Origin of the sequence: Komagataeibacter intermedius TF2 (assembly GCF_000964425.1) — a bacterium.
Taxonomy (GTDB): Bacteria; Pseudomonadota; Alphaproteobacteria; order Acetobacterales; family Acetobacteraceae; genus Komagataeibacter; species Komagataeibacter intermedius.
Window position 1 is genome coordinate 57,672 of sequence record NZ_BANF01000007.1, and the last position, 42,868, is coordinate 100,539.

46 protein-coding genes and 1 tRNA gene (1 of these 47 running past the window's edge) are annotated in these 42,868 nt (G+C 63.4%); 18 read left to right on the forward strand and 29 right to left on the reverse strand.

All coding sequences use genetic code 11. From position 1 onward, the window contains the following. Both B7449_RS00830 and B7449_RS00835 read right to left on the reverse strand, forming a co-directional pair. Positions 1 to 592 carry the start of a D-alanyl-D-alanine carboxypeptidase family protein gene (locus tag B7449_RS00830; protein ID WP_039732635.1) on the reverse strand. 686 nt of this gene lie to the left of the window's left edge, so 592 of the gene's 1,278 nt are visible here — the first part of the coding sequence; it begins with the start codon at positions 590 to 592; its stop codon lies off the left edge, out of view. Then, complete coding sequence (locus tag B7449_RS00835) at positions 589 to 1,614, reverse strand: lytic murein transglycosylase (protein WP_039732650.1); 1,026 nt, start codon at positions 1,612 to 1,614, stop codon at positions 589 to 591. The genes B7449_RS00830 and B7449_RS00835 overlap by 4 nt, the downstream gene beginning before the upstream one ends. Before the next feature lie 267 nt (positions 1,615 to 1,881). On the opposite strand from B7449_RS00835, the gene B7449_RS00840 reads away from it, so the two are divergent. Both B7449_RS00840 and B7449_RS00845 read left to right on the forward strand, forming a co-directional pair. Beyond that, entirely contained in the window at positions 1,882 to 2,457 is a 576-nt protein-coding gene (locus B7449_RS00840; RefSeq protein WP_039732634.1) for a DedA family protein, read from the forward strand. Next, a complete protein-coding gene (locus B7449_RS00845; RefSeq protein WP_039732633.1) occupies positions 2,454 to 3,548 on the forward strand; it encodes an ATP-grasp domain-containing protein in 1,095 nt (364 codons plus the stop codon). Before B7449_RS00840 ends, B7449_RS00845 begins: the two co-directional genes overlap by 4 nt. Positions 3,549 to 3,569: 21 nt before the next feature. Here the strand turns inward: B7449_RS00845 and B7449_RS00850 are convergent, their stop codons facing one another. After that, positions 3,570 to 4,028, reverse strand: coding sequence for an MlaD family protein (locus B7449_RS00850; RefSeq protein WP_039732649.1), 459 nt, complete (start codon positions 4,026 to 4,028; stop codon positions 3,570 to 3,572). 123 nt (positions 4,029 to 4,151) lie between these two features. On the opposite strand from B7449_RS00850, the gene B7449_RS00855 reads away from it, so the two are divergent. Continuing rightward, positions 4,152 to 4,994 carry an undecaprenyl-diphosphate phosphatase gene (locus tag B7449_RS00855; RefSeq protein WP_039732632.1) on the forward strand — a complete coding sequence of 281 codons (843 nt, stop codon included), beginning with the start codon at positions 4,152 to 4,154 and terminating at the stop codon, positions 4,992 to 4,994. 137 nt (positions 4,995 to 5,131) lie between these two features. Here B7449_RS00855 and B7449_RS00860 read toward each other — a convergent pair whose 3' ends face one another. After that, positions 5,132 to 6,361: a mechanosensitive ion channel family protein gene (locus B7449_RS00860; protein WP_039732631.1), complete on the reverse strand. Its 1,230-nt coding sequence runs from the start codon at positions 6,359 to 6,361 to the stop codon at positions 5,132 to 5,134. 176 nt (positions 6,362 to 6,537) lie between these two features. Here B7449_RS00860 and B7449_RS00865 point away from each other — a divergent pair. Continuing rightward, positions 6,538 to 6,612: transfer RNA gene (locus tag B7449_RS00865), tRNA-Met, on the forward strand. A gap of 290 nt (positions 6,613 to 6,902) precedes the next feature. On the opposite strand, the gene B7449_RS00870 is transcribed toward B7449_RS00865, so the two are convergent. Together B7449_RS00870 and B7449_RS00880 are read right to left on the reverse strand one after the other, a co-directional pair. Next, positions 6,903 to 7,853 carry a cupin domain-containing protein gene (locus tag B7449_RS00870; RefSeq protein ID WP_235721074.1) on the reverse strand — a complete coding sequence of 317 codons (951 nt, stop codon included), beginning with the start codon at positions 7,851 to 7,853 and terminating at the stop codon, positions 6,903 to 6,905. Positions 7,854 to 8,446: 593 nt separating this feature from the next. Next, the gene (locus B7449_RS00880; protein ID WP_039732629.1) at positions 8,447 to 9,346 is read right to left on the reverse strand and encodes a sulfurtransferase; all 900 of its coding nucleotides are present in this window, start codon (positions 9,344 to 9,346) and stop codon (positions 8,447 to 8,449) included. 249 nt (positions 9,347 to 9,595) lie between these two features. Here B7449_RS00880 and B7449_RS00885 point away from each other — a divergent pair, with 249 nt between their 5' ends. Continuing rightward, on the forward strand, positions 9,596 to 9,781 hold the full coding sequence (locus B7449_RS00885; protein WP_199858327.1) for a CsbD family protein: 186 nt from the start codon (positions 9,596 to 9,598) through the stop codon (positions 9,779 to 9,781). A gap of 133 nt (positions 9,782 to 9,914) precedes the next feature. Then, on the forward strand, positions 9,915 to 10,154 hold the full coding sequence (locus B7449_RS00890; protein ID WP_039732628.1) for a hypothetical protein: 240 nt from the start codon (positions 9,915 to 9,917) through the stop codon (positions 10,152 to 10,154). Between the two features lie 116 nt (positions 10,155 to 10,270). On the opposite strand, the gene B7449_RS00895 is transcribed toward B7449_RS00890, so the two are convergent. Further along, positions 10,271 to 11,518 (reverse strand): DUF2075 domain-containing protein, encoded by a 1,248-nt coding sequence (locus B7449_RS00895; protein ID WP_039732627.1) that lies wholly within the window; start codon positions 11,516 to 11,518, stop codon positions 10,271 to 10,273. A gap of 168 nt (positions 11,519 to 11,686) precedes the next feature. Here B7449_RS00895 and B7449_RS00900 point away from each other — a divergent pair, with 168 nt between their 5' ends. The 3 genes from B7449_RS00900 (at position 11,687) to B7449_RS00910 (ending at position 14,640) form a co-directional block, all read left to right on the forward strand. After that, positions 11,687 to 11,938 carry a hypothetical protein gene (locus tag B7449_RS00900; RefSeq protein WP_039732626.1) on the forward strand — a complete coding sequence of 84 codons (252 nt, stop codon included), beginning with the start codon at positions 11,687 to 11,689 and terminating at the stop codon, positions 11,936 to 11,938. 299 nt (positions 11,939 to 12,237) lie between these two features. After that, positions 12,238 to 12,915: a PAQR family membrane homeostasis protein TrhA gene (gene trhA / locus B7449_RS00905; RefSeq protein WP_039732625.1), complete on the forward strand. Its 678-nt coding sequence runs from the start codon at positions 12,238 to 12,240 to the stop codon at positions 12,913 to 12,915. A 645-nt stretch (positions 12,916 to 13,560) separates the two neighbouring features. Further along, positions 13,561 to 14,640 carry a WavE lipopolysaccharide synthesis family protein gene (locus B7449_RS00910; RefSeq protein ID WP_235721069.1) on the forward strand — a complete coding sequence of 360 codons (1,080 nt, stop codon included), beginning with the start codon at positions 13,561 to 13,563 and terminating at the stop codon, positions 14,638 to 14,640. Between the two features lie 134 nt (positions 14,641 to 14,774). Here the strand turns inward: B7449_RS00910 and B7449_RS00915 are convergent, their stop codons facing one another. Further along, on the reverse strand, positions 14,775 to 16,166 hold the full coding sequence (locus B7449_RS00915) for a sugar porter family MFS transporter (RefSeq protein WP_039732623.1): 1,392 nt from the start codon (positions 16,164 to 16,166) through the stop codon (positions 14,775 to 14,777). Between the two features lie 278 nt (positions 16,167 to 16,444). Here B7449_RS00915 and B7449_RS00920 point away from each other — a divergent pair, with 278 nt between their 5' ends. Next, a complete protein-coding gene (locus B7449_RS00920) occupies positions 16,445 to 17,761 on the forward strand; it encodes a DUF6056 family protein (RefSeq protein ID WP_235721068.1) in 1,317 nt (438 codons plus the stop codon). Between the two features lie 18 nt (positions 17,762 to 17,779). Here B7449_RS00920 and B7449_RS00925 read toward each other — a convergent pair whose 3' ends face one another. Further along, positions 17,780 to 18,076, reverse strand: a complete 297-nt coding sequence (locus B7449_RS00925) for a hypothetical protein (protein WP_039732621.1) — start codon at positions 18,074 to 18,076, stop codon at positions 17,780 to 17,782. A 183-nt stretch (positions 18,077 to 18,259) separates the two neighbouring features. Between B7449_RS00925 and B7449_RS00930 the strand changes: the two genes are divergently transcribed. Then, positions 18,260 to 18,448, forward strand: a complete 189-nt coding sequence (locus B7449_RS00930; protein ID WP_039732620.1) for a hypothetical protein — start codon at positions 18,260 to 18,262, stop codon at positions 18,446 to 18,448. 264 nt (positions 18,449 to 18,712) lie between these two features. Here B7449_RS00930 and B7449_RS00935 read toward each other — a convergent pair whose 3' ends face one another. From B7449_RS00935 to B7449_RS00950, 4 genes are all read right to left on the reverse strand, one after another. After that, a complete protein-coding gene (locus tag B7449_RS00935; protein WP_039732619.1) occupies positions 18,713 to 19,009 on the reverse strand; it encodes a hypothetical protein in 297 nt (98 codons plus the stop codon). 410 nt (positions 19,010 to 19,419) lie between these two features. Next, complete coding sequence (adhP, locus tag B7449_RS00940) at positions 19,420 to 20,454, reverse strand: alcohol dehydrogenase AdhP (RefSeq protein ID WP_039732618.1); 1,035 nt, start codon at positions 20,452 to 20,454, stop codon at positions 19,420 to 19,422. Positions 20,455 to 20,593: 139 nt separating this feature from the next. Continuing rightward, positions 20,594 to 21,853 carry a cystathionine beta-lyase gene (metC, locus tag B7449_RS00945; RefSeq protein ID WP_039732617.1) on the reverse strand — a complete coding sequence of 420 codons (1,260 nt, stop codon included), beginning with the start codon at positions 21,851 to 21,853 and terminating at the stop codon, positions 20,594 to 20,596. Between the two features lie 12 nt (positions 21,854 to 21,865). After that, entirely contained in the window at positions 21,866 to 22,714 is an 849-nt protein-coding gene (locus tag B7449_RS00950) for a sulfurtransferase (RefSeq protein WP_039732616.1), read from the reverse strand. 118 nt (positions 22,715 to 22,832) lie between these two features. On the opposite strand from B7449_RS00950, the gene B7449_RS00955 reads away from it, so the two are divergent. Both B7449_RS00955 and B7449_RS00960 read left to right on the forward strand, forming a co-directional pair. After that, entirely contained in the window at positions 22,833 to 23,909 is a 1,077-nt protein-coding gene (locus B7449_RS00955; protein WP_010514272.1) for an AI-2E family transporter, read from the forward strand. Continuing rightward, positions 23,906 to 24,604 (forward strand): endonuclease/exonuclease/phosphatase family protein, encoded by a 699-nt coding sequence (locus B7449_RS00960; protein ID WP_010514271.1) that lies wholly within the window; start codon positions 23,906 to 23,908, stop codon positions 24,602 to 24,604. The genes B7449_RS00955 and B7449_RS00960 overlap by 4 nt, the downstream gene beginning before the upstream one ends. A gap of 128 nt (positions 24,605 to 24,732) precedes the next feature. Here the strand turns inward: B7449_RS00960 and B7449_RS00965 are convergent, their stop codons facing one another. Continuing rightward, positions 24,733 to 26,151 (reverse strand): phospholipase D-like domain-containing protein, encoded by a 1,419-nt coding sequence (locus B7449_RS00965; RefSeq protein ID WP_039732646.1) that lies wholly within the window; start codon positions 26,149 to 26,151, stop codon positions 24,733 to 24,735. A gap of 119 nt (positions 26,152 to 26,270) precedes the next feature. On the opposite strand from B7449_RS00965, the gene B7449_RS00970 reads away from it, so the two are divergent. Then, positions 26,271 to 26,669 carry a YraN family protein gene (locus B7449_RS00970; protein WP_235721067.1) on the forward strand — a complete coding sequence of 133 codons (399 nt, stop codon included), beginning with the start codon at positions 26,271 to 26,273 and terminating at the stop codon, positions 26,667 to 26,669. Between the two features lie 15 nt (positions 26,670 to 26,684). Here the strand turns inward: B7449_RS00970 and B7449_RS00975 are convergent, their stop codons facing one another. The 10 genes from B7449_RS00975 to purB form a co-directional block, all read right to left on the reverse strand. Next, positions 26,685 to 27,020, reverse strand: coding sequence for a hypothetical protein (locus tag B7449_RS00975; RefSeq protein ID WP_199858326.1), 336 nt, complete (start codon positions 27,018 to 27,020; stop codon positions 26,685 to 26,687). A 152-nt stretch (positions 27,021 to 27,172) separates the two neighbouring features. Continuing rightward, positions 27,173 to 27,508: a Grx4 family monothiol glutaredoxin gene (gene grxD, locus B7449_RS00980; RefSeq protein WP_039732614.1), complete on the reverse strand. Its 336-nt coding sequence runs from the start codon at positions 27,506 to 27,508 to the stop codon at positions 27,173 to 27,175. Positions 27,509 to 27,549: 41 nt separating this feature from the next. Continuing rightward, the gene (locus B7449_RS00985) at positions 27,550 to 27,783 is read right to left on the reverse strand and encodes a BolA family protein (RefSeq protein WP_010514265.1); all 234 of its coding nucleotides are present in this window, start codon (positions 27,781 to 27,783) and stop codon (positions 27,550 to 27,552) included. A gap of 19 nt (positions 27,784 to 27,802) precedes the next feature. Further along, positions 27,803 to 30,013: a phosphoribosylformylglycinamidine synthase subunit PurL gene (gene purL, locus B7449_RS00990; RefSeq protein ID WP_039732612.1), complete on the reverse strand. Its 2,211-nt coding sequence runs from the start codon at positions 30,011 to 30,013 to the stop codon at positions 27,803 to 27,805. Further along, positions 30,010 to 30,714: a phosphoribosylformylglycinamidine synthase subunit PurQ gene (gene purQ, locus B7449_RS00995; RefSeq protein ID WP_039732611.1), complete on the reverse strand. Its 705-nt coding sequence runs from the start codon at positions 30,712 to 30,714 to the stop codon at positions 30,010 to 30,012. Before purQ ends, purL begins: the two co-directional genes overlap by 4 nt. After that, positions 30,711 to 31,094, reverse strand: a complete 384-nt coding sequence (locus B7449_RS01000; RefSeq protein WP_039732610.1) for a Rap1a/Tai family immunity protein — start codon at positions 31,092 to 31,094, stop codon at positions 30,711 to 30,713. The genes purQ and B7449_RS01000 overlap by 4 nt, the downstream gene beginning before the upstream one ends. Continuing rightward, the gene (purS, locus tag B7449_RS01005) at positions 31,091 to 31,333 is read right to left on the reverse strand and encodes a phosphoribosylformylglycinamidine synthase subunit PurS (RefSeq protein WP_010514261.1); all 243 of its coding nucleotides are present in this window, start codon (positions 31,331 to 31,333) and stop codon (positions 31,091 to 31,093) included. The genes B7449_RS01000 and purS overlap by 4 nt, the downstream gene beginning before the upstream one ends. After that, positions 31,330 to 32,094, reverse strand: coding sequence for a phosphoribosylaminoimidazolesuccinocarboxamide synthase (gene purC / locus B7449_RS01010; RefSeq protein ID WP_039732609.1), 765 nt, complete (start codon positions 32,092 to 32,094; stop codon positions 31,330 to 31,332). The genes purS and purC overlap by 4 nt, the downstream gene beginning before the upstream one ends. 132 nt (positions 32,095 to 32,226) lie before the next feature. Beyond that, positions 32,227 to 32,970, reverse strand: coding sequence for an NRDE family protein (locus B7449_RS01015; protein WP_039732608.1), 744 nt, complete (start codon positions 32,968 to 32,970; stop codon positions 32,227 to 32,229). A 26-nt stretch (positions 32,971 to 32,996) separates the two neighbouring features. Further along, complete coding sequence (purB, locus tag B7449_RS01020) at positions 32,997 to 34,349, reverse strand: adenylosuccinate lyase (protein WP_039732644.1); 1,353 nt, start codon at positions 34,347 to 34,349, stop codon at positions 32,997 to 32,999. 368 nt (positions 34,350 to 34,717) lie between these two features. On the opposite strand from purB, the gene B7449_RS01025 reads away from it, so the two are divergent. From B7449_RS01025 to B7449_RS01040, 4 genes are read left to right on the forward strand one after another with little or no spacing between them, the layout of a single operon-like run. Further along, positions 34,718 to 35,323 carry a YjbE family putative metal transport protein gene (locus B7449_RS01025; RefSeq protein ID WP_039732607.1) on the forward strand — a complete coding sequence of 202 codons (606 nt, stop codon included), beginning with the start codon at positions 34,718 to 34,720 and terminating at the stop codon, positions 35,321 to 35,323. Then, on the forward strand, positions 35,323 to 37,299 hold the full coding sequence (locus tag B7449_RS23475; RefSeq protein WP_048883127.1) for a lytic transglycosylase domain-containing protein: 1,977 nt from the start codon (positions 35,323 to 35,325) through the stop codon (positions 37,297 to 37,299). Before B7449_RS01025 ends, B7449_RS23475 begins: the two co-directional genes overlap by 1 nt. After that, positions 37,299 to 37,763 carry a phosphatidylglycerophosphatase A family protein gene (locus tag B7449_RS01035; protein WP_039732606.1) on the forward strand — a complete coding sequence of 155 codons (465 nt, stop codon included), beginning with the start codon at positions 37,299 to 37,301 and terminating at the stop codon, positions 37,761 to 37,763. The genes B7449_RS23475 and B7449_RS01035 overlap by 1 nt, the downstream gene beginning before the upstream one ends. 31 nt (positions 37,764 to 37,794) lie before the next feature. Beyond that, the gene (locus B7449_RS01040; RefSeq protein ID WP_039732605.1) at positions 37,795 to 38,298 is read left to right on the forward strand and encodes a CinA family protein; all 504 of its coding nucleotides are present in this window, start codon (positions 37,795 to 37,797) and stop codon (positions 38,296 to 38,298) included. A gap of 167 nt (positions 38,299 to 38,465) precedes the next feature. Here B7449_RS01040 and B7449_RS01045 read toward each other — a convergent pair whose 3' ends face one another. The 5 genes from B7449_RS01045 to B7449_RS01065 all read right to left on the reverse strand — a co-directional run. Further along, complete coding sequence (locus tag B7449_RS01045; RefSeq protein WP_199858325.1) at positions 38,466 to 38,759, reverse strand: hypothetical protein; 294 nt, start codon at positions 38,757 to 38,759, stop codon at positions 38,466 to 38,468. A 39-nt stretch (positions 38,760 to 38,798) separates the two neighbouring features. Next, positions 38,799 to 39,287, reverse strand: coding sequence for a type II toxin-antitoxin system RatA family toxin (locus B7449_RS01050; RefSeq protein WP_039732604.1), 489 nt, complete (start codon positions 39,285 to 39,287; stop codon positions 38,799 to 38,801). Next, positions 39,287 to 40,279: a lipoyl synthase gene (gene lipA, locus B7449_RS01055; protein WP_039732603.1), complete on the reverse strand. Its 993-nt coding sequence runs from the start codon at positions 40,277 to 40,279 to the stop codon at positions 39,287 to 39,289. Before lipA ends, B7449_RS01050 begins: the two co-directional genes overlap by 1 nt. A 234-nt stretch (positions 40,280 to 40,513) precedes the next feature. After that, complete coding sequence (lpdA, locus tag B7449_RS01060; protein WP_039732601.1) at positions 40,514 to 41,923, reverse strand: dihydrolipoyl dehydrogenase; 1,410 nt, start codon at positions 41,921 to 41,923, stop codon at positions 40,514 to 40,516. Between the two features lie 12 nt (positions 41,924 to 41,935). Next, a partial coding sequence (locus B7449_RS01065; RefSeq protein WP_048883128.1) for a 2-oxo acid dehydrogenase subunit E2 occupies positions 41,936 to 42,868 on the reverse strand: 933 nt, incomplete at its 5' end.

Genomic DNA, 42,868 nt, shown 5'->3' on the forward strand with positions numbered 1-42,868 from the left:
TGCCCAGCTGCGCGGCCTGCGCGTTCATCATGCCGACAAACTGGTCTTCCGATCCGGCAATGCCTTCGGCCAGCACGATACAGGCATCGTTGCCCGACTGGATCACCATGCCCTGTATCAGGTCGGACACCGCAACCGACCCGCGCAGCGGCACGAACATCTTCGACCCCTGCATGCGCCATGCCTTTTCACTGACCGGCAGCATCTGCTCCAGCGTCAGCCTGCCCGCGCGCAGCATGCTGAACACGACATAGGCCGTCATCATCTTGGTCAGCGAGGATGGCGGCATGCGTTCATCCGCCGCCTTTTCCAGTATGACCGCGCCCGTGGTGTAATCGACAATGCACGCCCACCGCGCAATGGTGTCGATCGGCCCGATCAGGCTGTTGGCCGGCGAGGACGGGATAACGGGCGCCGGTGCGGCGGCCGCGGCGGCTGCAGGATGGCGGCGGCGGCCGGCGGCCCATGCCGGGGTGGATACAAGAAGGCTGGTGGCGCCAGCCAGAAGGAAACGTCGGGTGTGCATTGTATCCTTGGTCCGGTAGATACCGGCCGGGCGCGTGGCCACGGCCGGGGTGACAGGGTCCGTCACGCGATTTCGTTCCCCAGCAGGCCGACGGCCAGCGCATAGAAATCGGATGGATTGTATCGACGGATCGCGGCGAAATTGCGATAGACCATGAACGCCTCGCCCCCCGGCCCGTCGGGCCGCAGCACGGCGCCGGTATCGGCGGGGCGGTCGAAGGGCGCGCCCCCCATCTGGCGCACGCCCATGGCCATCCATTCCGCCAGCGTGCGCGTCTGGGTACGGCCCAGCATGGACTGCGCCACGGTATCGGGCACGATTACCTGCTGGCCCCAGCTTTCGCCCCCCACCCAGCCTGATCCGGCAAGGTAGTTGGTGATGGAACCGAATATGTCCGGCACGGAATGCCAGATGTCGCGCCGTCCGTCGCCATCGATGTCGACGGCGTATTTCAGGTAGGCCGACGGCATGAACTGCGGCTGTCCCATCGCCCCGGCATAGCTGCCGGTCATGAGATCGGGGGCAATGTCGCCTGCATTGAGGATCGACAGCGCATGAAACAGTTCGTCATGGAAGAATTTCGCGCGCCGCCCCTCAAACGCCAGGGTGCACAGCGCGTCCACCACCGCGAATTTGCCGGTCAGCGCGCCATAGGCCGATTCCAGCCCCCATATGCCCATCACCGCGCCGGGGGCCACGTCGTACCGGGTCAGTACCTGCTGTTCCAGAATCGCGCGCTGCTGCGCGAAGGCGGCGCGGCCATCCGCAATCTTGCGCTGCGTCACCACGCGGTCACGGTACTGCGCCCATGTCAGGTGGAATTCCGGCTGGGTGCGGTCGCGCTGTATGACCTGCGGGTTGGGCGCGGACAGGTCCAGCGCCCGTGTCACCGCATCCGCCGTCAGCCCCTGGCGAATCGCATCGCGCCGCACGGTGGCGAGGAACGTGGCGTAATCGCCCGTTCCGCCGCCCGTGGCGGGCGTGGCCGGCGCATGGTGGTGCGCCGCGCGCGCGGGCAGCAGCCATGAGGCACCAGCCCCGGCAATCGAGGCGGCGGCGGCATGAAGAAGGCGGCGACGTACAAGCATACCGATGCTGTGCCACGGCCTTGCGCCCGTTTCAATGTCTGACTTGCATCCGGGCGCGGCGGCCATGGCCATGATACACCCTGCGATACAATTTCACATTTGTGACGACAGGCGAAGCATGTCACAAGAACGCCCACCGCTATTTCCCGTTGGTCGGTTCATGGCCAATGTTTCCCCTGCCCGCATGCCGGGCCGACTGAAGGGCTTGTGCTTGCGTAGTTACGGTTTTCCTTTCCCGCATGATCGGGACGCGCTGGAACTGTCCGCATGCCAACGCTGACCGCCTACATCATGGCGGCCGGGGCGTCGCCCGTCATGCAGGCGCTGGCCATCATCATCGGCACGTTCATACTGGAAGACGCCGCAACCATCATGACCGCCATGCAGGTGCGCACCGGGCATGTGGATGTCATGGTCGCCCTTGTGGCGCTGTATATCGGCATCGTGGTGGGGGACATGGGGCTGTACGGCATGGGCAGGCTGGCGGCGCTGTGGCCCCCTGCCCGGCGGTGGATCACCCTGCCCGGTGGCGCGCAGGAAGGCCAGTGGTTCGACCGCAACGTATTCCGTATCGTGTTCATCAGCCGCTTCGTGCCCGGCGCACGCTTGCCGCTTTACACCGCGTGTGGTTTCTTCCGCGCGCGGTTCGGACTGTTCTGTATCGCGGCGGTACTGGCGACCCTGATATGGACCTCCATGCTGTTCCTTGTCTCGCTGCAGGTGGGGCAGTTCCTGATCGACCATCTGGGAACATGGAAATGGGCGGGCATGGCCGGTTTCGTCCTGACCATTTTCCTGATCAGCCGCATGATCGCACGTTTGCAAAGTAATGAGACCCGATGACCGACGTAACCACAGCCATTGACAGCAGGCCAGCCAGACAGGCCGGGGGGCCGACGGTTTCCTCGTTCGAATTCTGGCCGGGGTGGATCTTCTACACCCCCATCGTGCTGTACTGGATCATACTGGGGCTGTGGCACCGTGATTTCAGCCTGCCCACCGCCGCCAACCCGCGTATCGAGACCGGCGGCCTGTGCGGGGAAAGCAAGAGCTCGATCCTGGACATGGCGGGGGACGAGGCCCGCAGATGGATCGCCCCCTATGCCGTGCTGACCACGGGGCATGACGACCTGCCGCGCGCGCTGGCCGCGATGAAGGGGGCGGGGCTGTCCTTTCCTGTCGTGCTCAAGCCCGATATCGGGTGCAATGGCACCGGCGTGCGGATCATGCGCGACAAGGACAGCCTGCGCGCGGGCCTGGCCGCATTCGGGCGCGACGTGCCGGTCATGCTGCAGCACCTGATCCCGTACGGGCATGAGGTCGGGCTGTTCTACATCCGTCACCCCGATGAGGCGGAGGGCCGCATCACTTCCCTGACCTACAAGGAAGTGCCGTGCCTGACGGGGGATGGCACCTCCACGGTGGAGGAACTGATCCACGCCGATGCCCGCACCCGCCTTGTCCCCCACATCTACCTGCCCCGGCTGAAGGCGCGGCTGCATGAAGTGCCGCCAGCGGGCCAGTCGCTGCCGCTGGTTTTCGCGGGCAATCACTGCAAGGGCTCGATCTTCCATGACCGCGCGGTAGACATCACCCCCGAACTGAGCGCGCGGGTGAACGCGATCATGCGCGATATTCCCGATTTCCATTTCGGCCGGATCGACGCCAAGGCCCGCAGCCTGGCCAGCCTGCGCAAGGGCGAGGACTTCCAGATCATCGAAATCAACGGCGTCGGTTCCGAAGCCACCCATATCTGGGACGCGCGCACCACCCTGCGCGATGCCTACGCCACGCAGTTCATGCATTACCGCGAAACCTTCCGCATCGGCGCGAAAAAGCGGCGCGAGGGATGGAAAAGCAGCGGGGCCATGGCCATGCTGCGCGCGTGGCTGCGCCAGCGCAGGCTTATGGCGTCCTACCCGCTGAATGACTGAACGGGCCGGATACGCCCGCCATCAGTTGGCGGGCAGGCCGCCATTTCCGAAGATGTAATTGCTGACCTGCTGTTCCAGGCTGAGCGGCTCACGCGTATTTGTAATGACCGCGCCGGGCTTCAGCCGGTCCGCTGACTGCCCCGGCTGCACCAGCAGGGCAGTATCCGCCGTCAGCGTCGGGCTACCTATTGAAAGGGTTGTATCTTCCGGCAGCGGCAATGTACGGTCCACCGTGAAACCCACATTGGCCATGTAGGTTGTCGGGTCCAGTGTGATGGAGGTCACGCGCCCCACGGCCACGCCATCCATGTCCACATCGGCCCCGACCGCCAGCCCGTTTGCGGAAATGAAGCGCGCGATGACAGGGTAACGGTCCTGTGATCCACCGCTTTGCGATGCCCGGGCGTAGATACAGAACCCTCCCGCAACCAGAAGGACAAGCCCGCTGGATATGATCGCGCCACTTCTCTGCCTTGCCATGATGGCTCCCCGCCCGATACGGCCACGCGCCATCCCGAAATCCGCCGCAATGCCGGGCAATGTGGGACCGGCGCTACGCCTTGCCTTCTCTTTTCATCCTACTGCGTCATGGACGGGGGGACAATGACACTCATCCAAGCTATTATCATTGCAATCATTCAGGGTTCCACAGAACAGTTTCCCATAAGCAGCCTGGGGCACGCGGCAATCGTGCCCGCCATCCTGCACTGGCCGGTCGACCTGCATGGGGAAATGTTCCTGCCCCTGCTGGTCATGCTGCACCTGGGCACATGCATTGCACTTCTGGTTTTCTTCTGGCGCGACTGGGTGGCGCTGTTCACCGGGGCTGCCGGACGCCATGGCGTCACCATACAGATGGACAGCATCCGTATCCTTGCGCTGCTGATCGTGGCCACCATTCCCGCCGTGCTGATTGGTGGACTGTTTGAACACGCCATCCGCAGCCTGTTCGGCACGGCGCGGTACGCGGCGGTATTCCTGACGCTGAACGGTGTCATGCTGCTGCTGGTGGACCGGATGCGCGCGGGCCTGCTGCCCGACAGCAACCGCTCCCTTGCCTCGCTGGGGTTTGGGGAAGCGCTGGTGATCGGACTGTTCCAGTGCCTGGCGTTCTTCCCCGGCCTGTCACGTTCGGGGGCATGTATCGTGGGGGGACTGCTGCGCGGGCTGTCGCATGAAAATTCGGCGCGGTTCGCCTTCCTCATGGCGCAGCCGGTCATTCTGGCCGCCACAGTGCTGGAGGCGCTGAAGCTGCGCCATGCGCCCCCCCAGCCCGAACAGATGCACATGGCCATCATCGCCTCCATTGTGGCGGCGGTCGTGGCGCTGGTGTGCACCGGCATCCTCATGCGGTATTTCCGCGACCATGAGGACTGGGCCCTGCGTCCGTTCGGCTGGTACTGCATCGTGGCCGGTGTGGCCGCGTTTGCCTACCTGTCCTTCTGACAGGCAGCGTCAGGACAGGTTTCCGGGTGCCGCCTTTTTCCAAAAAAGGCGGCTTTCCCTGAAGCCTCCTGAACGGGCATCACCAAAAACGTCTTCATTACTGTTTACTGTCCTGATGGTTCATGGGCCGGGCGCGGTCAGCCGTGACCCTGCCCGCCATCGGTCGATCCCATGCCGCCCCCGCCCGCGCCATTACGCGGCCCCGGATAGGCACCGGGCGGCGGACGCCGGATGGGCGGCGACAGCATGCCCGGATCCCCCATTACATCCAGCCCCGAGACCGAGGCCACGTGCGATACGCGCTCACGCGGCAGGGCTTCGGGGCATTCATCGCGCAGGAAGGCCAGTATCTGCTCACGGATCTCGCACCGCAGGTCCCAGCTCTGCATGGCCGAGCGTGCGCTGGCGATCACGCGGATTGTCATGACCTGGGCATTGCAGTCCGCCACCTGCACCGCGAATTCCTTGCCGTCCCATAACGGGGCGGAATGCACGATTTCGCGCAGGCGTTCGCGGATGCGGTCCATGGGCGCGTTGAAATCCACATACAGGAACACGACCCCGATCAGGGCGGCTGAATTATGCGTCCAGTTCTGGAATGTGTTTTCCAGGAAATAGGAAATCGGCACGATATGCCGCCGCCAGTCCCACACCCGCAGCACGACATAGGTGGAGGTGATTTCCTCCACCCATGCCCAGTCACCATTGATGATGATGAGGTCTTCCATGCGGATGGGCTGCGTCATGGCGATCTGCATGCCCGCGAACAGGTTGGTCAGCAGCGGACGGGCCGCAAGACCGACAACCAGCGATGCTGCACCGGCCGAGGCGAACAGGCTGAGGCCATACTGCCGCACCGGTTCAAACGTCATCAGCGCCGCGCCTATGGTCAGCAGCCCGATCAGCAGGTCCGTCGTGCGCCGCAGCACGCGCACCTGCGTCATGTGGGTGCGCAGCAGGATGTCGTCCTTGTCGTCCTTGCCATTGATCCGCTTGAGGTAGGCATCGGACAGGATACGGGTGGCGACCACCGCCGCGTATCCCAGCATCAGCACGAACAGCACCACCAGCGTATGCGTGGTGGCCTGCATGATGTCATAGGGCAGGCCCGACACCGGCAGCGCCGTGCCGACAAACACGATCACCAGCATGATGCGCACGGGGCGCTGCATGGCCATGGTGAATGAGCGCACGAAGGCCCCGCGCTTCTGCCCCGGTATGCGCAGGATCAGCTTCGTGATGAACCGGCTGAACATCTCCGCCACCAGTCCCGCCACGCACAGCATGAGTATGGAGGACAGCAGTCCCGGCAGCCACCCGAAGAGGTGCCGGATCTTGGTCAGGAGTGCCAGGAATTCTGTTTTCACGAAGGATGCGTAGCCTTTTCCGGTTGTTTGCAGGTGATGGGTGGATCGTCACTAGTACCCCCTGTTGGGGGGATGTGACAAATCGGGGCGGTTTTTGCGTCTTTTCAGTCCTGTTTTCAAAACACGGGTTGACTTGCCCCATCAGCGCGGGTATTTCGCACTCATCCTAACGCGATGGCGGTGTAGCTCAGCGGTAGAGCAGGGGAATCATAATCCCTTGGTCGGCGGTTCAAATCCGTCCACCGCTACCATCTGCGTTAGGATTGACCCTCCTTACATTTTCAGACTTTTTCAGGGCCAGTATCTGCCCCTGTTGCATGCTGTTTGAGCACTCCCCTGTTCCAAACGATAACGGGTGACCTTTGTTGCCGCGCTTTGTGCCCGCCGTTTCTGGCCTGCTTCACGCACATAGCGACTGACCATGGCAATGCGGACATGGCGCGGGAGCCCGTAAAGAAGGGACATGGATCAGCCCATCGGACATTTCCATGGCGCGCTGACCACGAAAATCCGTGCAGTTATAAATGCCGCCGGGGTAGGACTATGGTTTCAGAACCTGCGTATCCGACTGCCGCCAGGCCGGTGCGGCGGCGACATAGAACACAAGGGTCGATACGGCGTTGATACTGTGCGGAACCCGGGGCGGCAGATAGATGACCGATCCCGCCGTCACGGGGCGGACATCATGACCGACCTGGACACTCCCCTGCCCGCTGACGACAAACATGACTTCATGTCCCTTGCGGGTCATCATGCCGGGCATGCCGTGCCCGGCCGAGATGACAAACCGCGATCCGCTGATCCGGTCCGAGTGTTGTGGCGCGGTCCGGCCGACCAGTTCCTCAAGCTGCACCGGTGCAGGTGTCGCCGCGGCCGTTTTCATGTCTGCGGGCCTGCTCAGGGCGTCCTGTCGCGTCAGTTCGGTAATCTGTCTGGCAAAATCGGGATAGCGGGCAATCAGGTCATCACGATAGCCCTGCTCGTAATCCGCATAATCGAAACCGGGGGAAAGCATGTTGCCGCCAAAAGTATAGGCGGTCCGCGCAGCGCCCCCAGGCATGGCCCCCATCCATGTGCCACGCGGCACGAGAATCTGCGGTTCTTCCCCGGCCAGAACGTTGCTGCCCCAGTGTCTGGTCTCGCCATGCCCGTCCGGATAAAGCAGCAGCAGCGTGGCCGGCTCGCCCCCGTAGAAATGCCAGACCTCATCCGTCGCCAGCCTGTGCATGGCTGAAAAATCATGATGCGTCAGAAGCAGGTAGATCGCGCTGTAGGCCCGACGCTCCCCCGGTACATCCGTGGCCGGTCCGCCGCCGGCCGCTTCACCGCTTTTCAGCGTCTGCACGAACCATGCCCCTTCATGCGGGATCTTTTCCATGTGCAGGCGCGTGATAAGCGCCCGTGCGGCCGCGGGGGGCCGATCCGCCGGAACCGCTCTGGCGCTGGCGCCAGCACCGCAACCCAGCAGCAGGGCACCGCCCAGCAGAAGCACATGTTTCAAATTCATTCTCCCCGTGACTCGATGGGACACCCGGCTTTGCCCCTTATGCGGACTCTGGATACAGGAAATTCCGCACGGAATGACGGAAAATGCCCTGACGTCGTTCCGCCCCTGTCCTGCAGGAATGCCCCTGCCCCCGATTTGGATTGCACCCGGCCCGGTCAGGGCAATATGCAACCTTGAAGTGACATGTCGCATGGCGTGATGGACATGGCGTTGAAACGGAAATTCCCTGGTTTCACGCCCTGGCAGCGGGGGCGGCTGGCCCCTGTCGCCTGCGGTGACACCGGGGGGCAGGCATACCAGCCCTTTTGGGGGGCTGTTTGGCTGGCAGGCGTTCGAGACCCGGCATGGCGCATGGCCCGATGGCCTGTGTTTCCTGTGCCTGCTGATCGCACTGCATATGGGCCGGGACAGGATCATCCTGCACCAGCGCTGGTGCGCCTTAATCGCAGGGCCGAATTGACGGATGAAAGCCCATAACGCCCTCAAGGCGTGTCGCACGGCGCGGGGGCTGATACGGGCGGCCCTGCCTGTCCGGATGGGGCGAAAGGATCATGCCCCCTTCCCCATCCGCTCGGGCATTACCCGCGATACGGGGCGGCAGCCTTGGGCAGGCCGTCCTCGATCGGCAGGGCCGGGTTGCGGGACCATTCGTTCCACGATCCCATATAGATCCGCAGGCGGCTGAACCCGGCCGATGCCAGCGCGACATAGGTATTGGCCGCGCGCGCGCCCTTGAAGCAGTAGATGATGATGTCATCATCCGGCCGCAGGCCACGGCTGGCGGCAAGGGCGCGGATGTCATCCGCATCGCGGAAGGCGGCATGGTTGTCGGTGACTGTCATGAAGTCATACCACTCGATCCACACGGCCCCCGGTATGCGGCCCTTGCGCGGGGCGAAATCAACGCCGTAAGGGGACGAACTTTCCGCCAGCCATTCCACCCGGTCGCGGTTGTCCAGCAGCCGGACCGTGGGCGACCCCAGCGCCGCGCGCACGTCTTCATACGTAGCCATGAGAGCGGCATTGATCTGCAGCGGGAACGTGGTGGGCGTAGGGGTGACTGTTTCGGTCGTCAGCGTCCCGCCGCCCCTGCGCCATGCGCTCAGCCCGCCATCAAGGATACCAACGGACGGATAGCCGAGATAGCTGAGTATCCAGTACCCCCGGCATGACGCGCCATAGCGCGTATGCAGGGCATCTTCATAAACGATGGCGGTCTTTTTGCCATCCAGCCCGTAATCGGCGAACAGGCTGGCGAAGGTCTGCTGCAGCGTGTGCAGCCCATCCTGCGTGGTTTCCGCCAGGTAGGTGAAGATGTCGGGCATGTTGACCGCGCCGGGTATGTGGCCTGCGTCAAAATCCTTCCGGTCGCGCACATCGATCACGACCGCATCGCCAGCCGCAAGCAGCCTGCGCACATCATCGGGGGAATAAAGAACGGTTGTCGGCATGGTGGCTTCCTGCATGGTTGCGGACATGCCATCCGCACTACCAGAAATCGGGATGGAGGTGAAAGTTTATGCCCTTCCCCCGATGCAGGTCAGGATCAGCCACATGGCCAGCCAGACGCTTCGCCCCGGATGATGTCGGGACAGCATGTACCGAGCCGGGTCTTATGCATTAAATGTTTGTCAGACATGCATTAACTGTTGCGCCTGCATATGCATCATGCTGTTGTCTGTCATGCGTATGACGCAGCATTCCTTATCCTGAACGGGAGATCAGCCATGGATCGTTTCAAGACGATGCTTACCGGTCGCACCAACATGCTGCTTGGCCAACTGAAACAGGAAATCGGCTACGCCACCGGACTGCGGCGGCTGGAACGTCGGGGCATCGTGCAGGAAATGCGCGGCTTTTCCCAGACCGCCCGCCTGCACCGCATGACAACGGAACAGCCCGAGCAGGGATGAACGCCCCGCGCATCCCGCATGATACACCCCACATGATGACGAACGCATAACCGCATCGCGCACAGGGAGGTTGCCGGGAAACCGGCAACCCGTACGATGGCCGCCTTATCTTATTCATTCAGGAATAACGGCCATGAGCAAAGACCAGATCATCGACATGCCCTTCACCACGGACGCCATGAAGGCGGCCATTGAGCGGCGCATCATCCAGGCGCCGGGCCTGTCCGATGCCCAGAAGCATGACCTGAGCGTAACGCTGGCGGGCATGGATGCCGGGCATCTGGCCACACTGGTCGAAACCGTTCTGGGCCATGCCATTGAATCCGGTCCTGAAATCCTGCCCTACCTGCAGCGCCTTGGCCAGCGCGGCTGAAAAAACCGGGAAACCGTCACGACAGGCCGCGTTCATCCCGGGGATGAAGGCGCGGTCGTTCCAATGTTATGACAACCTGTCATGCCCCCGGACAGTCACGCAGGCAACCGTTCCGGTCATGGCGTGACAGCCGACACGTCCTGCCGGGCGCCCCACAACGCCGCCAGCCGGGCATGCAGGCGTGGGTCGCTGGCATAAATATATAGCCCCCGGACACCCCGCGTCATGAGGACGTTGATGGAATTAAGGATGATCCGCTCCATCACCGCCTGCGGGTTGTCCACCCCGTCGCGCCCGGTAAACGCGGCCCTGTCCTCGTACCGGGACGGGTCGATCACGATCCGGTCGGCAGCCGGGTCGTAGCTGACGGACGGGCCAAGGATCACGCCCGCGTAATTCAGGTCGAACCCCTGGATGGTATAGACCGAACCGACCTCATCAATCGTGTCTGGCCGTTCCGCCCATGGCAGGCGCGCCTGTGGCATGGCGCGGTCCCAGCGCAGGTGGAAACGCCCCTCCGTAATGAAATGGTCGTGCCCGTTCAGGGTATAGGGATAATCATACGTCGCCAGCATGCGACACAGCCCGCACTGCGCGTTGCGCTGCCTTATGGCGTCATACATGGCCTGCGCGTCGTCAAAGATACGGAAGTCAAAGGGTTGTGGGGCCGGCAGGGGCAGCAGCCTGCCATCACGCAGGGCATGGATCCACGTCATGACATCCGCATGGGCATGCACGCGGAACTGCTGCTCCAGCCTGCGGGTCATCACCGGATAGCCCGCGACCAGACGGCGCAGGGTGGCGTCGTTCCACAGGCTCTTGAACTTCAGCACCTGATACGCATCAAATATGATGACCACGACATGCGCGTGGCGGATGATTTCCGCCAGCTGGTTATCCTGCCGGAAACGGTTGTAGGGATCGCTGCGGGTCAGCAGCAGGTGCGCTTCATCCACCAGCACGATGTCGGCGCGATCATGGCGGGCCGACATCTGATTGATGAAGGTGGTCGGACGTTCGAAATCCTTCTTGCGCAGGCTGCTCCGGGATTCGGAAATATTGCGGTACAGCTTGATCATTTCCGGGTGGTTGACCAGCAGCCAGTTGCGGGTGCCATGCAGCGGGTCGTGGCCGTCGCGCCCCCGCGCCGCCTGCTGTATGGCGGCGAACAGGGTGTTCAGCAGCAGGCTCTTGCCCGTGCCCGCATCCCCTTCAATCACGAACAGGGCATGATCGTCCGCCCGGTGCGCGCGACAGAAGGCCAGGACCTCGGCCTTCAGCGCCTCCTGCTGGCCCGTCAGCGCCATGGTCGGGGCAAGGCGGGCAAGCGCGCTGTCGGGTGCGCAATGGATGGGGTCTGGCATGTGTCTCCCTCTCTATGCCGTCTCCCTTTTATGTCGCGGGGCGGCGGAGCAGATATGTGAAATATGACACAAGGGCATGTGTACCCTATTGGTTTTCCTGCCCTGTCATACGTTATATCATCCCTTTCACGCGCATACCGCGCATCATTCAGACAGGATTGCCCGATCATGACCGACAAGCCCACAGCCGCCGCACGCGAACACATGCACAAGCTGGCCGACAGGGGCCTGAAGGAGCCCAAGCTGCTGACGAAGGACGAGGTCATCTCCCTGGGCCAGCACGTCGCCAAGGAACATGGCCGCGCCACCGAGGCCGAGCATGAAATCGCCAAAAAGGCCCAGCACAACCCCGAAGGCATCACGGCGGAAGAAATCAAGACCCTGTGCAGCCACGTCACCGGCGAACGCACGGCCCGCTGAGGACCGGGGCCGGTCCATGCGGCAGGCGCGTATGCCCCGCATGGCCCGGCCCGTCCGCGCGCATGGCCTGAAACGTTTCTGACAGGACGTCTTTCAGGGCGTTTCAGGACATGCCGCCGGTTCGGAAAAGATGGCCCCCGAAAACTTTTATTTTTATCAGGTCTTTATTCAGCAGGCGGTCTTGCGCCCCGCATGCGGGATGCCTCACGCATGCATGATCTTTTATGCATATATGGAAACAGACTTATTCATTATACGGGACCGGACCTGCGGAAAAATAAGGAGTATTTTCCGCCGCCATGAATACCCGCACGCGTTTTCCCATCTATTCCCTGTCCGAACGGGCGGCCGACCTACTGGTCCATGTCACGGGCGTGGTGGGGTTGGGGTATGGCGTGCTGTGGCTGCTGCATACCGCCATGCTGTCGCATTCGGGGCTGGAATCCGGGGTAACGCTGCTGTACTGCGGGTCGATCCTGGCAACGTGCCTGTCCTCGGCGGCCTATAATTTCTGTCCGTCATGCCGGCTCAAGGGCGGGTTGCAGCGCATTGACCAGTCGGTTATCTTCATCGCCATCGCCGCAAGCTACACCCCCTTCATCCTGCTGGGTGGACACGGCATGGGCAGCGTATGGTTCTGCGCCCTGTTATGGACCATGGCCGGGGCGGGTGTCGTGGCCAAGATGTGTTTCTTCACATGGTCGCGGCGGTATCATGTCGTGCCCTATCTATGCGTGGCGTGGGTGTTCTTCCTGTGTCCCGACCCGACGGTGTGGGCCCTGCCCGCGCGCGTGTTCTCCCTGATCATGCTGGGGCTGGTGTTCTACTGTACTGGCGTCGTATTCTACATGCGTGAGAACATGCCGTTTTCCAATGCATTGTGGCATGTCATGGTCGTGCTGGGTGCTGGCACGCATATGGCTGCCGTGGGTTCCATGCTGCTGTATTACAGCCACGGGCCGATGCGCGGTTTCTAGGATTGCAGACATGGCAGGACCAGTAACCTGCGGATAACGTCAGGCCGCCGGGGCCATGACCCTTGCTGGTTTTGGAAATGAAATATCCTGGCCACGCCTGAAAGGCGCAGGTCAGCACCACCGGGCAACGCTGGTCACTGGAAAACATCAAAGCGCTGTTTGCACGTGAGGGCAGCCGACGCCCTGCTTTCAGGACCTGCCAGACCTTATGGGGCAGGCCTGCCGCCATCACGGGACAGAAACCGACCACCGCACCGGCTGGCGATGGGATTGTTCAGGTGATCCATCATGGATTACGGTGGCAGGATACATGCAAGGGAGATGCCATCAGTCAGTATATGCGGGACAGACCGGATATGTCCCACCTTCCCGGCAGGGACAGCATATTTTCGGCTGACGCCGCAGGCGGTTCCATCCTGCATTTTTCGTATATTATAAAAAACCATCATAATTATACCAAATCATAGGCGCGTAATGATCAGTAAATTACCGAACAGGAAATATATTACAGATTCCCTTTCTATTCTTGTTCAAGGCCCCCTGAACAAAAATAACATCATTCAGACAGCCCGGATCATATCAGGCTGGAGAAAGATATTCAGTTCGTGCAGGATCATTTTCTCGATATCCCAGACGGATATCGTCATGTTTGACGGTCCTGGCATTATCTCCGATCCGCGTCTGGTCAAGAAATACCGGGATAATGGCCTGTTTTATGATGCCCTGGAACTGATTGCAGAATGCTGTGACGTAATCACCCTGTCCGGTGCGGCGGTTTCCATGCCCCCGGTCAAACGGGGGTTGGGCAATAATCACTGCAACCTGCAGATCGAAGCGGCAAAAGCAGGGCTCGATCATGTCGGCACGGAATATGTTCTAAGAACACGAAATGATATTCTGTTCGTCGATGACAGTTTTATTGATTTCTACATTAAAAACCATGCGCTCCCCCGGCACCGTTTTGCAGCGCTGAAACAGCGCGTGCTGATTTCGGAATTCTTTACGCTCAATCCCTATACGTTTGAATCCCTGCCTTTTCATTATAGCGACTGGTTCCATTTCGGTCTGACCGAAGACGTTCGCTGCCTGTGGGACGTGCCGCCATATGATATAATGGACGCAACATATTACGAAAGACATCCATACCAGAAATCCACCGGCATTAAGGAAAGGGCGTTCTTCAGCAAGTACGCGGTGGAGCAGCACCTGTCTTTTACTGTATTTAAAAAGTTCTTCCCGGAATTGACGCTGGACTATCATGATGACCGGACATCCATAAAGGAATCAATCGGCGTCCTGGCCGATAACTTCGTGATTGGCGGTCCCAACGAAGTCCAGACTTATTTCAGGAAATACAACGACCTGAAAAAGAATGAATCCATCCATTCCATGTGCATACCCTACAGCCTGTGGAAGAAAATCATAAACAACAACGAGAAAGTTGATTATGAATTCCTGTTCTCCAAAGACATCGCAATAGCCAAAGTAGAGTTGGTCCATGAAGATGATGAGAAAGGATTGATCACCCCGAAAGGCATCATCCTCAAACTATTCTTTTTTATCCTGCTGAGGATACTGGGCAAAACCAGACGCAAGAAACTACGCAAAAGCCCAAAGGCATTTTTCAGGGACTCCCGGTTCGGACCAGTCAGATACATGGGCAAGCTGTATTTAAGATCGACGCGGCCGGACATCGACACGACCGGCGTAAACATCCGGCCGTAGCGCCACTGCCCTGCTCACCGGCGGGCGTTCCGCACCCTGAACGCGTCATGGCATTCCCGCCGCATCCGGCATGGAGGCGGGACAGCCGGAACCATCGCCCCCAACCGGCTTACGGTTTATGTGCGGGCGCGACCCTAGCGCCCGATCTTACGCAGGGGGCGACCAGCCTCCAGATGCTGTTCAATCACATCCAGCGGCACATCACGGGTTTCAGGCACCAGCGCCAGCGTAAACAGCACGAACGCCACGTTCATCACGCTGAACCCGGCAAAGGTCCAACCCGCGCCCACCACCGCCACGATGCTGAGGAACGTGTTGCTGACCGCCCAGTCCATGCCCCAGTTGGCCAGTGTCGAACACGCAACGCCAAAATCCCGCCCTTCGATCGGCTGGATTTCCGAACACAGGGTCCACACCAGCGGCCCCGCGCCCATGCCAAAGCCCGCCACGAACACCAGCAGGGCCGCCACCAGCGCCAGCACCGCGCCAATGCCCTGCAGGTGCATCCCCTCGATCACGCCAGCAGCCGCCAGCGCGATCGCCATGATGACGCAGCTTGTCACCAGCAGCGGCCTGCGTCCCCAGCGCGAGACCATGAAAATGGCCAGCACGCCCACAACCGCATTGACCGCACCCACCATGACAGTGGCCCATGCGGCGGCGGAGGTGCCGAAATGCGCGCCTTCCAGAATCTTGGGCGCGTAATACATCACCACATTGATGCCGGTCAGCTGCTGCATGACCTGCAGCCCGATGCCAAGGGCGACGGAGCGGCGGAAAAACGGTCTGGTCCGCAACAGCGCAAAGCCCCCTACCGGCCTGCCCGCCCCCAGTTCCCGGCGGATGCCGTCCAGTTCCCGATCCGCCGTCACGTCATCGCCGCGCAGGTTGCGCAGGACCCTGCGCGCCTCCTCGAACCGTCCTTTCGCCGCAAGCCATGACGGGCTGGACGGCAGGAACGCGCACCCCATGAACAGCAGCGCCGCCGGGATGACCGGCAGCCCCACCATCAGCCGCCAGTGCCCGCCCCCGGACAGGATGCCCCCCGCCACATACCCCAGCAGGATGCCCGCCGACTGCAGCATGGAAAAGGTGGACACCATGGTGCCGCGCATGCGTCCCGTGGTCAGTTCCGAAATATACAGCGGCGCGGTGAACGTGCAGATGCCAATGGCCATCCCGATCAGGAACCGTCCCAGCAGGATCTGCCCGATCAACCCCGCCGTGGCGCATAGCAGCGCCCCCAGTCCGATCAGCAGCGTGGCCGTGCCCAGCGCCAGCCTGCGGCCGAAGCGGCTGGAGAACACCCCCGCCCCGCCCGATCCCAGCAGCGCGCCCACCATCAGCACCGAGACAACCCATTCCTGCGCGCGGGCGGAAGCATGGAAATCCTGACCGATAAACCCCAGCGCTTCCGCGATCAGACCCGTATCCAGCCCCACCAGCAGCCCCGCGCTGGCCGTGGTCAGGGCCGCGCGCACCGCCGGGCCATGGCTGCCCGATGGCGGCGGGGATGCGGCAGGCATGCCCGGTGCATCCGGGCCGCCGCGCAAGGAGGAGACGGATTGATCGGCAGGCTGTAACACGTGGCTCTATCCCCTGATCTCCGGCATGTTCATGATTGACGGGGCCGGTCAGGCCAAATTCATAGGCGATGCGGCTGAACCGATCCATGATACAACCCCACCGCATGGACGAATTATCGGGATGGCCCGGAACCGACGCCATCATTTTTCCGTAGAGCCTGTCCCGGCATGACGGAAATCCGGACCGCAAGGGGCCCCTGCATCCAATGAAACCGCCCATGGACATTTCCCCCCGCACCGAACCCGGCGAACGGCTGGGCCTGGCCCTGTGCTTTGCATTTCTGCTATGGGCCAACTGGATCACGCCGTTATGGGCGGATGACTACTGCCGCACCATGCCGTTCAACCCCGCCACCATTCTGCGCATTGTCTGGGGCAATTACAATTTCTGGACGGGGCGGTGGTTCACCACGCTGGTCACCTTCATGGTGCTGGACCTGCGGCCCTATGGGTCACTTGCCGCCTTTGCGGTGGTGAATGCGGGAATCTTCACCTTTCTGGTCCGTGTGGTGGTGCATATGTGCCGCGCGGTGGCGGGACAGCCCGCCCCTGCACGCCTGCGCGACGGCGTGACGCAGTACGTGCTGGTGTTCCTCATGCTGTGGTGGCTGCCACGCACGATTGGCGAGGTCGCGTTATGGAAAACCGGGTCCATTGGCTACCTGTGGCCCGTGGCAGGGGAAATGTGGCTGCTGGCGCGGATCCTGTCCCGCCGCACGGACATGAACATGGTCCAGTATGTGGCCGTATTCCTGATCGCCACGTTCCTTGAACCACTTTCACTGCTGCTGACACTGATACTGGCGGGCGATGCGGCACGCGCATGGAAGCGGGGGCAGCGCGTGCCGTGGGCGCTGGCGTGCAGCCATGCCATGGGCACGCTGGTGCTGGGTATCGCGCCGGGCAACTATGTCCGTCAACGCACCATGGTGCCCAGCCCGCCTGCGGACCGGCTGGACGGGCTGCTGGGCAATCTGGGCAGCCTGTTTGACCCGTTCTGGCTGCCATTTGTGGCACTGATCGGCATCGGCCTGTTTATGGGGCGACGACAGGTTTCCTGTCCCGCCTGCCTGCGTGCGGGACACGGGATATGGTTTGTCGGGCTGGCGCTGGCCTACATGGCGCTGCTGCTCATGTTCCCGCGTGAAGCTCTGGCCGCGCGGGTGTCGTTCCCCGCCAGCGTGCTGCTGGTGTGCTATCTGGCCTGCCTGCTGTTCACCTGTCCCATCGGGCGGCCTTTTGGCATGGTCTTGGCGTCGGGCTGTGCCGGGCTGGTGGTCATGCACATGGTGATCGTGGTCCCCGACCTGACGCGGCTGGCCCGCATAAGCCACGACTGGGTGGCCAGCACGCGCGAACAGGTGGCGCGTGACCAGCCGGTTATCCTGCCCCGCGTCACGATGGGGCCACGGCACAAGCTGCTTTATGTGCGCAAGGACATCATTTTCGTGGGCATAAACCCCGATCCGCACAACATGCTGACCATGTGTTTCGCACGCGCCATGGGCGCATCCACCGTCAGGTCCGTGCCCTGACGGTGGCGGTATGGCGGATTACTGCACGTTGCCATTGGGTGCGGGCGGCGGCGAAGGCTGCGTGCCCCCTTCGGGCGGGGCGCTGTCCTGCTGCTGGTTTTCACGCGCTTCCTTGCGCGCATGGTGACGCCGCACCATGCCTGCGGCACATCCTGCCGCCGCCCCGCCCTTGCCATGGCCACTGCCAACAAAATGCCCTGCCACGCCACCGGCGACGGCCCCCTTCACGCAGCCACCCGGTTCCGCCTGCGCCGCAAACGGCAGGGCCAGGACGGTTGTGGTGGCAAGGGCCAGAGCGGTACGCCTGAAAAACATATCTTATCCCATCATGTTCATGTTGAGGCCTTTCAACGGCGGATCCCGCCCGGGGTTCCCCCCGTTTCGTTCCGGTGCGGTTTCAAGGGGGAAAACGCGGCGGCAGTCATGCAGGCATGCCGGTTGCCAGTCGCCAAGGCATCTTCCATCCTTTGCCCATCAACCCGATGGGAGAGCACGACCATGGCCAAAGAACCGACAGACATCATCCACGCCGCCCTGATCCACGCAGCCGCCACGCTGACGGCCGCGAAAAAGGACGTGATGGAAAAAGCTTCCCCTGATGAGGTGAAGAAGCATTTCAAGACCTTCCTGCACACGCTGGAAGCAGGCTGGCGCGAGCATGAGGCAGGCGATCACCACCATTCCTGATTGCATGGCGTCATGATGCGAAAGGGGGCGGCACCATCGGGTGCCGCCCCCTTTTTCCTGTCAGGACATTGTATCGCCATTCGCCGCCCTGACACGACGCGGGCAACGATCAGGCCAGTCTGACGGGTCATATACGCGCCTCTGAATACAGATGGTTCAGGAGACGCTTCCCAGCAGGTTTCAGCAGACGCAGCCTTCCCGCAAAAAGGCTGCATCCAGAAATTTTCATTCTTTTTTATTCATCCGCCAGGCTGAAACAGCCTTTTAACGATGCCCGGTGAAGAACTGGCTCATGTCGCCCTTGGTCTTGTGGCCCCAGTTATCCAGTTTCTTGCCGGTCCGGTCGCCCCAGTCCTTGGCGCTGTCGGTTTTCTCGGCTGCCTTTTCATGCGCCTCATGCGCCTTTTCACGGGTTTCGCGGCTGGTTTCATGGGATTTCAGGCGCACTTCACATTCCGCATGATCCGTCACACCGTCGCAGGAATCAGCCAGCGCAGGCGCCAGCATCGCCACGTTCAGCCCGGTTGCGCACAGCCCTGCCAGAATCACCGTTTTTTTCATGATACCCTTACCTGTCTTTCAGTTTCTGCATTATCGACATGCCGGCATGGCCGTGCATGCCCTATCCGGTATAAAAACGCAGCCCCGGAGCCGAAGTTTCTTCAGGTCATTTTATTGGGTTACACCAGACAATGATGAAAAAATTTTCATATACGAAAATTTAAGAAGTTACATTGGGAATATATATTTGTAATTATGAAAAAATTATAAATGGAAATTTAATAAATACAGCCAAGCAGAACACACAAACCTTGGCAATAAATGGATATATCTGCTTACGACAGACAGACTCCTGTTTTCTACAGGTAATCGCGCAGACACGACAGGAGGTGACGGAGCATTCCTGCCCCGTTCACGCCCCACAGGATGCATCACCCCGACAGGGTATCAGGGTGACGGCCGGCGCTGTTTCAGGCCCCGTTACGGAAGTCCAGCACGATGCGCCCTTCGACACGGCCATGCTGCAGGTTGTCGAAAATGGTGTTGATGTTTTCCAGCCTGTCGGGCGTGACCACGGTTGTCACCTTGCCATCGGTAAAGAAGGACATGGCTTCGATCATGTCCAGACGCGTGCCGACAATGGACCCGCGCACGGTCGTGCCGTTCATCACCATGTCAAAGATGGACAGCGGGAAGTCACCGGGCGGCAGGCCGTTCAGCACCACCGTGCCCCCGCGCCGCGCGTAGCCCACAGCCTGGCTGAACGCCTTGTCCGACACGGCAGTGACCAGCACGCCATGGGTGCCCCCGGTCTGTTCACGGATATAGGCGACCGGGTCCTGCTTCAGCGCATTGACGGTCACGCGCGCGCCCAGCTTGCGGGCCTCTTCCAGCTTTTCATCGCTGATATCGACCGCCGCCACGTTCAGGCCCATGGCCACGGCGTACTGGATGGCCATCTGCCCAAGGCCGCCCGCGCCGGAAATGGCAACCCATTCCCCCGCGCGGGTATCGGTCATCTTCAGGCCCTTGTACACCGTCAGTCCCGCGCACAGTACGGGTGCGGTCTTGATCGGGTCGATGTCTTTGGGCAGGTGGGCAACGTAATTGGGGTCGGCCACCACGTATTCGGCAAAGCAGCCATTGACGGAATAGCCGGTGTCTTCCTGTTTTTCACACAGGGTTTCCCACCCGCCCAGACAGTGTTCGCAATGCCCGCAGGCCGAATACAGCCACGGCACGCCCACCACGTCGCCGGTCCTGATCCAGTTGACGTTGCTGCCGACCTCGACCACATGACCGATCCCCTCATGCCCCGGGATGAAGGGGGGGGTGGGCTTGGTGGGCCAGTCACCGCGGGCGGCGTGCAGGTCGGTGTGGCAGACACCGCAGGCATCGACCTTGACCAGGATCTGGTTGGAGTTGATCTGCGGAATGTCCAGTTCCTCGATCGTCAGCGGCCTGCCGAATTCCCGCACAACCGCAGCCTTCATCTTTCCAGCCATCTTGCACCTTCTGTTCCGATGTCATGACCCCGGCGAGGGAGCCACCGTTACCTGCGCCACCCGCCCGGCCGGCATGGCCGGACAGGGGCATGAATGGGGGGAGTGTTTCACCCCTGCCCCGTTGCAGCCTTGATCTACGTCAGCCTGTCCCCCGCACTGCGCGGGCGGCAGACATGCTATCCAGCCCCCGCGCCAGATCGGCCACCAGCGCCGCACCATCTTCCAGCCCGACATGCAGCCGGCAGGCCGGCCCTTCGGCCGTGACCGACGGGCATGAGCGCGAAATCCCGCCCGAGGTGGGCAGCACAAGGCTTTCGTACCCGCCCCATGACGCGCCAATGCCGAAATACGACAGGCCATCGATCATGGCGGTCATGTCCGCCTGCGTGAAGGCCGGATCGAACACCACGCCAAACAGCGAGGACGCGCCACTGAAATCACGCGCCCAGTATTCATGCCCCGGACATGACGGCAGGGCGGGATGCAGCACGCGGCTGACTTCCGGCCGGGACTGCAGCCACAGCGCCACGCCCAGCGCGGTAGCCGCCTGACGTTCCTGGCGCGCGCCCATGGTGCGCAGGCCGCGCAGGGTCAGCCAGCAGTCATCCGGCCCCGCCGTCTGCCCTGCCTGTATCGCGGTATCGCGCAATGGCCGCCAGTCCGCATCGGATGCCACCGTCACCGCGCCGATAATGGTGTCGGAATGGCCCGCGGCATATTTGGTCAGCGCCTGCACCGATACATGCGCCCCATGCGCGAACGGGTTGAACAGGCCGATCCCCCACGTGTTGTCCACCACCAGGCGCGCCCCCGCGCGCGCAGCCAGGCGGCCCAGCATGGGAATATCCTGTACCTCGAACGAATGGCTGCCGGGGCTTTCGGCAAAGATCAGGCGGGTATTGGGCTGCACCAGGGCCTGAAGGTCACCCTCGGCCGCCATGGGGGGAAAATAGGTGACCTCCACGCCAAAACGGCGCAGCACCCTGTCGGCAAAGCGTCGGGTGGGACCATAGACGGAATCCGACAGCAGGCAGTGATCTCCCGCCCCCAGATAGGCCAGCAGTGGCAGCGTGCACGCCGCCAGCCCCGAGGGCACGACCTGCGCCTGCGCGCCACCTTCGATTTCGGCAATGACCGCTTCCAGCCGGTGCTGGATGGGGGACCCCATGGCGCCGTAAATCAGTTCCGGGCCATAGCGGCCATGCCCCGCGCGGTCCATGGCCTCAAGGCTGGAGAACAGCACGGTGGAACCGCGCTCGGCGGCGGGATTGACGAATACGCCCCTGTTCCCCTCCGGCCTGTCGCGCCCAAGCTGGACAAGCCGCGTGGACATGTCGCGCCAGCCGCGCGTGACGCGTTCAAGCAGGTCGGACGGCACCAGCGCCATGGGATCGGTCATGTCGTCCGCCCCTTACGCGCCACACACGATGGGCGAGTCAGGCGTGGACGCCCATTCCGCCCATGACCCGTCATAGACCGCGGGTTCCCCCGCGCCCGCCCCGATGCTGACCAGCGCCAGCGCGATCATGCACGCGGTCATGCCGCTGCCGCATGAACAGGTGACGGCGGTGGTGTCGGTCACGCCAAGGCCCGCGAATTTCTCCTTCAGCGTATCAACCGGCAGGAAGCGGCCATTATCATCCAGCAGTTCGGTATAGGGCAGGCTGCGGGCGCCGGGCATGTGGCCCGATTCAATTCCGGCGCGCGGTTCGGGATCGCGGCCTTCGAACCGGCCCCGGCTGCGCGCGTCAAGGATCAGCCCCGGCAGGCGGCCCTGCACGATGTCCAGCACATCCCCCGTGCCATGCAGGCGGTCATAGCGCGGACGGCTGACAAACGGCGCGGGGGCGGCCAGGTCCGGCCCGCTTTCCAGTGGCAGGCCGGCACTCTTCCATGCCGCCAGCCCCCCTTCGAGCACCTGCACCCGTTCATGACCGAACAGGCGTGTCAGCCACCACGCCCGCGCAGCACAGGCCATGCCGTCCTGATCATAGAACACGATGCGTTTTGCATTGGCCATGCCGCGTTCCGTCGCCAGCCGGGCAAAGCGGGCCTGACCGGGAATGGTATGCGGCAGGGGGGAATCCGGGTCGGAGAAGGTATCGATGTCAAAGCGCACCGCGCTGGCGATATGGGCATTGGCAAAACGCTGCTGCGGGTCAAAGGCCTGCCCCGGCAGCGCCATGGAGGCATCGAGCACAAGGATGTCGCCGTGTTGGATGGCCTGTGCCAGATCACTGGCTGAGATCAGCGGATGCATACCTTCTCCCGGTCTTTAGGAATTGCGTGTCGCACAATAAGGTGCAGCATACGGCACGGGAACGAAAGTCCTGAACATTTGTCTTTCGTTTAATGGCAGGAGGGGATACGCCACCGCTATGGTCGAACGTATCATGATGGGACTGATGCTGGGGGGGATCGCATTCGGCTGCGTCCTGATCCTGTATCCGTTCCTTACCGCCCTGCTGTGGGCTGCGATCCTGACCTTTTCCACATGGCCGGTGTTCATGCGGCTGCGGCGGCACATGTCGCTGCTGCCCGCGGCCCTGATCATGACGGTGCTATGCGCGCTGGTGCTGGTGGTGCCGCTGGCGGTGGTGGTGTCCAGCAGCATTGCCGACGTTCCCGCCACCCTGCAGTACGTGGTGGACACGGTGGGCACGCTGCACCTGCCGCAACTGCCCGCGCGCATTGCGCATATCCCGCATTTCGGCCCCGAAATTGTTGAAAAATGGCAGAAATGGTCGGTTGATGTCGGCAGCATAGACCAGATCGTACGCCCCTATGCCGGGCGGATCGGGCAATCGATCCTCAGCGCCATGATGCAGCTGGCCAGCGGGCTGGCGCACCTGGCCATGGCGCTGTTCATCTCCTTCTTCTTCTGGCTGGGGGGCGACGCGCTGGGCAATACCTTTGTGGCCGTGGTGCGGCGGATCGCAGGCGTGTATGCCGAACGGATCCTGCGCATCGTGGGCCGGACCATCCGGGGCACGGTGTACGGCATCCTTGGCACCGCCATCATACAGGGCATCCTGACGTGCATCGGCTTTGCCATTGCGGGTATTTCCAGCCCCGTGCTGCTGGGCGCGGTCACCGCCTTTGTCGCGGTGCTGCCCATCGGCGCGCCGCTGATCTGGATTCCCGCCGCCGTGTTCCTGCTGCTGACCCACCATCCCGGCTGGGGCATTTTCCTGCTGCTGTATGGCACGATCATCGTATCCGGGGCGGACCACATCATCCGTCCCATGTTCATTGCGCGTGGCGCGCAGATGCCCTACCTGCTGACGGTGCTGGGCGTGCTGGGGGGTGTCCTGACATTCGGGGGGCTGGGAATTTTCCTTGGCCCCGTGCTGATTGGCGTGGGCTATACCCTGACTGCCGAATTCGCCGCGGGTGATCCCCGGTCGAAGGACCCCATCCCTGACGAAATACGCGAGCCGTTTATCGAACCATGACCCTAGCCCGCCCCTATCTTCGCCTGCCCTCCATCCAGCCGCGCCATGGCTCGCCACCACAGATGGACCTGACCCCGCCCGACCGCGAGGGCGAGGCGATCAAGATCGTCAGCTGGAACCTGCTGCGCCGCATCGGGGCGACGGTGCGCGACGTGATCGACCTGATCCGCACCGAACGGCCGGACCTTATGCTGATGCAGGAGGCAACGGTGGAAATCGACACCCTGCCCACCCTGATCGGCGGGCATTACGCGCGTTCCCCCCTGCCCGGCCGCATACACGGGCTGGCGTGCTGGAGCCCGTGGCCCTATCGCCGCGAACCGCTGACCTGCACCCTGCCCGCCGGCACGCTGATCCGCCGCGTGGCGCAGATCGTGGATTGCGGGACGGTCACGGTGGCCAATGTGCACCTGTCGCATGGGCAGCTGCTCAACCGCCGGCAGTTGCGCCGGGTGGTGCAGATCCTGCCGCATCAGGCTGCCATTCTGGGGGATTTCAATCAGGTCGGTCCCGCCCTGATCCGGCATTTCCATGACGTGGGGCCACGCGCCCCCACGCACCGCATGGCCGACATGCTGCCCATCCGGCTGGACCGCTGCCTTGTGCGCGGCCTGACCTGCGTCGAACGCCATGTGATCGAGAATTATGCATCCGACCACAGGCCCATCTCGGTCCTGCTGAAACCCACGCGCTAGGCCCGTATTCCCGCAGGGCCGGACAGACAGACGGTTCTGGTGACGCTTTTTTCAGGAATCTCCGGGACACGCTGCCTTTTCAGAACATAAGGCGGCGCCGAGGATTTTCTGTTTTTATGAGTGACTTCCTACAGATAGGGCAGGAACAGCCGTGCCGCCGCGTCACGCATCTTGCGCGGAAAGGACCGGCGGTCGAGGTCATGGTGCGTCATGCGCACATGGCGGTGGGTGGCAATGAACCCATCAATCATGGTCGCCAGCGCGTCATCATAGGTTTCAAGGTTGATTTCAAAGTTCAGCCGCAGGCTGCGCACATCCAGGTTGGAACTGCCCACAAATGACCAGTGCCGGTCCACCACCATCAGCTTGGAATGGTTGAACGGCGGCCGCGCCAGCCAGATCCGGCACCCGGAATCCAGAAAACGCGGCAGGTTGGCCGCCCGCGCCCAGTCCAGCAGGGTATGGTTGCTGTGCCACGGCACGACGATATCCACCTCGATCCCCCGCATGGACGCAAGGGCCAGCGCGGTCAGGAACCGGTCATCGGGCAGGAAATACGGCGTCATGATCCGGATGCTGCGCTGCGCCAGCGTAAAGGCCTGCAGCATGGTGTATTCAATCTTTTCCAGATCCATATCCGGCCCGGCGGTGACGATGCGGCTCAGGCTGGGGCCATGGCTGTCCTGCCGGGGAAAGTAGATGTCCGCCGTCAGTTCCTCGCCACAGGTAAAGGCCCAGTCACGCGCGAACGCTTCGCTCAGCTGGTGGACGACCGGGCCGTTCAGTTCGAAATGCGTATCCGATACCGGGTGCCGGGGGCGGGAGGCGGCGATGTTTTCCTCGCCAATGTTCAGGCCGCCCATGAACCCGGTCAGCCCGTCCACCACCAGTATTTTCTTGTGGTCGCGCATGTTGATGAACGGCATGCGCCACGGCAGCATGGAATGCATGAACCGCCCCACCGGCACACCCGCATGGTGCAGGATCCGCCCCACGCCACAGTTGAAATATCCCGACCCGACGCCATCAACCAGCACGCGCACCTGCGCGCCCCGCTTATGGGCCGCGATCAGCGCATCGCAGAACTGCCGCCCGATGCGGTCATCGCGAAAGATGTAGGAACACATCAGTACACTGTGCCGTGCGCCATTTATGGCCGCCAGCATGCGGGGATAGACGCTGTCGCCATCATGCATGGGGGTTACCGCGTTCCCCCCCAGCAATGGCCGCCCGGTCAGTTTCCCGGCCATGGAGGCAAGCGGCGCGAACGTCCCGGTTTCCTCCCTGCGCCATTGCGATGACGTGGTACGGCTACGCCACGGGTGCTGTCCCGCCATGCGCCGCGCCCGCCGGTGCACGCGGTTGATACCGAACATGGAATACAGGATGCCGCCCGTCAGCGGCATAAGCACGGTCACCCCGATCCAGCCGATGGACGCCCCGACATCCCGCTTGGTCAGCAGCACATGCACCACCACCACCACGATAATGGACACGCGCACCAGCAGCAGGCAAATATCCCATATGGTCAGGAAATGAAAAATCATGTCGCGTATCCCGTTCCGGCGCATGGTACCGGTCCATGCCCGGACAGCCCGGTCAGGCCGCCTGCTATATCCTACCCACCGCGTTTTACATACCCATGCCGCCACAGGAAAAACAAAGCATGACACAGCAGGACGCCCGCCCAGCACAAACGGGCCGGCAGCGGCGCGGCAGGCGCGCCTTCAGCGATGGCATGGCGGCGGAACGGCTGGCGATTGCAGACCTGCAGGCCCGTGGCTGGCGGGTCCTGCTGCACCGTGCGCGCACCCGGTGGGGCGAGGTGGATATCGTGGCGCTGCGCGCGGGATGCCTGATGTTTGCAGAAATCAAGGCCCGCCCCTCCCTGCTGGCGGCAGGGGAAGCCATTCGCCCGTCGCAGGTGGCGCGGATCATGAACGCGGCGCAGTTTTTATGCGCGGCCAACCCGGACTGGGCCTATGACAGCATCCGCTTCGATGTCGGCGCGGTGCTGCCGGGCAATGTCGTGGAATGGATACCCGACGCCTTCAGGCAGTACTGAAGGCGCGGCGGAGTATCAGGTACGGTGCCGGGCAGCCGTGGGGTGGATGTGGTGGGTAACCGTGCCATGCGGATGATAGACGATGGTGTGGACCATCGTGTGGCGCGTATGGGCAGCGGAACTGTGGTTTGCCGCCATCACCACCGGGGCGGCATGACCACCCGCGCGACGGTGATAGGCCGCGTGCCGGACGGGCGGCGGCGGTGGCGCGATCAGCGCGCCAAGTGTCAGGCGGTCCGCTTCACTGTCCGTCACGGCGTGGGTGCGGGCATTGGCGGGCGTCACGATGCTGCCAACAAGACCTGCGCCAAGCAGTAGCATTGTAGCAAAACGCAAGTCACTGTAGCGCATCAGGCCCCCTTGTTTTTCAAACCTGGACGAAGCTAGGCGAAAGCACGGGCATGACGCAAGTGATGTTCGGTATAAAATCGGTATAAAAAAGAACGGGCGGAACATTCCTGTCCCGCCCGTCCCGGTCGGCGCCCCATGGGCGCATGGCGCAATCAGGCCGCGGCGGTGACGACGCCCTTTTCCACCAGCAGCTTCTGCAGTTCACCGGTCTGGTACATTTCCGTCACGATGTCACAGCCACCGATGAATTCGCCCTTGATGTACAGCTGCGGCACCGTGGGCCAGTTGGAGAAGTCCTTGATCCCCTGACGCAGTTCGGGATCAGCCAGCACGTTCTCGGTCTTGAACGGCACGCCAAGGTGCTTGAGCACCTGCACCACGCGCGCGGAGAAGCCGCACTGCGGGAAGTTGGCGTCCCCCTTCATGTACAGCATGACGGGGTTGGCGTCGATCTGCGCCTGGATGCGCTGTGCGATTGTTTCAGCCATGTTTTCGTTTCCTGCTTTGGGGGTAAGAATACCGCGTAAGGTCAGTCGGGTGTCTGTGTCTGCAGCGCCAGTGCGTGCAGCTTGCCGCCCATATGCCCCTGCAGCGCGTTATAGACCAGCTGGTGCTGCCGCACGCGCGGAAGGCCACGGAAGGCCTCGCTCACGACGCGGCAGGCATAGTGGTCGCCATCGCCTGCCAGATCATCAATCGTAATCTTCGCGTCAGGCAGGGCTTCGCGGATATAGGTTTCGATTTCCTGTGCCGTCATTGCCATCTGGCTTAAAACTCCTGCCCTATCGGTCCATCAGTCGCGGAAAGAATTCGGAATGCACCGCGAGCAGACGTGCCTTGGATATTGTGGAACCACTGGGCAATGTCAAACCCTGCCCGCCAGAACGGCCAAGTTTGCGACATGGCACCCCCGCCTGCACGGCAAGGGTCGCCAGCGCCTGCCCGTCACGCACGGCCACGACGTAACGCGACTGGTCCTCGCCAAACCAGAAGGCTTCGGGCCGCATGCCCGACTGCGGCGCGCCCAGAACGCAGCCCGCCTGCCCCGCCATGACCATTTCGGCCACCGCCACCAGCACGCCGCCATCGGCCACGTCATGACAGGCGATGATGGTGCCGTTCTGGATCAGCCCGCGCACGAAATCGCCATTGCGCCGTTCGGCCGCCAGATCAAGCTCGGGCGGTTCCCCATCCTGCGCGCCAAGGATTTCACGCAGCCAGATCGACTGGCCAAGCTGGCCCTTCGTCTCGCCCAGCAGCATGATGTCGCAGCCATCGGGCATTTCCAGCCCGACCGCCGTGCGCACGTCCTCCAGCACGCCAAGACCACCAATGGCGGGCGTGGGCAGGATGGATTGTGACGTGCCATCGGGCGCGCGGGTTTCGTTGTACAGCGAGACATTGCCACTGACGACCGGGAAGTCCAGCGCGCGGCAGGCTTCCCCCATGCCTGCGATGGCATCGACGAACTGGCCCATCACCTCCGGCTTTTCAGGCGAGCCGAAGTTCAGGTTGTCGGTCACCGCCAGCGGGCGCGCGCCGGTCGCGGTAATGTTGCGCCAGGCTTCGGCCACGGCCTGCGCGCCACCCAGCTTCGCATTCGCGCGGCAGTAGCGCGGCGTGCAGTCGGTGGTCAGGGCAAGGCCGATCTCCGTATCCTCGACCTTGACGATCGCGGCATCGGCGGCGCCCGGCCTGCGGACCGTCTGGCCGCCCACCGTGCTGTCGTACTGGTTGTACACCCATGCGCGCGATGCAAGGTCGGGACAGCCGATCAGCCGGATCAGCGCCTGTTCCACGCCAACGGGGTCGATGATCGGCTCCATCGGCTGCGGCTTCAGCGCGGGCGCGGTCGGGCGGTGATAGACCGGGGCCTGATCCGCCAGCGGGGCCAGCGGAATGTCGGCCTCGACCTCGCCCCTGTGACGGATCACGATGTTGCCGGTATCGGTCAGATGGCCGATGACGGCAAAATCCAGTTCCCACTTGTCAAAAATGGCGCGGGCCTGTTCCGTGCGGTCGGGGCGCAGCACGATCAGCATGCGTTCCTGACTTTCGGACAGCATCATTTCATACGCCGTCATGCCGCGTTCGCGCTGCGGCACGTGGTCAAGGTCAAGGTCGATGCCAACGCCGCCCTTGCCCGCCATTTCAACGGATGATGACGTAAGCCCTGCGGCCCCCATGTCCTGAATGGCCACGATGGCATCCGTCGCCATCAGTTCCAGACAGGCCTCGATCAGCAGCTTTTCGACAAACGGGTCGCCCACCTGCACGGTCGGACGCTTGGCCAGCGCGTCCTCGTCAAACTCGGACGATGACATGGTGGCCCCATGGATGCCGTCGCGCCCGGTCCTGGACCCGACATAGATCACCGGGTTGCCCACACCAGCGGCCGCCGACAGGAAGATGCGGTCCTGCCGCGCCACGCCAACCGTCATGGCGTTGACCAGCGGGTTGCCATCATATGCGGGGTGGAAGTTGATCTCGCCACCCACCGTGGGCACGCCCACGCAGTTGCCGTATCCGCCCACGCCACGCACCACGCCATCCACGATGCGGCGGGTCTGCGGGTTGTTCGGGTCGCCAAAACGCAGGGCGTTGAGGTTCGCTACGGGACGCGCACCCATGGTGAACACATCGCGCAGGATGCCGCCCACGCCAGTGGCCGCCCCCTGATAGGGTTCGATGAAGGAGGGGTGGTTATGACTTTCCATCTTGAAGATGGCGGCCAGCCCCTGCCCGATATCGACCACGCCCGCGTTCTCGCCGGGTCCGTGAATGACCCACGGAGCCTTTGTCGGCAGGGTTTTCAGGAACGCGCGCGACGATTTGTACGAGCAGTGTTCCGACCACATGACCGAAAAGATGCCCAGTTCCGTAAACGTGGGCGTGCGTCCCATGATCGACAGGACATTGCCGTATTCTTCCGCCGTCAGGCCGAATTCGCGCGCCAGTGCCTCATCAACGGGGCGGGATACCTTAGCACTCATCCGACCAGAGCCTCCACAAGTCCCGTAAACAGGGGTTTACCATCCTCGCCGCCCATCAACGGATCAACCAGATCCTCCGGATGGGGCATCATGCCGCATACGCGCAGGTTTTCGCTGAACACACCGGCAATCGCGTGCATCGACCCGTTGGGGTTGAGTTGCGGGTCGCCTTCGTCCATACGGCCATCTTCGGCCACGTAACGGAAGGCCACGCGGTCCGTATCCTCCAGCATGCGGATGGTGTCGGCGCTGGCGATGTAATTGCCATCCCCATGCGCCATGGGGGTGCGGAACACGTCACCCTTCGCCCAGTGGCGGGTGAAGGGCGTGTCATTGCGTTCAACACGCAGGAAACAGTCCTGCGACAGGAAGCGCAGCGCTGCATTGCGCAGCAGCGCGCCGGGCAGGAGCTGTGCTTCGGTCAGGATCTGGAACCCGTTGCACACGCCAAGGACATGGCCGCCTTTCGCCGCGAAATCACGGATGGCCGCCATGATCGGCGCGTGCGCGGCCATCGCGCCACAGCGCAGGTAATCGCCATAGCTGAAGCCACCGGGCAGCACCACAAGGTCGGTGCCCGCAGGCAGCGCGTCCTCACGGTGCCACACCATGGCCGGTGCGTGTCCCGTCACGCCGCGCAGGGCAATGGCCATGTCACGTTCGCGGTTGGTGCCGGGAAAGACTACGATCGCCGCCTTCATTTGCTGCCGCCGCAGGGATAGGATTCATGCAGCGCGGTGAACACGACCTCCCCCGCCGGGCGGGACAGCCCGTCGCGGTGATCCTTCATCCAGCCAACGACCTTGCCACGTATGTCCGCCGTGGCGGCGGCCGGGGCGATGCAGAAGGCTGCGACGTCCCTGGTGTCCTTTTCGGCATTGCGCTCGAACAGGTGGTCAAGCGCGCCCGCATCGGCCACGCCCGAGATGTAGGCGTCACAGATGCCGGTCCCCGTGGGCTTTGTGCACAGCGAACCAAGCTGCTCCCCCGTCAGGCGCGAGACACGCTGGGCGGACGCATGGGCGGACGGCAGGGCCACGGCCATGACGCAGCCAAGGGCGAGAAGGCGGGCGATCTTCATCCGACAACCTCCGTCGTGAAGTCCTCGATCACAAGGTTGGCCAGCAGCGCGCGCGCCATGGCGTCGGCCTGCGCGCGGGCGCGTTCGCGGTCGGTTTCGTCAATGTCCAGTTCGATGACGCGTCCGATGCGGACTTCGCCCACATTGGAAAAATCCAGCACGTGCAGGGCGTGTTCCACCGCCTTGCCCTGCGGGTCGAGCACGCCTTCCTTCAGCATGACGGTCACACGCACCTTCATTGCATTACCTCCGGTCCCTTCATGTCGGAATTCGTGGCCTCGGGCAGGATACCCAGGCGCATCGCGACTTCCTGATATGCTTCTTCAACCTTGCCCATGTCCTTGCGGAAACGGTCCTTGTCCAGCTTCTCGCTGGTCTTGGCGTCCCACAGGCGGCAGTTATCGGGCGAGATTTCATCCGCCAGCACGATGCGCATGCTGTCGCCTTCGAACAGGCGGCCGAATTCCAGCTTGAAATCCACCAGGATGATGCCGATGCCCATGAACAGGCCGCACAGGAAGTCGTTCACGCGCATGCTCAGCGCCACGATGTCTTCCATGTCATGCGGGCAGGCCCAGCCGAAGGCGGTGATGTGTTCCTCACTCACCATCGGGTCATTCAGGGCGTCGTTCTTGTAATAGAATTCGATGATCGGGCGCGGCAGGCGCGTGCCTTCCTGAATGCCCAGCCGCTTGGTCAGGGAACCGGCGGCGACATTGCGCACCACGACTTCCAGCGGAATGATCTCCACTTCGCGGATCAGCTGCTCGCGCATGTTCAGGCGGCGGATGAAGTGGGTGGGTATCCCGATATCGTGCAGCCGCAGCATGAGGTGTTCGCTGATACGGTTGTTCAGCACCCCCTTGCCGGTAATGATGCCCTTTTTCGCGCCGTTCCCGGCGCTGGCGTCATCCTTGAAATACTGCACGAGGGTGCCCGGCTCGGGCCCCTCGAAAAGGATCTTGGCTTTTCCTTCGTAAAGCTGACGGCGGCGGCCCATACTCGTCCTTCACATAACGCTGTGGGGACGGGCCGGGAGCGGCCCCTCCCCTGATCTGCAGGATCTGTTGTCTGGCATGATCCCAAATGGTCCGCATGCCATAGCAGCGATCCGGGCGGGAAGATACCATATTTACCCCGCCCCCGTGCCCGGTGCGGACAGATTGATGGGCTGGTAGCCCACGCGGTCCGGGGCGCCGGCGGCGAAAAACCATGACCGCCGCCCGTCCCGCGCCACGCCGATGGCGGACGAACTGCATGTGCCAAAGCCCGAACGCGGCGGGATGTTCAGTTCGCTGCCCGCGGGCAGCGACCGGTCGGCCAGCAGCGTGGTCCACCCCGTCCACTGCGGCGGGACCGGGCGGTCTGCCGCGCGGAAACGCGGCAGGTGACGGGCGATGCGCGGCATGGCCATGTCATCGGGGTCGGTGGTGGCAACCATGTGCACGCCGGGCGGCAGGGGTTCGACCTGCGGCTGCCCGTAACCGGGGCCGCGGATGAAGAAGGCGTCATCCCCATCCGCCACGATCATGTTGAACGACCGCCATGCCCCCGCGTCGATCGTGGCGATATGCGCCACGGCGTCGCGCGCGGTGGAAAAGCGCCCGGCCAGCAGCGGCAGCGCCCCGCGTGAGTTCTTGCCCGGCATGGGGCCAAGGCTGCCCACGCGGTTCATGATGCCCGCGACGACGCCCGCGTCATTCAGCGTCAGCCACGACCCGCCCGCCACCTGGTCCTGACCGCCAACGACATCGGGCTGTTCCGCCCAGTGCCGTCCCGGCGGCAGCCATGGCCGGTCAAGGCGTTCATCACGGTTGGCCGCCAGCAGCAGCGGCCAGTCCCGGGTCGGGTCGTGGGAAATGACGACAGTGCACACGCCTCGATATCCTGCTGTTGTTTCCGTCAGGTCCGCGTTGGGCCGGACTCACCAAACACGCGGTTGTAGGTATGGTCGATCTGGCGCAGGTGGGCATTGCTGTCCATTGCCGCGTCCAGCACCTCCGGCGGGACCCGGCCGGCGACCTCGGGGTCGGCGTCCAGGTTCTCGCGGAAGGTCCTTGCATCCTTTTGGCCCAGCTTCGTCCATGTCTCCATGGCGTTGCGCTGGACGATCCGGTACGCATCCTCGCGCAGGATGCCCGCGCGCGCCAGCGCCAGCAGCACCTCGCCCGAATGCACCACGCCGCCGAGGCTGTCGATATTGGCCTGCATCCGGTCGGGATAGACCACCAGCTTTTCCATCATGCCCGCAAGCCGCATCAGCGCGAAATCGAGGCCGATCGTGCCATCGGGGCAGATGTTGCGCTCGACCGAGGAATGGCTGATGTCACGTTCATGCCACAGCGCCACGTTTTCCAGCGCCGGAATGACGTGCGAGCGCACGAGGCGGGCCAGACCCGTCAGGTTTTCCGACAGGACGGGGTTGCGCTTGTGCGGCATGGCCGACGAGCCTTTCTGCCCCTTGTGGAAGAATTCCTCCGCCTCCCGCACTTCGGAACGCTGCAGGTGACGCACCTCGGTCGCCAGCCGTTCGATCCCGCTGGCGATCACCGCCAGCGCGCAGAAATACGCCGCATGCCGGTCACGGGGAATGACCTGCGTGGACACGCCTTCGGGTTCCAGACCCAGCTTCGCGGCCACGTATTCCTCAACGCGCGGGTCGATATGGGCATAGGTGCCCACCGCGCCGGAAATGGCGCAGACGGCGATTTCCGCACGCGCGCGGACCAGACGTTCGCGGTTGCGGGCGAATTCGGCATAATGCCCCGCGATCTTCAGGCCGAACGAAGTCGGTTCGGCATGGATTGCGTGGCTGCGGCCAATGGTCAGGGTGTATTTGTGTTCGAACGCGCGGCGCTTCAGCGCCGCCAGCACCGCGTCCATGTCCTGCAGCAGCAGGTCGGTGGCCTGCACCATCTGCACCGACAGGCAGGTATCCAGCACGTCGGACGATGTCATGCCCAGATGCACGAAACGGCTGTCGGGACCGACCTTTTCCGCCAGCCACGTCAGGAACGCGATCACGTCGTGGCGGGTTTCGGCCTCGATTTCATCAATGCGGTCAAGGTCCGCCTGCGAAAAGGCGGCCATGGCGGCGTCGCCCTTCATGCGGATGGTCCGGGCGGCATCCTTCGGGATCGCGCCATATTCCGCCATTGCCTCACAGGCCAGGGCCTCGATCTCGAACCAGATGCGGTAACGGTTCTCGGGCGACCAGATGGCGGCCATTACGGGTCGGGTATAGCGCGGTACCATGTTCTCGGGCTTCCTTTTCTGCATACGGACAGGACACGATCAGGCGGCCTTCCTACCCAATTCTGCCGCGTGCGTCTCCCTCAAAGGCAGGCGAAAACGCGAGACAGGCCGGTCCGGGTGACTTTTTACCCTGCTCATCGCGCCCCGGCCCCGTCCCGTCCGCCGGATTCCATCCCCATGATTCCCGTCCGGACCGCCCGGCCCGTTTCCTGAACCGGCCGGTATATTCACGTGCGATTCATAACGTGGCATATATTACGCGCCGGACCGGGCGTGTTTGCATGATGCGGGCAGCGAACGGCATAAAGCGATTGTGAAGCCCGGCACCTGTCTGCCGCGGCCCTCTCCCCCAGGAACGTATCTTGCCCATGTCTGCCATTTTTTCCCCCTCCTCCCTGTACGCGCTGGCGCAGGTTGTCCTGATCGACGTTACCCTGGCGGGGGACAACGCCATCGTGGTGGGCATGGCGGTGCGCAACCTGCCGCATGCCTCGCGCCGAATCGCCATACTGTGCGGCGTGCTGGGGGCGGCGGTCATACGGATCTGCCTGGCGCTGGTGGCGGTCAGGCTGCTGGCCATCATCGGGCTGACACTGGCGGGCGGGCTGCTGCTGCTGTGGGTGTGCTGGCGCATGTACCGCGAAATGCGCGGCGATGCCCATGTGGAGGGCGGCACCCCGGCCCCCGCATCGCTGCGCAACGCCATCATCCGCATCATCGTGGCCGACCTGTCCATGAGCCTTGATAACGTGCTGGCGGTGGCGGGCGCTGCGGGCGAGCACATGGGCGTGCTGGTGGCGGGGCTGGTCATATCGGTGGTCATGATGGCGGTGGCGGCATCGCTGATCGCCCGCCTGCTGGAACGCTACCGCTGGATTTCGTGGATCGGGCTGCTGGTGGTGCTGGCAGTGGCGATCGAACTGATCGTCAAGGGCGGGGGCGAGGTCTGGACCCATGTGGGAGGGGCCGCGTAATGCCGCGCCGCACCTGTCGCGCCCGTGTGGCGGGGATGGGCCTTGTCGCGGGGCTGACGCTGCTGGCTCCCGCCCCGCTGCATGCCGCCCCGGCGCCCGCGGGGCCACAGGGCGGCTGGCCCACGCCAGGGCAGGCCGCGACCGGCAATGCCGATGATGATCCCGTCGCCGCAAAACTGCTGGTGTACCTGCGCCTGCTGTCAGCCAGTGGCACGGCGGAGGAATACGCCACCTTCCTGACCGAAAACCCGTCATGGCCGCTGCGGCCACTCATGCAGGCGCGGTTCCAGCAGGCGCTGGCGACCGAACCCGATGACGCGGTCGCCGGCGCATTATGCAGCCGCCTGCAACTGACGGACGTGCACGCCCTGCAGCGTTGCGCGCACGCGGCCCCGCGCCCCGCCGCACTGGACAGCTGGGCCCGCGTGGCGTGGGTCAACCACGCCGACACGCAGGGCGAAACGCAGGCCATGCTGTCCACCTTCGGCCCCGTGCTGACGCCACAGGACCACTGGCTGCGATTCGACCGGCAGGAACGCGCGGGCCGGATCGACGCGGCGACGCGGCAGGTCGTCATGCTGGACACCATACAGCAGCCCGTCGCCCGTGCCCGCCTTGCCTTCCGCCGCAATGACCCCCATGCCGAGGACACGCTGGCCACCCTGCCGCCGGAACAGCAGGCCGACGGCGCGCTGGTGCTGGACCGCCTGCGCTGGCTGCACCACGCCCAGCGGCTGGATGAGGCGCTGGCCCTGTGGCACGAACGCGGGGTGGAGACGGAAAAGCAGCAGACCCCGGCGGTCGCCGCCGTGTTCTGGCGCGAACGCGACGCCATGGCACGCGACCTGCTGCTGGCCCACCGCACGGATGATGCGCTGTTCATGGCCAATGACACTGCCGATATCGGGTCGGCCACCCATTATGACGCGCTGTTCCTGACCGGGTGGATCAGGCTGGAATACCTGCATGACGCCGATCACGCACTGGCCGATTTCACGCCGCTGGCGCAGGCCGTGCCCGTCATTACCCGCAGTCGCGGGCTGTACTGGGCGGGGCGCGCGCTGTGGGCGCAGGGACGGCACGCGGCGGCGAAGGCGCAGTGGGAGCAGGCCGCGGCACTGGCCAACACGTTTTATGGGCAGATGGCCATTGAACGGCTGGCAGGCGACCGCATGAACCAGCTGGTGGCGCCCAACCAGGCGGGGCAGCAGATCCGCCGCTTCCTGCTGCGCGAACGCGAACCTGCCCCCAGCGTGTCTGATTCGGTGCATTTCGACACGAGCGACCTGGCGCGCGCTGCCGAAATACTGGTGGCGTGGGGCGACCGGCACCATGCCCGTGACTTCATCCTCGCCCTTGATGCGCAGGATACCGGCCCGATGAAACACGTTCTGGCCGCGCGCATGGCGACCCGCCTTGGCATTCCCGACGCCGCCGTAATGGTGGCCCGACTGGCCGGAAAGGACGGGCTGACGCTGGTTCATGAAGGCTGGCCGCGCGTCTACAGCCCGCCGACCTCCACCCTGCCCGCCGATGTGGAACTGGCGGTGGCGCGGCAGGAAAGCGGGTTTGACGCGGGCGTGGTCAGCCCCGCCCACGCGGTGGGGCTGATGCAGCTGCTGGTGCCCACCGCGCGCGAGGTGGCGCGCAAGGCCGGGCTGAACGTGAATGTCAGCGCAGCCAGCCTGACCGACCCGCAGCTGAACATGCGGCTGGGGGCGGCCTACCTGTCTGACATCGCGCAGCGCATGGGCGGCGCGGTGCCGTACGTGGCCGCCGCCTACAATGCCGGGCCGCACCGCACGGATGGCTGGCTTGAGACATTGGGCAATCCCGCGCGCGACACGCCACAGCCGGACGCCATGCTGGACTGGATCGAAAGCATCCCCTTTGGGGAGACACGCAACTACGTTGAACGGGTGGAGGAGAACATGGCCATTTACCAGGCAACCGACCCGGCGGCGGGTCACGGCTGATGGCGCGCCCCCTGTCCCACCTGATCGCCAGTTTTGGCGGCACGGGCTTCGCCCCCCGCGCGCCGGGCACCGTGGGGTCGTTCGCGGCCCTGATCGTGGGCGTGCCGCTGCTGGGGCACTGGATCTGGATGGCGCTGGCGGTACTGGTGTGCACGGCGGTGGGCTACCGTGCGACGGAACTGGCCTCCAACGGGGAAGACCACGGCTGGATCGTGATTGATGAGGTCGCGGGCATGTGGCTGGCCATGTTCCCGCTGGCCCCCCTGCCGCTTTCGGCCCTGCGCTGGGCGGATGTGCTGTGGCTTCTGCTTGCCTTCGCCCTGTTCCGCCTGTTTGACATTACCAAGCCCGGCCCGGTGGGCTGGTTCGACCGCAGGCATGACGCCATCGGCATCATGGGGGACGACATCGTGGCCGGGATCATGGCGGACGTCATCCTGACAGGCATCCGTTTCCTCGCCTGATGCGTTAGGACGGGAAAGGAGACCATACCCGATGCTACCTGATACATTCCTTGCCCACATGCCCGACGCGCTGGCCCGCTTCCGTTCGGCCGGGTGCCGGATCGTCACGGCGGAAAGCTGCACCGGCGGCCTGCTGGCTGCGGCCCTGACCGAAGCCGCCGGGTCGTCCGATGTCGTGGCGGGCGGGTTTGTCACCTATTCCAACAGCATGAAGACCCATGCGCTGGGCGTGTCCGCGAAACTGCTGGAGCAGTACGGCGCCGTCAGCCGCGAAGTCGCCGCCGCCATGGCGCAGGGCGCGCTGGCCCATGCGCCCGATGCCAACCTGTCCATCGCCATTACCGGCATTGCCGGCCCCGGGGGCGCCACCCGCGACAAGCCGGTCGGGCTGGTCTGGTTCGCGGTGGGCACCAGCGGCGCGGTGGACACGGTATCGCACATTTTCTCGGGCGAGCGATGGGACGTGCGCACGCAGGCCGTCCGCACTGCGCTGGCCCTGCTGCTGGATCATGCAGGGCGGCTGGCGGCGGAATAGACTGGTTGCAGAGGTTTCCTCAGAACAACACCCTGATAAAAATAAAAGTTTCCACGGCCGCCATTTTTCGAAAAAGGCGGAGGTCCCTGACGCTTTGTGAAAAAAGCTTCACCAGGACCTTCTTTTATTTCCAATCAGCCTTGCGGGTGGGCTTTTAAAATCGCCCCCTAGTACCCGGCGACCGTACTGCCGGTTTCAGGCACCCGGATGACGGGCGCGGTCTGGCCGGTTCCGGCTGCCTGCACCGGCTGTCCGGGGGCGGCTGCCGTTGCCGGGGCAGCAGGCTGCCTGAGCGAAGCCCGGGCCTTCTGCAGGCTCTGGTTGTTCAGATCGGCGGTTTCCGCGTCACTGGCGGCGACGGAATCGCTGTCTGCGTGGTGATGCGGCGCGGGTGCTGCAAACGCAGGCTGCGCCATGCACAGCAGAACACCCCCCGCCATGGCGGTCAGAATGGTTTTCATGATCGGTCTTTCCCTGTCCGGTTTTACGAAGGAGGGGCGTCAGGCATTGCCGGCCTTGGCCGGGCCGACGGACTGTCCCGGCGCGGCGACCGCAGGCGGCGGCCCGTAAATGTCACGCGCCCGGCGGATGAAGGCGGACACCATAAGCCGCACGGCCTCGTTGAACACCACGCCAATGGCCGCCTGCAGCAGGCGGGAACGGAATTCGAAGTCCACGAAGAAATCGACCAGGCAGCCACGCGGTTCCGGCGTGAAGGTCCATACGTTGTTCAGGTAACGGAACGGACCTTTTTCATAACTGACACGGATGGTGTCCGGCGCTTCCAGCAGCACGCGGCTGGTAAAGGTTTCCCGGAAGGGACCAAAGCCAATGGTCAGGTCGGCCACCAGTTCGGTCGCCGTGCGGGTCCGCACGCGCGCCCCCGTGCACCACGGCAGGAACTGGGGGTATTTCCCGACGTCGGCCACCAGGTCAAAAAGCTGGCTGGGGGAATAGGCAATAAGCCGACGTTCGGCATGGGTGGGCATCACTTCATCTCCGTTGCGCCACGTTCTGTCCGCAGGCGTTGTTCACGTGCGGCGCGCAATTCCGCAAAATCAGAGTCCGCATGATACGACGACCGTGTCAGTGGCGAGGAACTGACCTGCAGGAACCCCTTCACACGGGCCATGCCCGCATAATCGGCGAATTCCTCGGGTGTGACAAACCGGGCCACCGCAGCATGCTTCACTGTTGGTTGGAGATATTGCCCCAGTGTGATGAAATCAACGTCCGCAATCCGCAGATCATCCATGACCTGAAGTATTTCGGGCCGGTCTTCCCCCAATCCCAGCATCAGTCCCGATTTTGTGAAGATGGACGGGTCCATCCGTTTCACGTCATCCAGCAGGCGCATCGACTGGTAATACCGCGCGCCGGGCCGGATGGAGGGATACAGCCGGGGCACGGTTTCCAGATTATGGTTGAACACATCAGGCCGGGCGCGGACCACGACCTCCAGACTGCCCGGCTTGCGCAGGAAGTCGGGCGTCAGGATTTCGATGGTGGTGTCGGGCGCTGCCGCCCGTATGGCCCCGATCACCCGCGCAAAGTGGTGCGCGCCGCCATCGGGCAAGTCGTCACGATCCACCGATGTTATGACAACATGGCGCAGGCCCAGTTTCGCCACCGCGTCGGCCACACGTTCGGGTTCGTCAGCATCCAGCGCATGGGGCAGGCCCGTGGTGACATTGCAGAATGCACACGCACGGGTGCAGATTTCACCCATGATCATCATGGTGGCGTGGCGCTGGGACCAGCATTCACCAATGTTGGGGCAGGCTGCTTCCTCGCACACCGTCACCAGCTTGTTGTCGCGCATGAGCTTGCGCGTCTCGTGATAGGTGGGGTGGTTGGGCGCGCGCACGCGGATCCAGTCGGGCTTGCGCGCGATGGGGTTGTCGGGCCGGTGTGCCTTTTCCGGGTGCCGCTGTGCGGCCTCCCCTTTCTTCCGGTGATCGATCATCAAACGCACGGACATGACGCAAAAATTCCCGTAAACAGGCAGATAATCAGAAGTGTAACGCCTGCCCCACCACGTCAAGCGTTCTTGCCGCCTTCGTCCCGGCAGGGGATCACAACCGCACGATCAGCGCGTCCGGCCCCTGCCCCGCAGATATGGAAAAAGTTTTCAGGCGTCATCTTTTTTCAAAAAGGTGACATGCCCTGAAGCTTTCTGAAAAAAGCTTCACCAAAACCTTTTCCTTTTTATCAATCAGATATGCAGCGCCCCGTCATAGGCCGCCAGCACCGCTTCGTGCATGGTTTCCGATATGGTGGGATGCGGGAAGATGGTTTCCTTCAGTTCCGCATCCGTCAGTTCCCCGGTGCGGGCAATGACGTATCCCTGGATCATTTCGGTCACTTCGGGACCAACCATGTGCGCGCCCAGCAGTTCGCCGGTCGCGTCATCGAATATGGTCTTGACCATGCCTTCGGGCTCACCCATCGCAATCGCCTTGCCATTGCCGATGAAGGGGAAACGCCCGACACGCAGCTTATGGCCCGCCGCCTTCGCCCTTTCTTCCGTCATGCCGACAGATGCCACTTGCGGGCGGCAGTAGGTGCAGCCGGGAATGTTCAGCGGGTTGATCGGGTGGACGCTGCGGCCCGCGATCTGTTCGGCCACCATCACGCCTTCATGGCTGGCCTTGTGCGCAAGCCACGGGGCACCGGCGATGTCGCCAATGGCATAGACCCCCTTCTCCCCCGTGCGGCAGTAGGGATCGACCTTGATATGGGTGCGGTCCACCTCAATCGCGGTGCCCTCAAGGCCGATATTCTCGACATTGCCGACAATGCCCACCGCCGAGATCACGCGCTCCACCGTGACCTGCCGGGTCTTGCCACCCACGGTCACGTCAATGGTGACGGAACTGTCGCCCTTCCTGATCGCGCCCAGCTTTGCCCCGGTCAGGATCTTCATCCCCTGCTTTTCCAGCGCCTTGCGGGCAAAGGCGCTGATTTCCGCGTCTTCCACCGGCAGGATGCGGTCGGCAACTTCCACAATCGTCACCTCCGCACCCATGTTGCGGTAGAAGGAAGCGAATTCCACCCCGATCGCCCCGGACCCGATCACCAGCAGGCTGCGCGGCAGTTCGGTCGGCACCATGGCCTCACGATAGGACCAGACCAGCTTGCCATCGGGTTCCAGCCCCGGCAGCACGCGGGCACGCGCACCCGTGGCCACGATCACGCCGGGCGCGGTCAGGGTGGCGGTTTCCTTGCCATCGACACTGACCGACACCTTGCGTTGCCCGCCCGCGGTGCCTGCCAGCCTGCCAAACCCGTTGATGACGGTGACCTTGTGCTTTTTCAGCAGGTGGGCGACACCTGCCGAAAGCTGGGCCGAAACATCACGCGACCGCTTGACCACCCTAGCGAAGTCAAAGCGCACGTTGTCGGCGGCAAACCCGAATTCGTCCAGATTGTGCAGCATGTGGTTGATTTCGGACGCGCGCAGCAGCGCCTTGGTCGGGATACAGCCCCAGTTGAGGCAGATGCCCCCAAGCTGCGCCGCCTCGACCACCGCGACCTTCAGGCCAAGCTGGCCCGCGCGAATGGCCGCGACATAGCCGCCCGGTCCGCCGCCAATGACAATGACATCAAATTGCGTGGTGCTCATAAGACCGTTTCCTCAGACCACAAGGCTCATGGGGTTTTCAACCACGGTGCGGAAGGCCGACACCCATTCCGCCGCCAGCGCGCCATCCACCACGCGGTGGTCAACCGACAGGGTGACGGTCATGACCGTAGCGATGGTGATGTCATTGCCCTTGACCACCGGCCTGCGTTCCCCCGCCGCAATGGCGAGGATCGCGGCCTGTGGCGGGTTAAGAATGGCGGAAAACGCCTTCACCCCGTACATCCCCATGTTGGAAATGGAGAACGTGCCGCCCTGGAATTCCTCCGGCTTCAGCTTGCCCGCGCGGGCACGGGCCACCAGGTCGCGTGTCTCCAGGCTGATCTGGCGCAGGCCCTTGGTATCGGCATTGCGGACGATGGGCGTGATCAGCCCGTCGGGGATGGAGACGGCAACGGAAATATCCACGTCGTCATACACCAGCATCGCATCATCGGTGTAGGCCACGTTGACCTTCGGCACGCGGCGCAGCGTGATGGCGGCGGCCTTCACCAGCATGTCGTTGACGGAAATCTTGTACGCGCCCGGTCCCTCGTCGGGGGCCGCGGCATTGAGCTGGCTGCGCAGGGCCAGCAGCGCATCAAGCTCCACATCCATTTCCACATAGAAATGCGGAACGGTGCTCTTCGCTTCCGTCAGCCTGCGCGCGATGACCTTGCGCATGGTGGAATGCGGCACGCTTTCGTACCCGGCCGCCGCCACGGGGGGCGTTGCAGGCGCTGCCGGTTTCGGCGCGGGCACTGGCGCCGGTGCGGTGGCGGCCTGTTCCACATCCCGGCGCACGATCCGCCCGTTGGGGCCGCTGCCCTTCAGCGTGGACAGGTCGATACCCTTCCGTGCCGCGATCCGGCGCGCCAGCGGGGAGGCAAAGAGACGCCTGCCCCCACCCGCCGGTGCGGCCTGTGGCGCGGCGGCCGGGGCTGTGAC

What these genes read in the sequence shown, in the direction of transcription:
- B7449_RS00935 (WP_039732619.1), bottom strand. Translation starts at nt 19,009, where the DNA reads ATGAAAAAAACGGTGATTCTGGCAGGGCTGTGCGCAACCGGGCTGAAC.
- B7449_RS00845 (WP_039732633.1), top strand. Translation starts at nt 2,454, where the DNA reads ATGACCGACGTAACCACAGCCATTGACAGCAGGCCAGCCAGACAGGCC.
- purB (WP_039732644.1), bottom strand. Translation starts at nt 34,349, where the DNA reads ATGGTACCGCGCTATACCCGACCCGTAATGGCCGCCATCTGGTCGCCC.
- purS (WP_010514261.1), bottom strand. Translation starts at nt 31,333, where the DNA reads ATGAAGGTGCGTGTGACCGTCATGCTGAAGGAAGGCGTGCTCGACCCG.
- B7449_RS00950 (WP_039732616.1), bottom strand. Translation starts at nt 22,714, where the DNA reads ATGCATCCGCTGATCTCAGCCAGTGATCTGGCACAGGCCATCCAACAC.
- B7449_RS00960 (WP_010514271.1), top strand. Translation starts at nt 23,906, where the DNA reads ATGACCCTAGCCCGCCCCTATCTTCGCCTGCCCTCCATCCAGCCGCGC.
- B7449_RS00855 (WP_039732632.1), top strand. Translation starts at nt 4,152, where the DNA reads ATGACACTCATCCAAGCTATTATCATTGCAATCATTCAGGGTTCCACA.
- lipA (WP_039732603.1), bottom strand. Translation starts at nt 40,279, where the DNA reads ATGTCCGTGCGTTTGATGATCGATCACCGGAAGAAAGGGGAGGCCGCA.
- B7449_RS01035 (WP_039732606.1), top strand. Translation starts at nt 37,299, where the DNA reads ATGGCGCGCCCCCTGTCCCACCTGATCGCCAGTTTTGGCGGCACGGGC.
- B7449_RS00975 (WP_199858326.1), bottom strand. Translation starts at nt 27,020, where the DNA reads ATGCGCTACAGTGACTTGCGTTTTGCTACAATGCTACTGCTTGGCGCA.
- lpdA (WP_039732601.1), bottom strand. Translation starts at nt 41,923, where the DNA reads ATGAGCACCACGCAATTTGATGTCATTGTCATTGGCGGCGGACCGGGC.
- grxD (WP_039732614.1), bottom strand. Translation starts at nt 27,508, where the DNA reads ATGGCTGAAACAATCGCACAGCGCATCCAGGCGCAGATCGACGCCAAC.
- B7449_RS00895 (WP_039732627.1), bottom strand. Translation starts at nt 11,518, where the DNA reads ATGCCAGACCCCATCCATTGCGCACCCGACAGCGCGCTTGCCCGCCTT.
- B7449_RS01040 (WP_039732605.1), top strand. Translation starts at nt 37,795, where the DNA reads ATGCTACCTGATACATTCCTTGCCCACATGCCCGACGCGCTGGCCCGC.
- B7449_RS00970 (WP_235721067.1), top strand. Translation starts at nt 26,271, where the DNA reads ATGACACAGCAGGACGCCCGCCCAGCACAAACGGGCCGGCAGCGGCGC.
- purQ (WP_039732611.1), bottom strand. Translation starts at nt 30,714, where the DNA reads ATGAAGGCGGCGATCGTAGTCTTTCCCGGCACCAACCGCGAACGTGAC.
- trhA (WP_039732625.1), top strand. Translation starts at nt 12,238, where the DNA reads ATGAATACCCGCACGCGTTTTCCCATCTATTCCCTGTCCGAACGGGCG.
- B7449_RS00840 (WP_039732634.1), top strand. Translation starts at nt 1,882, where the DNA reads ATGCCAACGCTGACCGCCTACATCATGGCGGCCGGGGCGTCGCCCGTC.
- B7449_RS01050 (WP_039732604.1), bottom strand. Translation starts at nt 39,287, where the DNA reads ATGCCCACCCATGCCGAACGTCGGCTTATTGCCTATTCCCCCAGCCAG.
- adhP (WP_039732618.1), bottom strand. Translation starts at nt 20,454, where the DNA reads ATGGCTGGAAAGATGAAGGCTGCGGTTGTGCGGGAATTCGGCAGGCCG.
- purL (WP_039732612.1), bottom strand. Translation starts at nt 30,013, where the DNA reads ATGAGTGCTAAGGTATCCCGCCCCGTTGATGAGGCACTGGCGCGCGAA.
- B7449_RS00890 (WP_039732628.1), top strand. Translation starts at nt 9,915, where the DNA reads ATGAGCAAAGACCAGATCATCGACATGCCCTTCACCACGGACGCCATG.
- B7449_RS00885 (WP_199858327.1), top strand. Translation starts at nt 9,596, where the DNA reads ATGGATCGTTTCAAGACGATGCTTACCGGTCGCACCAACATGCTGCTT.
- B7449_RS00900 (WP_039732626.1), top strand. Translation starts at nt 11,687, where the DNA reads ATGACCGACAAGCCCACAGCCGCCGCACGCGAACACATGCACAAGCTG.
- B7449_RS00920 (WP_235721068.1), top strand. Translation starts at nt 16,445, where the DNA reads ATGGACATTTCCCCCCGCACCGAACCCGGCGAACGGCTGGGCCTGGCC.
- B7449_RS00835 (WP_039732650.1), bottom strand. Translation starts at nt 1,614, where the DNA reads ATGCTTGTACGTCGCCGCCTTCTTCATGCCGCCGCCGCCTCGATTGCC.
- B7449_RS00965 (WP_039732646.1), bottom strand. Translation starts at nt 26,151, where the DNA reads ATGATTTTTCATTTCCTGACCATATGGGATATTTGCCTGCTGCTGGTG.
- B7449_RS00880 (WP_039732629.1), bottom strand. Translation starts at nt 9,346, where the DNA reads ATGTCCGCAACCATGCAGGAAGCCACCATGCCGACAACCGTTCTTTAT.
- B7449_RS00850 (WP_039732649.1), bottom strand. Translation starts at nt 4,028, where the DNA reads ATGGCAAGGCAGAGAAGTGGCGCGATCATATCCAGCGGGCTTGTCCTT.
- B7449_RS00925 (WP_039732621.1), bottom strand. Translation starts at nt 18,076, where the DNA reads ATGTTTTTCAGGCGTACCGCTCTGGCCCTTGCCACCACAACCGTCCTG.
- B7449_RS00985 (WP_010514265.1), bottom strand. Translation starts at nt 27,783, where the DNA reads ATGGCAATGACGGCACAGGAAATCGAAACCTATATCCGCGAAGCCCTG.
- B7449_RS00910 (WP_235721069.1), top strand. Translation starts at nt 13,561, where the DNA reads ATGTTTGACGGTCCTGGCATTATCTCCGATCCGCGTCTGGTCAAGAAA.
- purC (WP_039732609.1), bottom strand. Translation starts at nt 32,094, where the DNA reads ATGGGCCGCCGCCGTCAGCTTTACGAAGGAAAAGCCAAGATCCTTTTC.
- B7449_RS01025 (WP_039732607.1), top strand. Translation starts at nt 34,718, where the DNA reads ATGTCTGCCATTTTTTCCCCCTCCTCCCTGTACGCGCTGGCGCAGGTT.
- B7449_RS23475 (WP_048883127.1), top strand. Translation starts at nt 35,323, where the DNA reads ATGCCGCGCCGCACCTGTCGCGCCCGTGTGGCGGGGATGGGCCTTGTC.
- B7449_RS01045 (WP_199858325.1), bottom strand. Translation starts at nt 38,759, where the DNA reads ATGAAAACCATTCTGACCGCCATGGCGGGGGGTGTTCTGCTGTGCATG.
- B7449_RS00955 (WP_010514272.1), top strand. Translation starts at nt 22,833, where the DNA reads ATGGTCGAACGTATCATGATGGGACTGATGCTGGGGGGGATCGCATTC.
- B7449_RS00915 (WP_039732623.1), bottom strand. Translation starts at nt 16,166, where the DNA reads ATGCCTGCCGCATCCCCGCCGCCATCGGGCAGCCATGGCCCGGCGGTG.
- B7449_RS00930 (WP_039732620.1), top strand. Translation starts at nt 18,260, where the DNA reads ATGGCCAAAGAACCGACAGACATCATCCACGCCGCCCTGATCCACGCA.
- B7449_RS01000 (WP_039732610.1), bottom strand. Translation starts at nt 31,094, where the DNA reads ATGAAGATCGCCCGCCTTCTCGCCCTTGGCTGCGTCATGGCCGTGGCC.
- metC (WP_039732617.1), bottom strand. Translation starts at nt 21,853, where the DNA reads ATGACCGATCCCATGGCGCTGGTGCCGTCCGACCTGCTTGAACGCGTC.